The sequence below is a fragment of the Lysobacter enzymogenes genome (assembly GCF_900106525.1).
Taxonomy (GTDB): Bacteria; Pseudomonadota; Gammaproteobacteria; order Xanthomonadales; family Xanthomonadaceae; genus Lysobacter; species Lysobacter enzymogenes.
The window spans coordinates 271,774-321,789 of sequence record NZ_FNOG01000003.1; the positions used below are offsets into that span (position 1 = coordinate 271,774).

Annotated in this window: 74 protein-coding genes, 2 tRNA genes and 1 pseudogene (2 of these 77 cut by a window edge); 37 read left to right on the forward strand and 40 right to left on the reverse strand. The window is 68.9% G+C overall.

What is annotated here, in order from left to right:
• The 3 genes from BLU84_RS08860 to BLU84_RS08870 all read left to right on the forward strand — a co-directional run.
• A protein-coding gene (locus BLU84_RS08860) for a 2-amino-4-hydroxy-6-hydroxymethyldihydropteridine diphosphokinase (protein WP_074865374.1) crosses the window boundary here: on the forward strand, positions 1 to 43 show its 3' end. Its footprint begins 518 nt before the window's first position; only the last 43 of its 561 coding nucleotides appear in the window; its start codon lies off the left edge, out of view; its stop codon occupies positions 41 to 43.
• On the forward strand, positions 43 to 762 hold the full coding sequence (locus BLU84_RS08865; RefSeq protein WP_074865377.1) for an SDR family oxidoreductase: 720 nt from the start codon (positions 43 to 45) through the stop codon (positions 760 to 762). The genes BLU84_RS08860 and BLU84_RS08865 overlap by 1 nt, the downstream gene beginning before the upstream one ends.
• A gap of 96 nt (positions 763 to 858) precedes the next feature.
• The gene (locus tag BLU84_RS08870; protein ID WP_074865380.1) at positions 859 to 1,314 is read left to right on the forward strand and encodes a macro domain-containing protein; all 456 of its coding nucleotides are present in this window, start codon (positions 859 to 861) and stop codon (positions 1,312 to 1,314) included.
• 56 nt (positions 1,315 to 1,370) lie between these two features.
• Here the strand turns inward: BLU84_RS08870 and BLU84_RS27105 are convergent, their stop codons facing one another.
• The 3 genes from BLU84_RS27105 to BLU84_RS08880 form a co-directional block, all read right to left on the reverse strand.
• Positions 1,371 to 1,523 (reverse strand): hypothetical protein, encoded by a 153-nt coding sequence (locus BLU84_RS27105; RefSeq protein ID WP_170849126.1) that lies wholly within the window; start codon positions 1,521 to 1,523, stop codon positions 1,371 to 1,373.
• A 422-nt stretch (positions 1,524 to 1,945) separates the two neighbouring features.
• On the reverse strand, positions 1,946 to 2,293 hold the full coding sequence (locus BLU84_RS08875; RefSeq protein ID WP_074865383.1) for a hypothetical protein: 348 nt from the start codon (positions 2,291 to 2,293) through the stop codon (positions 1,946 to 1,948).
• Between the two features lie 208 nt (positions 2,294 to 2,501).
• Entirely contained in the window at positions 2,502 to 4,004 is a 1,503-nt protein-coding gene (locus tag BLU84_RS08880; protein ID WP_083382447.1) for a S8 family serine peptidase, read from the reverse strand.
• A gap of 395 nt (positions 4,005 to 4,399) precedes the next feature.
• Here BLU84_RS08880 and BLU84_RS08885 point away from each other — a divergent pair, with 395 nt between their 5' ends.
• The 4 genes from BLU84_RS08885 (at position 4,400) to BLU84_RS08900 (ending at position 9,421) form a co-directional block, all read left to right on the forward strand.
• Positions 4,400 to 5,467 (forward strand): diguanylate cyclase, encoded by a 1,068-nt coding sequence (locus tag BLU84_RS08885; RefSeq protein ID WP_170849127.1) that lies wholly within the window; start codon positions 4,400 to 4,402, stop codon positions 5,465 to 5,467.
• Complete coding sequence (locus BLU84_RS08890; protein ID WP_074865386.1) at positions 5,464 to 5,784, forward strand: hypothetical protein; 321 nt, start codon at positions 5,464 to 5,466, stop codon at positions 5,782 to 5,784. Before BLU84_RS08885 ends, BLU84_RS08890 begins: the two co-directional genes overlap by 4 nt.
• Before the next feature lie 104 nt (positions 5,785 to 5,888).
• Complete coding sequence (locus BLU84_RS08895; RefSeq protein WP_074865389.1) at positions 5,889 to 7,178, forward strand: nucleotide sugar dehydrogenase; 1,290 nt, start codon at positions 5,889 to 5,891, stop codon at positions 7,176 to 7,178.
• Between the two features lie 617 nt (positions 7,179 to 7,795).
• The gene (locus BLU84_RS08900; protein ID WP_074865392.1) at positions 7,796 to 9,421 is read left to right on the forward strand and encodes an FMN-binding glutamate synthase family protein; all 1,626 of its coding nucleotides are present in this window, start codon (positions 7,796 to 7,798) and stop codon (positions 9,419 to 9,421) included.
• A 193-nt stretch (positions 9,422 to 9,614) separates the two neighbouring features.
• Here the strand turns inward: BLU84_RS08900 and arsC are convergent, their stop codons facing one another.
• The 3 genes from arsC to BLU84_RS08915 form a co-directional block, all read right to left on the reverse strand.
• Positions 9,615 to 9,977 (reverse strand): arsenate reductase (glutaredoxin), encoded by a 363-nt coding sequence (gene arsC, locus BLU84_RS08905; protein ID WP_074865395.1) that lies wholly within the window; start codon positions 9,975 to 9,977, stop codon positions 9,615 to 9,617.
• A 133-nt stretch (positions 9,978 to 10,110) separates the two neighbouring features.
• Positions 10,111 to 10,185 (reverse strand) — tRNA-Val (locus BLU84_RS08910).
• A 335-nt stretch (positions 10,186 to 10,520) separates the two neighbouring features.
• Positions 10,521 to 11,375: a hypothetical protein gene (locus BLU84_RS08915; protein WP_074865398.1), complete on the reverse strand. Its 855-nt coding sequence runs from the start codon at positions 11,373 to 11,375 to the stop codon at positions 10,521 to 10,523.
• Between the two features lie 175 nt (positions 11,376 to 11,550).
• Between BLU84_RS08915 and BLU84_RS08920 the strand changes: the two genes are divergently transcribed.
• The gene (locus BLU84_RS08920; protein WP_074865401.1) at positions 11,551 to 11,979 is read left to right on the forward strand and encodes a hypothetical protein; all 429 of its coding nucleotides are present in this window, start codon (positions 11,551 to 11,553) and stop codon (positions 11,977 to 11,979) included.
• A gap of 76 nt (positions 11,980 to 12,055) precedes the next feature.
• Here BLU84_RS08920 and BLU84_RS08925 read toward each other — a convergent pair whose 3' ends face one another.
• Together BLU84_RS08925 and BLU84_RS08930 are read right to left on the reverse strand one after the other, a co-directional pair.
• Entirely contained in the window at positions 12,056 to 12,682 is a 627-nt protein-coding gene (locus BLU84_RS08925; protein WP_057947969.1) for a TetR/AcrR family transcriptional regulator, read from the reverse strand.
• Between the two features lie 35 nt (positions 12,683 to 12,717).
• Positions 12,718 to 12,975 (reverse strand): acyl-CoA-binding protein, encoded by a 258-nt coding sequence (locus BLU84_RS08930; RefSeq protein WP_074865404.1) that lies wholly within the window; start codon positions 12,973 to 12,975, stop codon positions 12,718 to 12,720.
• Positions 12,976 to 13,130: 155 nt separating this feature from the next.
• Between BLU84_RS08930 and BLU84_RS08935 the strand changes: the two genes are divergently transcribed.
• Complete coding sequence (locus BLU84_RS08935; RefSeq protein WP_074865407.1) at positions 13,131 to 15,134, forward strand: SDR family oxidoreductase; 2,004 nt, start codon at positions 13,131 to 13,133, stop codon at positions 15,132 to 15,134.
• Positions 15,135 to 15,702: 568 nt separating this feature from the next.
• Here the strand turns inward: BLU84_RS08935 and BLU84_RS08940 are convergent.
• The 3 genes from BLU84_RS08940 to BLU84_RS08950 form a co-directional block, all read right to left on the reverse strand.
• Positions 15,703 to 16,722 carry a restriction endonuclease gene (locus BLU84_RS08940; protein ID WP_074865410.1) on the reverse strand — a complete coding sequence of 340 codons (1,020 nt, stop codon included), beginning with the start codon at positions 16,720 to 16,722 and terminating at the stop codon, positions 15,703 to 15,705.
• 403 nt (positions 16,723 to 17,125) lie between these two features.
• Complete coding sequence (locus BLU84_RS08945; RefSeq protein ID WP_074865412.1) at positions 17,126 to 17,710, reverse strand: phasin family protein; 585 nt, start codon at positions 17,708 to 17,710, stop codon at positions 17,126 to 17,128.
• Between the two features lie 178 nt (positions 17,711 to 17,888).
• Entirely contained in the window at positions 17,889 to 19,229 is a 1,341-nt protein-coding gene (locus tag BLU84_RS08950; RefSeq protein WP_083382449.1) for a patatin-like phospholipase family protein, read from the reverse strand.
• A 276-nt stretch (positions 19,230 to 19,505) separates the two neighbouring features.
• Between BLU84_RS08950 and BLU84_RS08955 the strand changes: the two genes are divergently transcribed.
• Entirely contained in the window at positions 19,506 to 20,228 is a 723-nt protein-coding gene (locus tag BLU84_RS08955) for a DUF8198 family protein (protein WP_074865415.1), read from the forward strand.
• A gap of 106 nt (positions 20,229 to 20,334) precedes the next feature.
• On the opposite strand, the gene BLU84_RS08960 is transcribed toward BLU84_RS08955, so the two are convergent.
• Positions 20,335 to 20,649, reverse strand: coding sequence for a hypothetical protein (locus tag BLU84_RS08960; RefSeq protein WP_074865417.1), 315 nt, complete (start codon positions 20,647 to 20,649; stop codon positions 20,335 to 20,337).
• A gap of 4 nt (positions 20,650 to 20,653) precedes the next feature.
• Positions 20,654 to 20,929 carry a polyhydroxyalkanoic acid system family protein gene (locus tag BLU84_RS08965; RefSeq protein WP_040390011.1) on the reverse strand — a complete coding sequence of 92 codons (276 nt, stop codon included), beginning with the start codon at positions 20,927 to 20,929 and terminating at the stop codon, positions 20,654 to 20,656.
• 165 nt (positions 20,930 to 21,094) lie between these two features.
• Here BLU84_RS08965 and BLU84_RS08970 point away from each other — a divergent pair, with 165 nt between their 5' ends.
• Positions 21,095 to 21,898 (forward strand): FHA domain-containing protein, encoded by an 804-nt coding sequence (locus BLU84_RS08970; RefSeq protein ID WP_074866525.1) that lies wholly within the window; start codon positions 21,095 to 21,097, stop codon positions 21,896 to 21,898.
• Between the two features lie 245 nt (positions 21,899 to 22,143).
• Here BLU84_RS08970 and msrQ read toward each other — a convergent pair whose 3' ends face one another.
• The gene (gene msrQ / locus BLU84_RS08975; protein ID WP_074866527.1) at positions 22,144 to 22,758 is read right to left on the reverse strand and encodes a protein-methionine-sulfoxide reductase heme-binding subunit MsrQ; all 615 of its coding nucleotides are present in this window, start codon (positions 22,756 to 22,758) and stop codon (positions 22,144 to 22,146) included.
• A gap of 83 nt (positions 22,759 to 22,841) precedes the next feature.
• On the reverse strand, positions 22,842 to 23,813 hold the full coding sequence (gene msrP / locus BLU84_RS08980; RefSeq protein WP_074865420.1) for a protein-methionine-sulfoxide reductase catalytic subunit MsrP: 972 nt from the start codon (positions 23,811 to 23,813) through the stop codon (positions 22,842 to 22,844).
• Positions 23,814 to 24,009: 196 nt separating this feature from the next.
• Between msrP and serC the strand changes: the two genes are divergently transcribed.
• The 4 genes from serC (at position 24,010) to aroA (ending at position 28,936) form a co-directional block, all read left to right on the forward strand.
• Positions 24,010 to 25,095, forward strand: a complete 1,086-nt coding sequence (gene serC / locus BLU84_RS08985) for a 3-phosphoserine/phosphohydroxythreonine transaminase (protein WP_074865423.1) — start codon at positions 24,010 to 24,012, stop codon at positions 25,093 to 25,095.
• A gap of 144 nt (positions 25,096 to 25,239) precedes the next feature.
• Positions 25,240 to 26,454 carry a prephenate dehydratase gene (gene pheA / locus BLU84_RS08990; protein WP_074865426.1) on the forward strand — a complete coding sequence of 405 codons (1,215 nt, stop codon included), beginning with the start codon at positions 25,240 to 25,242 and terminating at the stop codon, positions 26,452 to 26,454.
• The gene (hisC, locus tag BLU84_RS08995; RefSeq protein WP_083382451.1) at positions 26,451 to 27,620 is read left to right on the forward strand and encodes a histidinol-phosphate transaminase; all 1,170 of its coding nucleotides are present in this window, start codon (positions 26,451 to 26,453) and stop codon (positions 27,618 to 27,620) included. The genes pheA and hisC overlap by 4 nt, the downstream gene beginning before the upstream one ends.
• Positions 27,617 to 28,936: a 3-phosphoshikimate 1-carboxyvinyltransferase gene (aroA, locus tag BLU84_RS09000; protein ID WP_074865429.1), complete on the forward strand. Its 1,320-nt coding sequence runs from the start codon at positions 27,617 to 27,619 to the stop codon at positions 28,934 to 28,936. The genes hisC and aroA overlap by 4 nt, the downstream gene beginning before the upstream one ends.
• 94 nt (positions 28,937 to 29,030) lie before the next feature.
• Here aroA and BLU84_RS29015 read toward each other — a convergent pair.
• The 3 genes and pseudogenes from BLU84_RS29015 to BLU84_RS09010 all read right to left on the reverse strand — a co-directional run.
• A pseudogene (locus BLU84_RS29015) lies at positions 29,031 to 29,237 on the reverse strand (DUF6053 domain-containing protein); the annotation flags it as partial.
• A complete protein-coding gene (locus BLU84_RS09005; protein WP_074865432.1) occupies positions 29,179 to 29,766 on the reverse strand; it encodes an energy transducer TonB in 588 nt (195 codons plus the stop codon). The pseudogene BLU84_RS29015 and the gene BLU84_RS09005, both read right to left, overlap by 59 nt.
• Before the next feature lie 147 nt (positions 29,767 to 29,913).
• Entirely contained in the window at positions 29,914 to 30,582 is a 669-nt protein-coding gene (locus tag BLU84_RS09010; RefSeq protein ID WP_083382452.1) for an energy transducer TonB, read from the reverse strand.
• Between the two features lie 167 nt (positions 30,583 to 30,749).
• Here BLU84_RS09010 and serS point away from each other — a divergent pair, with 167 nt between their 5' ends.
• Both serS and BLU84_RS09020 read left to right on the forward strand, forming a co-directional pair.
• On the forward strand, positions 30,750 to 32,042 hold the full coding sequence (gene serS, locus BLU84_RS09015) for a serine--tRNA ligase (RefSeq protein WP_074865434.1): 1,293 nt from the start codon (positions 30,750 to 30,752) through the stop codon (positions 32,040 to 32,042).
• A 108-nt stretch (positions 32,043 to 32,150) separates the two neighbouring features.
• Positions 32,151 to 32,534 carry a hypothetical protein gene (locus BLU84_RS09020; RefSeq protein ID WP_074865437.1) on the forward strand — a complete coding sequence of 128 codons (384 nt, stop codon included), beginning with the start codon at positions 32,151 to 32,153 and terminating at the stop codon, positions 32,532 to 32,534.
• A 112-nt stretch (positions 32,535 to 32,646) separates the two neighbouring features.
• Here the strand turns inward: BLU84_RS09020 and BLU84_RS09025 are convergent, their stop codons facing one another.
• Positions 32,647 to 33,225, reverse strand: a complete 579-nt coding sequence (locus BLU84_RS09025; RefSeq protein WP_074865440.1) for an FMN-dependent NADH-azoreductase — start codon at positions 33,223 to 33,225, stop codon at positions 32,647 to 32,649.
• 124 nt (positions 33,226 to 33,349) lie between these two features.
• Between BLU84_RS09025 and BLU84_RS09030 the strand changes: the two genes are divergently transcribed.
• Positions 33,350 to 34,369, forward strand: coding sequence for a LysR family transcriptional regulator (locus BLU84_RS09030; protein WP_074865442.1), 1,020 nt, complete (start codon positions 33,350 to 33,352; stop codon positions 34,367 to 34,369).
• Positions 34,370 to 34,470: 101 nt separating this feature from the next.
• Positions 34,471 to 34,560: transfer RNA gene (locus BLU84_RS09035), tRNA-Ser, on the forward strand.
• 9 nt (positions 34,561 to 34,569) lie between these two features.
• Here the strand turns inward: BLU84_RS09035 and BLU84_RS09040 are convergent.
• The 19 genes from BLU84_RS09040 to BLU84_RS26310 all read right to left on the reverse strand — a co-directional run bounded on the left by BLU84_RS09040 (position 34,570) and on the right by BLU84_RS26310 (position 42,200).
• On the reverse strand, positions 34,570 to 34,824 hold the full coding sequence (locus tag BLU84_RS09040) for a helix-turn-helix transcriptional regulator (RefSeq protein ID WP_074865445.1): 255 nt from the start codon (positions 34,822 to 34,824) through the stop codon (positions 34,570 to 34,572).
• Positions 34,814 to 35,158, reverse strand: a complete 345-nt coding sequence (locus tag BLU84_RS09045) for a hypothetical protein (protein ID WP_074865448.1) — start codon at positions 35,156 to 35,158, stop codon at positions 34,814 to 34,816. The genes BLU84_RS09040 and BLU84_RS09045 overlap by 11 nt, the downstream gene beginning before the upstream one ends.
• Positions 35,155 to 35,547 (reverse strand): hypothetical protein, encoded by a 393-nt coding sequence (locus BLU84_RS09050; protein ID WP_074865450.1) that lies wholly within the window; start codon positions 35,545 to 35,547, stop codon positions 35,155 to 35,157. The genes BLU84_RS09045 and BLU84_RS09050 overlap by 4 nt, the downstream gene beginning before the upstream one ends.
• Positions 35,540 to 35,734 (reverse strand): hypothetical protein, encoded by a 195-nt coding sequence (locus BLU84_RS09055; protein WP_074865453.1) that lies wholly within the window; start codon positions 35,732 to 35,734, stop codon positions 35,540 to 35,542. Before BLU84_RS09055 ends, BLU84_RS09050 begins: the two co-directional genes overlap by 8 nt.
• A complete protein-coding gene (locus tag BLU84_RS26300) occupies positions 35,718 to 35,906 on the reverse strand; it encodes a hypothetical protein (protein WP_139174844.1) in 189 nt (62 codons plus the stop codon). The genes BLU84_RS09055 and BLU84_RS26300 overlap by 17 nt, the downstream gene beginning before the upstream one ends.
• Positions 35,907 to 35,908: 2 nt before the next feature.
• Positions 35,909 to 36,199: a hypothetical protein gene (locus tag BLU84_RS09060; RefSeq protein WP_074865456.1), complete on the reverse strand. Its 291-nt coding sequence runs from the start codon at positions 36,197 to 36,199 to the stop codon at positions 35,909 to 35,911.
• Between the two features lie 119 nt (positions 36,200 to 36,318).
• On the reverse strand, positions 36,319 to 36,510 hold the full coding sequence (locus tag BLU84_RS09065) for a hypothetical protein (protein WP_074865459.1): 192 nt from the start codon (positions 36,508 to 36,510) through the stop codon (positions 36,319 to 36,321).
• Positions 36,511 to 36,582: 72 nt separating this feature from the next.
• Positions 36,583 to 36,876: a hypothetical protein gene (locus tag BLU84_RS09070; RefSeq protein ID WP_074865461.1), complete on the reverse strand. Its 294-nt coding sequence runs from the start codon at positions 36,874 to 36,876 to the stop codon at positions 36,583 to 36,585.
• Complete coding sequence (locus BLU84_RS09075) at positions 36,876 to 37,496, reverse strand: lambda exonuclease family protein (RefSeq protein WP_083382453.1); 621 nt, start codon at positions 37,494 to 37,496, stop codon at positions 36,876 to 36,878. The genes BLU84_RS09070 and BLU84_RS09075 overlap by 1 nt, the downstream gene beginning before the upstream one ends.
• Positions 37,496 to 38,326, reverse strand: a complete 831-nt coding sequence (locus tag BLU84_RS09080; RefSeq protein ID WP_074865467.1) for a hypothetical protein — start codon at positions 38,324 to 38,326, stop codon at positions 37,496 to 37,498. The genes BLU84_RS09075 and BLU84_RS09080 overlap by 1 nt, the downstream gene beginning before the upstream one ends.
• Positions 38,323 to 38,694 (reverse strand): recombination protein NinB, encoded by a 372-nt coding sequence (locus BLU84_RS27110; protein WP_074865470.1) that lies wholly within the window; start codon positions 38,692 to 38,694, stop codon positions 38,323 to 38,325. Before BLU84_RS27110 ends, BLU84_RS09080 begins: the two co-directional genes overlap by 4 nt.
• Positions 38,691 to 38,921, reverse strand: coding sequence for a hypothetical protein (locus BLU84_RS27115; protein WP_074865473.1), 231 nt, complete (start codon positions 38,919 to 38,921; stop codon positions 38,691 to 38,693). The genes BLU84_RS27110 and BLU84_RS27115 overlap by 4 nt, the downstream gene beginning before the upstream one ends.
• A 5-nt stretch (positions 38,922 to 38,926) precedes the next feature.
• The gene (locus BLU84_RS27120; RefSeq protein ID WP_170849128.1) at positions 38,927 to 39,742 is read right to left on the reverse strand and encodes a hypothetical protein; all 816 of its coding nucleotides are present in this window, start codon (positions 39,740 to 39,742) and stop codon (positions 38,927 to 38,929) included.
• 13 nt (positions 39,743 to 39,755) lie between these two features.
• Complete coding sequence (locus tag BLU84_RS26305; protein WP_139174846.1) at positions 39,756 to 39,992, reverse strand: hypothetical protein; 237 nt, start codon at positions 39,990 to 39,992, stop codon at positions 39,756 to 39,758.
• On the reverse strand, positions 39,989 to 40,207 hold the full coding sequence (locus BLU84_RS09100; protein ID WP_074865475.1) for a hypothetical protein: 219 nt from the start codon (positions 40,205 to 40,207) through the stop codon (positions 39,989 to 39,991). Before BLU84_RS09100 ends, BLU84_RS26305 begins: the two co-directional genes overlap by 4 nt.
• Before the next feature lie 161 nt (positions 40,208 to 40,368).
• Positions 40,369 to 40,578, reverse strand: a complete 210-nt coding sequence (locus tag BLU84_RS09105) for a hypothetical protein (protein WP_139174848.1) — start codon at positions 40,576 to 40,578, stop codon at positions 40,369 to 40,371.
• Between the two features lie 68 nt (positions 40,579 to 40,646).
• The gene (locus BLU84_RS09110; RefSeq protein ID WP_074865481.1) at positions 40,647 to 41,024 is read right to left on the reverse strand and encodes a hypothetical protein; all 378 of its coding nucleotides are present in this window, start codon (positions 41,022 to 41,024) and stop codon (positions 40,647 to 40,649) included.
• On the reverse strand, positions 41,021 to 41,314 hold the full coding sequence (locus BLU84_RS09115; protein ID WP_074865484.1) for a hypothetical protein: 294 nt from the start codon (positions 41,312 to 41,314) through the stop codon (positions 41,021 to 41,023). Before BLU84_RS09115 ends, BLU84_RS09110 begins: the two co-directional genes overlap by 4 nt.
• Before the next feature lie 286 nt (positions 41,315 to 41,600).
• Entirely contained in the window at positions 41,601 to 42,200 is a 600-nt protein-coding gene (locus BLU84_RS26310; protein WP_139174850.1) for a helix-turn-helix domain-containing protein, read from the reverse strand.
• Here BLU84_RS26310 and BLU84_RS09120 point away from each other — a divergent pair.
• On the forward strand, positions 42,190 to 42,429 hold the full coding sequence (locus tag BLU84_RS09120) for a transcriptional regulator (protein ID WP_074865487.1): 240 nt from the start codon (positions 42,190 to 42,192) through the stop codon (positions 42,427 to 42,429). The genes BLU84_RS26310 and BLU84_RS09120 overlap by 11 nt on opposite strands.
• Before the next feature lie 71 nt (positions 42,430 to 42,500).
• Here the strand turns inward: BLU84_RS09120 and BLU84_RS09125 are convergent, their stop codons facing one another.
• A complete protein-coding gene (locus BLU84_RS09125; RefSeq protein WP_074865490.1) occupies positions 42,501 to 42,746 on the reverse strand; it encodes a hypothetical protein in 246 nt (81 codons plus the stop codon).
• Positions 42,747 to 42,828: 82 nt separating this feature from the next.
• Entirely contained in the window at positions 42,829 to 43,023 is a 195-nt protein-coding gene (locus BLU84_RS26315; RefSeq protein ID WP_139174852.1) for a hypothetical protein, read from the reverse strand.
• Between the two features lie 82 nt (positions 43,024 to 43,105).
• Between BLU84_RS26315 and BLU84_RS09130 the strand changes: the two genes are divergently transcribed.
• From BLU84_RS09130 to BLU84_RS09205, 17 genes are all read left to right on the forward strand, one after another.
• On the forward strand, positions 43,106 to 43,453 hold the full coding sequence (locus tag BLU84_RS09130) for a hypothetical protein (RefSeq protein WP_074865493.1): 348 nt from the start codon (positions 43,106 to 43,108) through the stop codon (positions 43,451 to 43,453).
• Positions 43,453 to 43,731 carry a hypothetical protein gene (locus tag BLU84_RS09135; RefSeq protein WP_074865496.1) on the forward strand — a complete coding sequence of 93 codons (279 nt, stop codon included), beginning with the start codon at positions 43,453 to 43,455 and terminating at the stop codon, positions 43,729 to 43,731. The genes BLU84_RS09130 and BLU84_RS09135 overlap by 1 nt, the downstream gene beginning before the upstream one ends.
• The gene (locus tag BLU84_RS27125) at positions 43,728 to 43,904 is read left to right on the forward strand and encodes a hypothetical protein (protein WP_170849129.1); all 177 of its coding nucleotides are present in this window, start codon (positions 43,728 to 43,730) and stop codon (positions 43,902 to 43,904) included. The genes BLU84_RS09135 and BLU84_RS27125 overlap by 4 nt, the downstream gene beginning before the upstream one ends.
• 53 nt (positions 43,905 to 43,957) lie before the next feature.
• Positions 43,958 to 44,971, forward strand: coding sequence for a DUF1376 domain-containing protein (locus BLU84_RS09140; RefSeq protein WP_074865500.1), 1,014 nt, complete (start codon positions 43,958 to 43,960; stop codon positions 44,969 to 44,971).
• The gene (locus BLU84_RS09145) at positions 44,958 to 45,521 is read left to right on the forward strand and encodes a hypothetical protein (RefSeq protein ID WP_139174854.1); all 564 of its coding nucleotides are present in this window, start codon (positions 44,958 to 44,960) and stop codon (positions 45,519 to 45,521) included. The genes BLU84_RS09140 and BLU84_RS09145 overlap by 14 nt, the downstream gene beginning before the upstream one ends.
• The gene (locus BLU84_RS09150; RefSeq protein ID WP_074865505.1) at positions 45,518 to 45,706 is read left to right on the forward strand and encodes a hypothetical protein; all 189 of its coding nucleotides are present in this window, start codon (positions 45,518 to 45,520) and stop codon (positions 45,704 to 45,706) included. Before BLU84_RS09145 ends, BLU84_RS09150 begins: the two co-directional genes overlap by 4 nt.
• Entirely contained in the window at positions 45,703 to 46,167 is a 465-nt protein-coding gene (locus BLU84_RS09155; protein WP_074865508.1) for a RusA family crossover junction endodeoxyribonuclease, read from the forward strand. The genes BLU84_RS09150 and BLU84_RS09155 overlap by 4 nt, the downstream gene beginning before the upstream one ends.
• Complete coding sequence (locus BLU84_RS09160) at positions 46,164 to 46,718, forward strand: hypothetical protein (RefSeq protein ID WP_074865511.1); 555 nt, start codon at positions 46,164 to 46,166, stop codon at positions 46,716 to 46,718. Before BLU84_RS09155 ends, BLU84_RS09160 begins: the two co-directional genes overlap by 4 nt.
• A 362-nt stretch (positions 46,719 to 47,080) precedes the next feature.
• Positions 47,081 to 47,545 carry a M15 family metallopeptidase gene (locus BLU84_RS09165; protein WP_074865514.1) on the forward strand — a complete coding sequence of 155 codons (465 nt, stop codon included), beginning with the start codon at positions 47,081 to 47,083 and terminating at the stop codon, positions 47,543 to 47,545.
• 2 nt (positions 47,546 to 47,547) lie between these two features.
• Positions 47,548 to 47,868 (forward strand): hypothetical protein, encoded by a 321-nt coding sequence (locus tag BLU84_RS09170; RefSeq protein ID WP_074865517.1) that lies wholly within the window; start codon positions 47,548 to 47,550, stop codon positions 47,866 to 47,868.
• Positions 47,865 to 48,104 carry a DUF7940 domain-containing protein gene (locus tag BLU84_RS09175; protein ID WP_074865520.1) on the forward strand — a complete coding sequence of 80 codons (240 nt, stop codon included), beginning with the start codon at positions 47,865 to 47,867 and terminating at the stop codon, positions 48,102 to 48,104. The genes BLU84_RS09170 and BLU84_RS09175 overlap by 4 nt, the downstream gene beginning before the upstream one ends.
• A complete protein-coding gene (locus BLU84_RS09180) occupies positions 48,101 to 48,496 on the forward strand; it encodes a hypothetical protein (protein ID WP_074865524.1) in 396 nt (131 codons plus the stop codon). Before BLU84_RS09175 ends, BLU84_RS09180 begins: the two co-directional genes overlap by 4 nt.
• Positions 48,478 to 48,747 carry an Rz1-like lysis system protein LysC gene (gene lysC / locus BLU84_RS09185; RefSeq protein WP_074865527.1) on the forward strand — a complete coding sequence of 90 codons (270 nt, stop codon included), beginning with the start codon at positions 48,478 to 48,480 and terminating at the stop codon, positions 48,745 to 48,747. Before BLU84_RS09180 ends, lysC begins: the two co-directional genes overlap by 19 nt.
• Entirely contained in the window at positions 48,744 to 48,947 is a 204-nt protein-coding gene (locus BLU84_RS09190) for a hypothetical protein (protein ID WP_074865530.1), read from the forward strand. Before lysC ends, BLU84_RS09190 begins: the two co-directional genes overlap by 4 nt.
• Positions 48,947 to 49,282, forward strand: coding sequence for an HNH endonuclease (locus BLU84_RS09195; RefSeq protein ID WP_074865533.1), 336 nt, complete (start codon positions 48,947 to 48,949; stop codon positions 49,280 to 49,282). The genes BLU84_RS09190 and BLU84_RS09195 overlap by 1 nt, the downstream gene beginning before the upstream one ends.
• Before the next feature lie 192 nt (positions 49,283 to 49,474).
• Complete coding sequence (locus BLU84_RS09200; RefSeq protein ID WP_074865537.1) at positions 49,475 to 49,894, forward strand: hypothetical protein; 420 nt, start codon at positions 49,475 to 49,477, stop codon at positions 49,892 to 49,894.
• Positions 49,895 to 50,016 carry the beginning of a terminase large subunit gene (locus BLU84_RS09205; RefSeq protein WP_074865542.1) on the forward strand. It continues 1,573 nt past the right edge of the window, so only the first 122 of its 1,695 coding nucleotides appear in the window; it begins with the start codon at positions 49,895 to 49,897; its stop codon lies off the right edge, out of view.

Consider the following 50,016-nt stretch of genomic DNA (forward strand, 5'->3'; position numbering starts at 1 on the left):
CGCCGCGCAATTGAGCGAAGCCGGACAACGGGAGACGGGCTGATGGGCGCGACGACGACGACCTTGGTCACCGGCGCCTCGCGCCGGATCGGCCGCGCCCTGGCCGAAGCCTGCCTGGCGCGCGGCGAGCGCGTGGTCGCGCACCGGCGCCGCGAGGACGCCGTGCCCGAACCGTATCCGGCGCCGGTGGACGCGTGGTGCTGGGACATGCAGGAGCCGCTGGCCGAACTGCCGGCGCAGCCGATCGATCACCTGATCCTCAGCGCCTCGTTGTTCGAACGCGGCCACGCCTGGAACGCGCTGTCGGCCGACGCCGGCGCGGGCAGCGCCAGCGCCGACGAACGCGAGCGTTTCGCCCGCCAGTTGCAGGTCAACCTGCTGGCGCCGTGGGAGCTGGCGGTGCGCCTGCACGCGCGGCGGCCGCTGCGCTCGGTGGTGATGCTGCTGGACACTTACCTGGACCGCTCGTTCCCGGGCCACGCCGCCTATCAGGTCAGCCGCGCCGCCGGCGCCGGGCTGGTGCGTGCGCTGGCCGCGGAGCTGGCGCCGTGCCGGGTCAACGCGGTGGCGCCGGGCACGGTGCTGCCGTCGGTGCGCGACCCGGCCCAGCGCGCCGAGCAGGAGGACGCGATCAAGGCGCGCACGCTGCTGGGCCGCATCGGCGCGGTCGAGGACGTGGTCGATGCGGCGATGTACCTGCGCGACGCGCCCTACGTCACCGGCGAAATCCTGCGCGTCGACGGCGGCCGCTTCAAACTGTGAGAACCCGCATGGGCTTCCTGTAGGAGCGGCGCAAGCCGCGACCGCCATCGCCCAAGCTCGCACCGCAACCCCGCCATCCCCCGATCAAGGACGACCATGAACATCATCCAGGGCGACCTCCTGCAACTCGCCGCCGACGGCCGCTTCGACGTCATCGTCCACGGCTGCAACTGCCAATGCCGCATGGGCCGCGGCATCGCGCTGAGCATCCGCGAACGTTTCCCCGCCGCGTGGGCGGCCGACCAACGCACCGTGCCCGCCGACCGCGGCAAGCTCGGCACGTATAGCCAGGCCGAAGTGGAAGAGAACGGCCACCGCTTCGTCGTGGTCAACGCCTACACCCAGTTCCACTGGCAGGGCGAGGGCGTGCTGGCCGAGTACGACGCCATCGGCCGGGCGATGCGCGCGATCGCGCGCGAATTCCACGGCAAGCGCATCGGCTACCCGCTGATCGGCGCGGGCCTGGCCAAGGGCGATTGGAACATCATCGCGCCGATCATCGACGAGGCGCTGGCCGGCGAGGATCACACGCTGGTGGAATTCACCGGCTGAGGCGGCGTCTCCAAGGCCGGCATCCTCGCGAAGGCGGGAATCCAGAGCCTTCACCGTCATGTCGCGATGGAGCCCTGGATGCCCGCCTTCGCGAGCATGACGATAGGTGGGGTGCGCGGCAGCCAGGTTTCGCCGCGCCGCTCCATTTCGCCGCGCCGCTCCATGCCGTCATCCCAGCGAAAGCGGGGATCCAGAGACTTCAGAGTCATGCCGCGATGAAGCCCTGGATGCCCGCCTCCGCGGGCATGACGACAGGTAAGTTGCGCGGTAGTCGGATTTCGCCGCGCCGCTCCATTCCGTCATCCCCGCGAAGGCGGGGATCCAGAGACTTCAGAGTCATGCTGCGATGAAGCCCTGGATGTCCGCCTTCGTGGGCATGACGATAGGTAAGTTGCGCGGCAGTCGGATTTCGCCGAGCCTCTCCATGCCGTCATCCCCGCGAACGCGGGGATCCAGAGACTTCAGCGTCATGCTGCAATAAAACCCTGGATGCCTGCCCTCGCAGGCATGACGATAGGCGGTCTTCGCGGCGAATGAATTCCGGCGCTTCGCTCCCAGCCGTCATCCCCGCAAACGCAAACATCCCGCAGTGCCGCGCACCGCGGGATGCTGGCGACCTCTCGATCTCGCCTCAAGCCTGCGCCGCCAACTCCGCCATGCGCTGGGCGATGCGCCGGCGCGCGTCTTCCGAGTTGCTGCGCGCGCGCTGCCAGGCCTGGCGCGCCGCGCCTTGCGCCTGTTCCCAGCTCAACGCCGAGCCCAGACGGATGCGTTGGTAGCGCCCGCGCAGGTCCAGCCCGGGATCGTCGAAATCGCGGTCCGGGTGTTCCAGTTGCACCGAGATGCCGACGTAGAACGCCGGCGCGTAATCGCTGAAATGCAGTCCTTCGCGATAGAACTCCGCCTCGCGATAGTGGCTGGCCCAATAGCTCAGCCCGGGCGTGGTCGGAGTGGGGCGGCCTTGCAGGGTGGTCGTCATCGCTCTGGCTCCGCTTCGGGAACCCCCTGTGCGGCTAAAACTAGCCCAGGGCGATGTTAGTTGTCCGTTAGGAATGATTCGCGTTGCGTGAATTGTGAATAGGGCAGCGATTTGCTGCACGCAATCGCCCGCAGCGGACAAGTGCGGGCGGGCGGCGACAGGGCCGGCGCGCGCGGCGCCGGCCCCGATTCGGCCGCAACCGACTCGCTTACGGGCCCTGCGCCGCGGTCACCGCCGCATTGGCGTCGACCAGGCCCGGCCCGCAACCGCCCGGGCACTTGGCCGCGGCGATCGGCCGCGCGGTGTTGGTCAGGATCGTCTGCACCTGCGTGGTGTTCAGCGCCGGCTTGACCGACTTGATCAGCGCGACTACGCCGGCCACGTGCGGCGCGGCCATCGAGGTGCCCTGGTAGAAGTCGTAGCCGTTGCCGTCCACGGTCGAGAGCACGCCGCGGTTGGCGTGGTTCTGCGTGCACTTGCCGCTGACCGATTCGCCCAGGGCCAGGAACTCGGCCGCCGGCGAGCAGGTCTCGCCGCCCGGCGCGGTGATGTCGATGCCGGCGCCGTAGTTCGAATACCACGCACGGTTGCCGTTGATGTCGCTGGCGGCCACCGTGATCGTGTTCGGGCAACTGGCCGGAGTGAAGCCGGACACATCGTTGTTGCTGTTGCCGGCGGCGACCACCACGATCGAACCGTTGGCGGTGGCGGCGTTGATCGCGTCGCGATAAGCCAGGGTCTGGCTGCAGGCCTGGGCGCCGCCGAGCGAGAGATTGATCACGTCGGCCGGATTGGGATTGGCCGGAATGCCGCTGACCGTGCCGCCGGAAGCCCAGACGATGCCGTCGGCGATGTCGGAGGTGGCGCCCACGCCGCTGTTGCCGAGCACGCGCACCGGCACGATCTTGGCGTTGCGCGCCACCCCGGCCACGCCGGCGCCGTTGTTGGTGACCGCGGCGATGGTGCCGGACACATGCGTGCCGTGCTTGATGTTGGACGAGTCGAGGGCGTTGTTGTCGCGGCCGTTGCCGTCGTTGCCGCCGCCGCAGTTGGACGGCAGCCCGGCGAACAGGCAGGCCAGGCCCAGGCCGTTGACCGAGGTGACGAAGTCGTAGCCCGGCAGCAGATTGGAGTTGAGGTCGGTGTGCGAGAGATAGCCGCTGTCGACCACCGCCACCACCACGCCGGCGCCGTCGGCCTTGTCCCAGGCGCTGGGCCCGTTGATGCCGACCGCGCTGTCGGCGTAATGCCACTGCTCGTTGAAGCGGGTGTCGTTGGGGGTGAGCTGGGTGCTCATCAGCAGGTCGGGTTCGACGTATTCCACGCGCGGGTCGGCGGCGATGCGCTTCATCAGCGCGATGGCGTCGTTGCGGTCGAGGCCGCGGTCGGCGCGGATCACGTCGGCGCCCATCGACATGCGGCGCAGGTGCGACAGGCCCAGGCGCGGCTGGCCCTTGGCCGCCGGCAGCGCAGCGGCGGCGCGGCCGAGCGCGGCGTCGAACTCGGCCGCGCTGGCGCGGGCGCTGCTGCCGGCGCGGTATTTGACGATGAACTGGTCGTAGCTGCCGCCGGCTTGCAGGCCGGCGAGGTTGACCGTGGCGGCAGCGGCAGGTGCGGCGCAGACCGCGGCCAGCACGGCGGCGGTGGCCAGGGCGAGCGGGCGCAGGGCGCGGGAGGCGGTGTGCAGGCGCGGCAGGGTCGGGTGCGACATCGGCGAAGTCCTCACGTTGGATAGGCCGCAGGCTGCGGCGGGGACGGGCCGGGCCCGGCGCGGAACGGCCGGCGTGGAGCGGGGGCATCGGGTCCGCGCGTGCGGCGGAGCGGCGGTGCCGGCGGCAGTGGCCCGGGCCCACTGTAGGCGCGTAAGGCGCCGCGAAAATCGGTAAAAACGCCGGCAAACAAGCGCAATCAGTGATCGCGCGCACCGTTGGACGCTGCCGCCACGTTTCGGTTGCGCGGCGAGTCCGGCGCCGGCGCGCGTCCGCCGCGGCCGTGCGCGACGAGGCCGCAAGCCCGCAGCGTCTTGCGCGTCCACCCGCGCCGGCGCAGGGTATGCGGTACGCGCCGCATCCACGCCGCGCGGGACCGACCGCCGTGGGAGCGCGCGTGACGGCAAAGAACGACAGCGCTTACGACCCCAGCCGCGCCGGCGAGCATCTGCGCTTCGTCCGGCGCATCTACCAGATGCGCACCCTCGGCCTGGGCTTCGGTTTCTTCGCCGTAGGCGGCGTGCTCTACGAGCAGGGCGCGCCGTGGTGGGCGTGGGCGGCGTTGTTCGGCAACGGCTTCGTGTGGCCGGTGGCGGCGTACCTGATCGCCTCGCGCAGCCGCGATCCGGAGTTCAGCGAATACCGCAACCTGGTGATCGACTCGGTCCTGGGCGGGGTATGGATCGCGGCGATGCAGTTCAACGCGGTGCCCAGCGCGCTGCTGGCGGTGATGCTGTCGGCCGACAAGATCGGCGTCGGCGGCTGGCGTTTCCTGCTGCGCACCGCCGGCGCCCAGGCGCTGGCCTGCCTGGCGGCGTGGGCCGCGTTCGGTTTCGGCTTCGCGCCGCACAGCTCGATGCTGGTGATCCTGGCCTGCCTGCCTTTCATGTTCGTCTATCCGATGGCGATCAGCAGCGCCGCCTACGGGCTGGCGCGCAAGGTGGTGCGGCAGAACCGCCAGCTCGCCCTGCTCAGCCGCACCGATCCGCTGACCGGCCTGCAGAACCGCCTGCACTGGGACGACGCGGCCAGCGCGACCATGACCCACTGCGCGCGCAGCAACAAGCGCGCAGCGCTGGTGTTGATCGACGTGGACCGGTTCAAGGACATCAACGATTACCACGGCCACCAGATCGGCGATGCGGTGCTGCGCCGGGTCGCCGACGTACTGCAGCGCGCCGCGCGCATGACCGACACCGCCAGCCGCATCGGCGGCGACGAGTTCGCGCTGATCCTGATGGACACCGACGCCGACAGCGCGCAGGCCATCGCCGAGCGCCTGCGCCGCGCGATCGAGGACGCGCGCTTCGACGACACCCCGGAGCTGCGCTGCACGGTCAGCATCGGCGTCGCCGGCACCGGCGCCAGGGCCTACACCGCGGCGATGTGGATGCGCCACGCCGACGCCGCGCTGTACCGGGCCAAGCAACTGGGCCGCAACGCGGTCGCGGTGGCCGAGGAATGAGCGCGCCGGCCTGGCGCGACTGGGCGCCGGCGCAGGGCTGGGACGCGTTCGCCGCGCACCGGGCGCTGTCGGACGCGCTGTGGGCGGGCCTGGGCGAAGGCGAGGGCGGCTGGCACTACCTCAACCCGACCCGCGAGCTGTCGATCTGGGAATGCGAGGCCGACGGCAGCGCGCTGCTGATCGAATACCGCGCCGATGAGCGCATCGCGCGCCTGCAATGCGACGGCGGCCGCGCGCAGGCGTATCTGGCGCCGGTCGCGGCGGCGTTCGGGCTGCGCCGCGGCGATTCGCTGGCCGATTCTCCGGCGGCGGGTTGAGACAGCGTCGGCGCAAACGCGCGGCCGGGCCTGCGCCGCGCGCCGCACGTCCCTAGAGTTCATTAGAATTGCGCCGACGTACTCAGCGCGGACCCGGGCGGACCATGGCACAGCACCTCGATTCAATCGCGCGCTCGCGCATCGGCGTGGTCGGCCTGGGCTATGTCGGCCTGCCGCTGGCGCTGGAGTTCGGCAAGGTCTACGACACCGTCGGCTACGACATCGACCCGGTGCGCGTGGCCCAGCTCAGCACCGGCGAGGACCGCCATCATGAGCACGACGCCGCCGAGATCCGCTCCGCCACGCGCCTGCGCTTCAGCGCCGCGCTGGAAGACCTGGACGATCGCGACGTGTTCGTGGTCACCGTGCCTACGCCGGTGGACGAGCACAAGCGCCCGGACTTCACCCCGCTGATCCTGGCCAGCCGCGCGCTCGCCGGCGTGCTCAAGCGCGGCGACACGGTGATCTACGAGTCCACCGTCTATCCCGGCGCAACCGAGGAGATCTGCATCCCCGAACTCGAGCGCGTCTCGGGGCTGCGCTGCAACCAGGATTTCTTCGTCGGCTACAGCCCGGAGCGGATCAATCCCGGCGACCGCCAGCGCAAGCTGGTCGACATTCCCAAGGTCACTTCGGGCTCCACGCCCGAAACCGCCGAGCGCGTCGACGCGCTCTATCGCAGCATCATTCCCGCCGGCACCCACCGCGCCTCCAGCCTGCGCGTGGCCGAGGCCTCCAAGGTCATCGAGAACACCCAGCGCGACGCCAACATCGCCTTGATCAACGAGTTCGCGCTGATCTTCCAGCGCCTGGGCATCGACACCACCGAAGTGCTGGAAGCGGCCGGGACCAAGTGGAATTTCCTGCCGTTCCGGCCCGGCCTGGTCGGCGGCCATTGCATCGGCGTGGACCCGTATTACCTGATCCAGAAAGCGCAGAGCGCGGGCTATTACCCCGACATCCTGCTCGCCTGCCGGCGCATCAACGACGCGATGGGCGGGCACGTGGCGGCGGAGGTGATCAAGCGCATGATCCAGCGCGGCATCGCCATCGCCGAATCGCGCATCCTCATCCTCGGCCTGACCTTCAAGGAAAACTGCGCCGACCTGCGCAACACCCGGGTCATCGATCTGGCGCGCGAGTTCGGCGAATACCGCGCGCGGGTGGAGATTTGCGACCCCTGGGCCAACGCCGAGGAAGCGCGGCGCGAGTACGGCCTGGACATGGTCGATGCGCCCGAGCCGGGCGCCTACGACGCGATCGTGATCGCGGTGGCGCACGAGCAGTTCCGCGCCCTCGGCGCCGCCGGCGCGCGCGCCTACGGCAAACCGGGCGCGTTACTGTACGACATCAAGAGCCTGTACCCGCGCGACGAGGTCGACGGGCGTTTGTGAGTCTGGGGTTGCCGGTGCGCGGATCGCGGCGATAGCTCCGGCGCTTTGCGATTGTGGGAGGGGCTTGAGCCCCGACGCTCTTCGCTCAGGCACTGCGATCCGGCCGAAAAGCGTCGGGCCTGAAGGCCCTCCCACAAGCAGCCGACACGTCTTCTACTAGAACGTCATCCCGCGAAGGCGGGGATCCAAAGCCGCGGTACGCCTGCCAGCAATACAACTGTGGGAGGGGCTTCAGCCCCGACGCTCTTGGCCCAGGCGCTGTGATCTGAGCGAAAAGCGTCGGGCCTGAAGGCCCTCCCACAAAAAGCCGATGCGTCTCTGCCAAAACGTCATCCCCGCGAAGGCGGGGATCCACAGCCCCAGCGCGCCTGCCAGCAATGCGACTGTGGGAGGGGCTTCAGCCCCGACGCTCTTGGCTCAGGCGCTGCGATCTGAGCGAAAAGCGTCGGGCCTGAACGCCCTCCCACAAGAAGTCCCCACAAGCGCCAACGCTGCGATGAGCCCGGAACGCACCAGGGTCCGAAGACCCAGCCCAAGCGCATCCCGCCCGGCCCCGTACAAATCCTGCACCTCGCCGCGGTTATGCTCGGCGCCAGCCCGTGAACTCTCCGAACGCCATGATGCGCTATGCCGTCTACGTCGCCAGCCTGGTCCTGACCCTGGTCTGCGCGGTTCTGGTTGTCCTGCATCACCCGTACTGGTTGTGGGGTCTGGCCGGTTTCGGCGCGGTCGCCGCGCTTGGAACCGCTGATCTATTGCAGACCCGCAGCACCTTGCGCCGCAACTACCCGGTGCTCGCGCACTTCCGTTACGGCCTAGAGTCGATCGGGCCGGAAATGCGCCAGTACTTCATCGAGGCCGATACCGCCGAGGTGCCGTTCTCGCGCCAGCAGCGCGCGCTGGTCTATCAGCGTTCCAAGTCGGTCAACGACGTGCGTCCGTTCGGCAGCCAGGTCGATGTCTACGGCCTGGATTACGAATGGATCAACCATTCGCTGGCGCCGACCGCGCATGTCGCCCACGACTTCCGCATCACCATCGGCGAGAACAGCGCGCAGCCGTATGCGGCCAGCGTGTTCAACATCTCGGCGATGAGCTTCGGCTCGCTTTCGGCCAACGCCATCCGCGCGCTCAACAAGGGCGCCAAGCTCGGCGGCTTCTACCACGACACCGGCGAAGGCTCGATCTCGCCGTACCACCGCGAGAACGGCGGCGATCTGGTCTGGGAAATCGGCTCGGGCTACTTCGGCTGCCGCGACGAGCGCGGCTTGTTCAGCGAAGAGCGCTTCGTCGCCAACGCCCGCGACCCCCAGGTCAAGATGATCGAGATCAAGCTCTCGCAAGGCGCAAAGCCCGGCCACGGCGGCGTGCTGCCGGCGGCCAAGGTCAGCGCCGAGATCTCGGCCACGCGCGGCGTGCCGATGGGCCAGGACTGCGTCTCGCCGGCCGCGCACACCGCGTTCGATTCGCCGCTGGGGCTGCTGCAATTCGTGGCGCGGCTGCGCGAACTGTCCGGCGGCAAGCCGGTCGGCTTCAAGCTTGCCATCGGCCATCCCTGGGAGTGGTTCGGCATCGCCAAGGCCATGCACGAAAGCGGGCTGCTGCCGGATTTCGTCGTCGTCGACGGCGCCGAGGGCGGCACCGGCGCGGCGCCGGCGGAGTTCATCGATCACGTCGGCGTGCCCATGCACGAGGCCTTGATGCTGGTGCACAACACCCTGGTCGGGCTGGAATTGCGCGACAAGATCCGGGTCGGCGCGGCCGGGCGCATCACCAGCGCCTTCGACATCGCCCGCACCCTGGCGATGGGCGCGGACTGGTGCAACGCCGCGCGCGGCTACATGTTCGCGCTGGGCTGCATCCAGGCGCAGAGCTGCCATACCGACCGCTGCCCGACCGGCATCGCCACCCAGGATCCGAGCCGCTGGAGCAAGCTCGACGTGCCGGACAAGTCCGCGCGCGTGTTCCACTTCCACGAGAACACGCTCAAGGCGTTGCGCGATCTGCTGTGCGCGGCCGGCCTGCGGCATACCTCGGAGATCGGCCCCGAGCACATCCTGCGCCGGGTCACCCCGACCGAGGTGCGCTCGCTCGGCGCGTTGTACAACTTCCTCGCACCGGGCGATTTGCTCGGCAAGATTCCGGCGCACGCGGTGTTCCAGTCGTTCTGGGCCGGCGCGCGCAGCGATTCGTTCGCCGCGCCCGACCGGGTGTTGGCGATGCGGGCGAGCAAGTCGTTCTGAGCGCAGCGGCTTGCGTGCGGTGAGCGCAGGCGAAAATCAAAATGGATTCCGGCGTTCGCCGGAATGACGGTGTTGAGGGCTGCATCCGGCCTTGAGTCGGCTCAGCTTCAGAGTTCCGTCATTCCGGCGAACGCCGGAATCCATTTTGATTTTCGCTGTCGGATCGAACCGCAACGGCCGATCCGCCCGCCGCTTACAACAGCTCCAGCACCCGCTCCGGCGGACGCCCGATCACCGCGCGGCCGCCGTGCACGAACACCGGCCGTTCGATCAGGCGCGGATGCGCGGCCATCGCCGCGATCAGCGCGTCCTCGTCGAGCGAGGTATCGTCGAGCCCGAGTTGCTTGTATTCGTCCTCGCCGCTGCGCAGCAGCTCGCGTGCGTCGACGCCGAGCAGGCCCAGCAGTTCGCACAGCTCGGTCGCGTCCGGCGGCGTTTCCAGATACGCGATCACTTCCGGCTCGATGCCGCGTTCGCGCAGCAGCTCCAGCGCGCCGCGCGATTTGGAGCAGCGCGGGTTGTGATAGAGGCGGGTAGGGGCGCGAAGCTTGGACATGGACGGACTCCTGTACGCAAAGGCGCGCCGCTGTGCGCACGCGCCGCTTTGAGCGCGCCGCAATCGAAACCTTGCGCGGGCCGGACGCGGCGCAACGAAAAAAGCCGGCTTTCGCCGGCTTCTTTCTTGCAACTGGTGGGCGGTGCAGGGTTCGAACCTGCGACCCTCGCCGTGTGAAGGCGATGCTCTACCGCTGAGCTAACCGCCCGATGTAATCGGGTCGCAAATTGTAATCGCGCGATCCGGAACTGACAAGCCTTTGCGGCCATCGATTTTCGGATCGTCCCATCCGCCGGATTGCGTCTGCGGAAACGGGGCGGGGCCGCACCGGCCGCCGCCGCGGATCGCCCTGGAAACCGCGGTAAAACGCGCCAGAACCGGGCCGGAGCCATGCGGCGGGGCCGGGTCCGGGCCGAGGCGATCCCCTGTAAGCGGGGCCGACTTCGGCGCATCGCGGCCCGGTGGGCACCACGCGGCCGCGCATCCCGGCCGAACGCGCCGCCCGGCGCCAGCGCGCCCGTCCGGCCAGGCCAGCGCCTGCGCTTACTCCAACTGCTCCTTCGCATACGCCGCATCCAGCGCTTCCATCGCGTCGAGCGGCTTGAGCTTGGCGGCCTTTTCGTAGGCCGCCGCGGCCGCGGCTTCCTGCTTGTCGCCGTGCAGCAGCATCAGCACGTTGCCGTGCTCGATGTGGGCGATCGGCGAATCCGGAGTCAGCTTGAGCGCGGTCTTGATGTGCTTCTCCGACTCGCTGGCCTTGGCGCCGTAGGTGAGCCCGCCGATCATGCCGCCGATCTTGTCGATGATCTCGGCGTGGTACAGCGCCATCGCGGTATGCGCTTCGGCGTGCTTGGCTTCCAGTTCCAGGGTCGTGTCCAGCGCGGCGCGGACCTTGCCGGCGATGCCGTCCTTGAGCGCCTTGGCGATGCTCAGGCCCTGGCTGTAGCGGCCCAGGGCGAAGGCGTAGCGGTAATGGCTGTTGGCCTCGTCCGGCAGCGCGGCGACCGCGGCCTCGGCGATCTTGGCCGCCTGCTGATAGCGCTTGAGCTGCTCGGCCTCGTCCTCGACCAGATAGGTCGCGTGGATGCCCAAGGCTTTCACCGCCACCGAAGCGCCGACCGGGCCGAGCTTCTCGCCGGCGTCGAAGGCCGCCTTGAAGTCGCCGCGATGGAACGCGCGCCAGGCCTCCTGCAGCGCCTCGGCCAGCGCGTCCGCGTCCGCGCCCTTGGGCGCGGCCTTGCCGGCGGCCTTGATCAGCGCGCCCGCGCGCTTGGCGTCCGGGAACGGCTCGGCATCGCCGGCGTGCAGCTTGGGCCAGGCTTTCTTGAGGGCGTCGCCGGCGTAGGCATAGGCCTTGGCGTCGTGCGGAAAAGCGGCCCAGGCGGTCTTGGCGGCCATGTACTGTCCTTGTTCGAACGGATCGGACCGGCAGCATCCCGCCGCGGCGGGGGGGCTGGCAAGAGGGGCCGCGCGCCTGTGCGCCGGCTGAAAGGGCTAGTGCCATTGCTCGATGCGCGCTGGCGATAGTGCGCGGGCGAAACCGTCCATTCCGGGCGGTCGACGGAGTGCGACGATGGCAGTGGGCAAGCGCAAGAAGCAGGCGGCGGCCAAGCCGGCCGCGAACCAAACCACCACGCTGCGGCACCTGTGGCTGGCCAGCTTGGGTCTGGCCGCGCTCGCGCGCCGCGAAGCGCTGGCCGGCGCCGGCCGTGCGGCCGGGCAGGTCGACGCGCTGCAGCGGCGCGTGCGCGATCTGGCCTCGGACGCGCGCGGCAACGTGGTCGGCGGGATCGAGAACGTGCGCGGCCAGGTCGAGCCGAAAGTGGTGCAGTTCAGCGCCGAAGTCGAGGCGCGGCTGGCGCCGGTGCTGGACAAGCTCGGCCTGAAGGGCCAGCGCACGCCGCGCGCCCAGCGCAAGGGCCGCAAGCCGGCGGCGAAGAAGGCCGCGGCGCCGCGTCGTGCCGCGCGCAAGCCGGCCGCACGCCGCGCGCGCAAGGCTTGACACCGAAAGGGCGCCGAATGGCGCCCTTTTTCGTTGCGGCGAGAGGTTTGCCGACCGCGTTCAGCCGCGGCCGGCCTCAGTCGAGATACGCGCGGATCAGCGTGTTCAGGTGCATCCGCTCGGCATCGCGCAGGAACGGCGACAGCAGCATCATCACCTGGACGATGCCGTCGCGGATCGCCGCGTGCTCGTCCTTGTCGCCGCGCGCGGCGGCGTAGTTGAGCCAGAACGTCGCGATCACCAACACGTTGGTGGCGGTGGCCGCCAGCTCGTCGCCGGACGCGCGCATGACCCCGGCCTGCGACAACCCGCGCATGACCAGGTGGGCCTGCTCGTCGGCGCGCTTGAGGATGCGCGCGAAGCGCATGCGCAGGCGGCGGTTGCGGCTGAGGATCTCGACCAGATCGCGGTAGAGGAAGCGGTAGTCCCAGATGCACTCGAACACCAGGTGCAACTGCAGCCAGATGTCCTCCAGCCCCGGCAGGCGCCCTTGCGGCGCGGCCAGGGCGGCGTCCATGCGCTCCTCGAATCGAGCGAACAGCTGCTCGATGATGTCGTCCTTGTTGCGGAAGTGGTAGTACAGATTGCCGGGGCTGATCTCCAGCTCGTCGGCGATGTGGTTGGTGGTGACGTTGGGCTCGCCTTGCGCGTTGAACATGATCAACGCGGCATCGAGGATGCGTTGGCGGGTCTGTTTCGCCATCGTGCGGCCGGGGGAAGGCGGGGCGGGGCGCGGCGTCAGCCGCGCAGCTTCTTGACCAGATCGACGTACTTCTTCTTGGCTTCGGCCTGATCGGTGCCCTTGAGCTTTTCCCAGGCCTCGTACTTGGCCGTGCCGACGAAGTCGAAGAAGCCGGGCTTGGGCCCGTTGACATCGCCTTCGGCGCCCTGCTTGTACAGCGCGTACAGGCGCAGGAGGGTGTCGTTATCGGGGCGTTCGGGCAGGGACTGGACGTCCTTGGCGGCTTGTTCGAATGCGGCTTGGATATCGGACACGGCGGGCCTCTCCTGGGCACCAGGTTGAGGCGGCATCACACCATGCGCTCCGGAGTGGGTCAATACGGAAAGGAATTGTTACCGCGCCCGCGCTCTGGCACCGTAGCGTCATGCCGCCGCAACGGCGGCCGATCGGGGCCATCCAGGAGAGGGGTATGAGCTATTTCGTCACCGGCGCGACGGGTTTCATCGGTCGCTTCCTCGTCAGCAACCTGCTGAAACGCAAGGGCACGATCCACGTGCTGGTGCGCAAGGATTCGCAGAAGAAGTTCGACGCCACGGCCAAGAAGATGGGTTGGGACCTCAAGCGGGTGATCCCCGTGGCGGGCGACATGACCCAGGCCAAGTGCGGGCTGACGCCTGCGCAGATCCGCTCGCTGAGCGGGAAGATCAAGCATTTCTTCCATCTGGCGGCGATCTACGATCTCACCGCCAGCGCGCAATCGCAGCGCGCGGCCAACATCGACGGCACCCAGCACGCGCTGGACCTGGCCGCGGCGCTCAGCGCCGCGCCGGCGTCCAATCTGGTGTTCCATCACACCAGTTCGATCGCCGCCGCCGGCATGTACCCGGGCGTGTTCCGCGAGGACATGTTCGACGAGGCCGAGGGCCTGGACGATCCGTACCTGCGCACCAAGCACGATTCCGAGGGCCTGGTCCGCGCCGAGAAGCGGGTCAAGTGGCGGATCTACCGCCCGGGCATGGTGGTCGGCCATTCGCAGACCGGCGAGATGGACAAGATCGACGGCCCGTACTACTTCTTCACCTTCCTCAAGAAGCTGCGCGAGATGCTGCCGCCGTGGATGCCGATGCTCGGCGTCGAGGGCGGGCGGATCAACATCATCCCGGTCGACTACGTGGTCGACGCGATGGACCACATCGCGCACAAGCCCAAGCTCGACGGGCATTGCTTCCACCTGACCGATCCGGAGCCGCAGCGCGTCGGCGAGGTGCTCAACACCTTCGCCCGCGCCGGCCACACGCCGGAGATGACGATGCGCATCGACGCGCGCATGTTCGCCTTCGTGCCCAGCGGCATCCGCGGCGCGGTCGGCAACCTGCCGCCGGTGCGTCGCTTCGTCGGCATGCTGCTGCGCGACTTCAAGATTCCCAAGGAAACCCTGAAGTTCATCACCTATCCGACCCGCTTCGACAACCGCGAGACCGAGCGCGCGCTGCGCGGCAGCGGGATCAAGGTGCCGCACCTGGACGACTACGCCTGGCGCCTGTGGGACTACTGGGAACGCCACCTGGATCCGGACCTGTTCGTCGACCGCACGCTTAAGGGCAAGGTGCGCAACAAGGTCGTGGTGATCACCGGCGGCTCGTCCGGCATCGGCCTTGCGACCGCGGAGAAGGTCGCCGCGGCGGGCGCGGTCACCATCATCGTCGCGCGCGGCGAGGAGGAACTGTTCAAGGCCCGCGACGCGATGAAGGCGCTCGGCGGCAAGGTCTTCGCCTACACCGCGGATCTGGCCGACATGGCCGACTGCGACCGCCTGGTCGAGACCATCCTCAAAGAGCACGGCCACGTCGACATCCTGGTCAACAACGCCGGCCGCTCGATCCGTCGTTCGATCGAGCTCAGCTACGATCGTTTCCACGATTTCGAACGCACCATGCAGCTCAACTACTTCGGCAGCCTGCGCCTGATCATGGGCTTCATGCCGAAGATGACCGAGCGCCGCAAGGGCCACATCATCAACATCTCCTCGATCGGCGTGCTGGCCAACTCGCCGCGGTTCTCGGCCTATGTGGCGTCGAAGGCCGCGCTGGACGCGTTCAGCCGCTGCGCGCAGGGCGAGCTGTCGGGCAAGGGCATCAGCTTCACCACCATCAACATGCCGTTGGTGAAGACGCCGATGATCGCGCCGACCAAGATGTACGACAGCGTGCCGACGCTGACGCCCGACGAAGCCGCCGACCTGGTGGTCAAGGGCATCATCGAGCGGCCCAGCCGCATCGCCACGCGCCTGGGCATCTTCGCCTCGGTGGTCAACGCGCTGGCGCCGAAGGCCTACGAGGTGGTGATGAGCACCGCGTTCGAACTGTTCCCCGACTCGGCCGCGGCCAAGGGCGACCGCAAGGGGCTCAAGGACGAACACGCCAACAGCGAGCAGATCGCGTTCGCGGCGTTGATGCGCGGCGTGCACTGGTAAACCCGCTCGCATCGCAAGCAGACGAAGCCCGGCCCCGCCGGGCTTCGTCGTTTTAGCTATCCGCGCAAGCTGCCTGGGCTCTCTGTAGGAGCGGCGCAAGCCGCGACCACGACACCTCGCTGACGGCGCAACCTTGCAAGCGCAGTCGCGGCTCGCGCCGCTCCTACAGCGGCTTGCGGCTGCTGCGCAGCGTCGGCATCAGGCAAAACGCACGAAGCCAGGCAGCGCCGGGCTTCGTCGTTTCAAGCATTCACGCAACCCACCTGGGCTCCCTGTAGGAGCGGCGCAAGCCGCGACCGCGACACCGCGCATACGGCGCAACCTGGCAAGCCCGCAGTCGCGGCTCGCGCCGCTCCTACAGCGGCTTGCGGCCGCTGCGCAGCATCGGCATCAGGCAAAACGCACGAAGCCCGGCAGTGCCGGGCTTCGTCGTTTCAAGCACTCACGCAACCCACCTGGGCTCCCTGTAGGAGCGGCGCAAGCCGCGACCGCGACACCTCGCTGACGGCGCAACCTGGCAAGCCCGCAGTCGCGGCTCGCGCCGCGCCTACAGCGGCTTACGGCCGGCTCAGTAAGCCTTGCACTGGAAGAAGCGCACCCGGCTGTTGCTGTTCGGCGGCGGCTGCAACTGCACGCGCGAGGAGCGCAGTTCCGGATAGCGCTCCAGCAATTGGCAGATCGCGTCGACGTCCTGCTTCTGGGCCTCGCTGAGCCGGTAGATCAGCAGGTTCGACGCGGTTGACCACAGCGCGCGCTCGGTGCCGGGCAGGCGCGCGGCGCTGCGGATCACTTCGGCGCGGTCGGCGTCGGCGTCGCCGGTGGATGCCGACGGCACCGGCGCGGCCGGTTGTTGCGGCGCGGGCGGCGCGACGGGCGCCGGCTGCGGCGTGTCGGCGGCCGGCGGGGTGGGTGCGGGCGGCGCGTCGTCGCCATCGCCGGCGGCGGGCGCGTCGGTGCCGGCCGATGCGGGCGTCGGCGTCGGCGCTTCGTCGGGCAGCAGTTGCGGCACCAGGAAGCCGACGATCAGCGCCAGCGCGATCGCTGCGCCCCAGGCGGCGACGATGGTCTGGATGCTGCGCTTCTGCGCCGCGGCGATGATTTCGTGGCGGGTCGAGGCCGGCAGTTGCGGTTCGACCAGTTCCCACAAGGTCTCGCCGCTGTACAGGTCCAGCCCGTCGGCGACGCGCTCGGAGTTGGTATCGAAGCGGCCGGTGGTGACCAGCAGGCCGCCGGCGGCGCCGTGGAAGCGCACCGCGTCGGCCAGTTCGGCCACGGTCGCGGCCGGCACCTTGTAGTCGCCGTCGCCGAGCTTGCACGACAGCAGCCAGGGCTTGCCGGCGCGCAGCAGGCGCAGTTCGGCCTGGGTGCCGCGGGCCAGCGATTCCTCCACCGATTCGGCCTCGAAACCGCGATCGCGCAGCGCCTCGACGATCAGGCGCGCGAACTCGCGCCAGCGCATCTTGGCCAGGCCGGCGATGCCGGTGGCGACTTCAGTGCGATGACGGCGATACGACCACAGGTAGGCGGTGGACCCCAGGCCGATCGTCAGCGCGACGGCGGCAGCGGACCACAGGGAGAAACTCGACATGTAACGCTAGGCCCATAAAAGACGCTGAGGATATACGGCTTCAGACATATGAATTCCACGCGAATTGCGACGCAGTTCGCGGATTCGATGTGTGCGGGGTCTGCCGTTCACGAGGAAACGCGGCAGCGGCGCGGCCGTGAAAGGCTTGAGCGGCGAGCGCGCAGAAACGCGAAGCGGGCGAAAGCAACTTCGCCCGCGTCCCATTCCTGCGCGCTGTCTGCACTTGTAAGAAAGCCCGCCAGTCCGAAACCGTAAGGGGAGGGGAGCATACGGAAGCGCGGACTGGCGGGCTTAAGCGGGCCTCGCGCCCGAGCGGCGCGAGACGGTGAAGCGGTACGGCGGATCAGTGATACCGCGCGTTCGTGTCAGCGCCTAGGACGCTGATGCGACCGCGCCGTGAAACTCAGGGCGCGACCGGCGGCTTGGGCTTGGCCACCGCCTTGCGCGGCGCCTTGGCCTTGGCCGGCTTGGCGGCGGCAGCGGGCTTGGCGGCCTTCTTGGCCGGCTTGCGCGCCGGCGCGGCGCCGCCGCCCTGGCGGCGAAGCTCGGCGGTCAGCGCGTCGACGCGCTCGCTGAGTTCGGCCAGATCGTCGCGGCCCGGCACGCCGAGCTTGACCAGGGCGCGCTGCACGCGCTCTTCGAACACCTTTTCCAGGCGGTCCCAGGTGTCGGTCGCGCGCTCGCGCGCCTGGCCGACCTTGGACTCGACCACATCGCGCAGCGCGCCGGCCTGGCCGCCGGTGAACTTGCGCGCGGTCTGTTCCAGGTTCAGGCCTTCCTTGACCAGGCCTTCGAACAGCTTGGTGCCTTCGGCCTGGGCGCGGCCGAACGCGCCGACGCCGGCCAGCCAGATCTGCTGCGCCGATTCGCTCAGGGTCTTGGACAGGCGCTCGGCCTGTTCCTGCGCGCCCGCGCCCTTGCCGGCGGCGCCGGCGGAGCGGGTCTTGCCCGAGGTCTTCTTCGCGGTCTTCTTGAACTTGGCGGCCATGGACGTCCTGTGATTAAGGTTAGTGCTGTGGCCTCACGATGGGGCCGCTGTCTAGAGTATTCACACCAGCGCAGCGCAACGATCGCGCGCTGCGTCGCGGATGCGCGGCGAAAACGCGAAGGGCGGGAAGCCTGCGCTTCCCGCCCTCGCATTCATCGGTCTTGGTGCGCGTGGCGCGTCAGTGCGCGGGCGCCGGTCCGCGCTTGCGCGGCCGCCGTTTCGCGACCAGCCGGTCGACGTCGTCGAGCGCGCGGCGCAGGCGCGCGGTGGTCTCGCTGTCGCGCGCGGGCGGGGCGATGCCGTCGAGGATCGAGCGCTCGGGGTCGGCCAGCACTTCTTCGCGCAGGCGCAGGCCGTGCGCGGCCAGGATCGGCGCCAGCTGTTCGGCGCGCGCGCGCAGGTCGGCCAGGGTGTTGCGGTAGGCGATTTCGCAGATGCGCCGGCGCGCGGAGAAGCTGAAGGCGTTGGTGAAGAACAGTTCGCGGTCTTCGGCGTTGGGTTCGAACACCAGTTGGTCGATGTCCGGGTATTGCTGGGCGTAGCGGGCCAGGCCGACCTGCATGCGCGATTGCAGCAGGGTGCGGAAGGTCTGCGACAGCACCGCCGGCAGGCCGCCGGCGGCGAGGCTGTTGTCTTCGGCCACCGCGGCGCCGTGGCTGTGGTTGAACGGCACCAGCGGGTTGAGCCCGATCAGCAGGTCGATGCCGCGTTCGAGCACGACAGAGGCGTGCATGGTCCGGCGCAGGGCGCCGTCGACGAAGTGGCGGCCGTCGATGTTGACCGGCGGGTACAGGCCGGGCAGGGCGGCGCTGGCTTGCACCGCTTTGGAGATCGGCACCTCGTCCCAGCCTTCGCCGCCGAAGCGCACCGCGTCGCCGCTGTCGATGTCGACGGCGACTACGTACAGCTCGGCGTCGAGTTCGCGGAAGTCGTTGCTGCGGCCGCGCCGGGTGAACACTTCGCGCAGGAAGCGTTCGACTTCGCTGTTGTCGAACAGGCCGTTGGGGATCAGGCCGCCGAAGCGGGTGATCAGGTCGGACCAGCGCGCTTCCAGCGGCGAGAACAGCAGTTCGCGCCACCACTCGGTGGCCAGGCGCGGGAAGCTGGCGGCGCGCTTGAGGTATTCGACGAAGGCCGGGCGCATGAAGGTTTCGGGCCGGAATTCGACGTCGGCGCTGTCGCCGGTGACGAAGATCCGGCACATCTCGGCGGTGTCCATGCGGTTGGCCAGGCCGGCGGCGAGGAAGGCGCCGCTGCTGACGCCGACGTAGCAGTCCAGCCGGGTCAGGTCGAGGCCTTCGATGGCTTCGTCGAGGGCGCGCAGGGCGCCGAGTTCGTACATGCCGCCGATCGGGCCGCCGCCGGCGATGGCCAGGCCGATGCGCGGGGCCGCGGCGGGGTCGCGTTGGGCGGGGGCGTCGTCGCGTTTGCGCGTGCTTTTCGCGGTGCCGGTGTTCTTGCTTCCTTTCGCCGCCGGCTTGCGGCTCGCCCGGTGGCGGGCGGAATGGAGTGACAGCATGTGATCGGCGGCACGGCCTTGGCGGTAGTCGGTCGAGTGTAGCCCAGCGGGGCGGGGCGTCCAGCGGGGGTGTACGAAGGTCGAAGGGCGTCGGGGTGGGGGCAGCCTCGGGTCCGGGAGGGCCTCCTCCTGGACCGGGCCTTTGGCATGGTCCAGGAGGAGGCCCTCCCGGACCCGAGGCTTTCGTCGTGGTTTGTGGTTCGTGGTGAGGGGCGCTGCGATCTTCGATCGCGTCGCTCTTGCGAGCGCGCGGGGCTCCCGCGATCATCGGTTCCGATGTCCAGAACATCCGACCTCAGCCACCGCATGGCCTGCCTGCTGTCCAGCCACCAGGCCCTGCACGATCCCGAGCGCGAGCCGCGCAACCGCCTGCGTTGGCTGCCGGAGCTGCGGCAATGGCAGGCGCGCCGGCTGGAGGCCAGCTTCGACCGCTTCCTGCGCGATCCGCGCCGGCGCCCGGCGGCGCAGTTCTTCCTCAGCGACGTCTACAACGACCGCGATTTCAGCCGCCGCGACGCCGACATCGCGCGGGTGCTGCCGATGATGCAGAAACTGTTGCCCGGACCGTTGCTGGCGACGGTGGCCGATGCGATCGAGCTGGGCCTGCTGACCCAGGCCTTCGACCTGCGCATGAGCGAGCGCCTGCACGCGCTCGCGCCGCGCCGGCGCAAGCTCGACGGCGCGCTGTACGCGCAGGCCTATCGCGCCTGCGGCCTGCCGCGGCTGCGCGAGCATCAGATCGGGTTGATCGAGAACGTCGGCCTGGGTCTGGGCAAGGCGGTGCGCATGCCCGGCATCCTGACCCTGCTCAAGCTCTCGCGCGGGCCGGCCAAGGCCGCCGGGCTGGCGGAATTGCAGGGTTTTCTGGAACGCGGCTTCGCCGCGTTCGCGCAATTGGGCGACGTGCGCGAGTTCATCGCCGAGATCGGTTCGGACGAGCGCGACATAGCGCAGCGCCTGTTCGACAGCGACCCCGATCCCTTCCCCGGCCTCGAGTAGCGGCCGATCCCGCAACCGCCCCCTGTAGGAGCGGCGCGAGCCGCGACCGCGGGGTTACACGTTTGCGGCGCAACCTGGAACCCCGCGGTCGCGGCTCGCGCCGCTCCTACACGGTGCCCACGGCGCTCACGAACGCGGGCAGGCTCTCGCGCCACTGCGCGCTGACGATCTTGTCGAAGTAGAGCCTGCGCCCGCTGGTTTGCGCATCGACGTAGGCCAGGTCGGCCAGCCGCTCGGTCGGGCCGCCGAGCGGCGCGAACAGGAAGAAATCGAGCCGTTCGCGCGAATCGCCGCGGCTCAGCCGCCAGACGATCCGCTCGCGTTCGACATAAAACGGCTCGTGCGCGCCGAATTCGCCCTCGACCCGCCAGCCTTCGCGTTCGAGGGCGTGTTTGAGCTCGGTCAGCCGGGCCCGGGTCACGCGCTTACTTGAACTTTTCTTCCAGCACGCGGCGGATCTCGGCCTCGATCGGGCCCTTCATCGCGCCGAGCAGGAAGCCCAGCTGGGCGGTCACGCGCAGGTGCTCGGGGCCGACCGCGATCTTGCCGTCGACGCCGCTGCGGGCGAAGTTGAGCACGTCGCCGTCCCAGCCGTATTCGACGTCGAAGCGTTCGGCGAGCTTCTTGGCCACGTCCTCGACGGCCTTGCGGGCCTTGGCCGGGGCCAGCGAATGCGGGTGTTGGATATCGATGCTGGGCATGTCTGGGTCTCCCTGGAAGCCGGTTATTGTGCGGGCAGGGACGGGCGCATCCAAGCCCGCCGCGACATGCGCATGCGGGTCGCCGCGGCCGGCGCCGGCGTCGTTCATGCGCCGCCGCGCGCAGCAGGGTGTGCCTGGCGCCGCAACCTGCTAGATTTCCGCCGGGTGAGCGCCCTCAAACTGCGATACCCCAACCGCGAGCATGGCGACCTGGCGTTGAAGCCGGGCGTGCACGCCATCGGCCGCGATTCGGCCGGCCGCACCGTGCTGGTCGACGACGCCGATGCGGCGATCGCGCAGTTCAGCGTCGACCGCCGCGGCGTGTGGCTGCAGGTGCGCGACAGTCTGCACGGGCTGCACGTCAACGGCCGGCCGGTCAAACGTATGGCGATGCTGCGGCCCGGCGACGCGATCTTCATCGACGGGGTCGAGCTGCTGCTGGTGGCCGACAAGCCCGAGCCGGCGCCGCCGTTCGGGGTCGAGATCCCGGCCGATTCGCGCATGGTCGTGCGCGGCGTCGGCGGTGTGCATCACGGCCGTTGCTACACCTTGGAGCAACCCAAGGTGATCGGCCGCGCCGGCGATTGCGACATCCGCATCAACGAGCCGGCCTTCGCCGACCGCCACGCGCGCCTGGAGGCGCACGCCGACGGCGTGGTGCTGCGCGATGTGGGCTCGCTCGACGGCAGCGTGGTCAACGGCCAGCCGGTGCGGCACGCGCTGCTCAAGCCCGGCGACCAGTTGCTGCTCGACGGCCAGCACCGTTTCGTGATCGAAGCGCCGACCCGCCGGCTCAGTGCCGCCGACGCGCTGCAGGCGCAGCTCGCCCAGGAACAGGCGGCGAACGAAGACAAGCCCACGCCGCCGTCGGCGCTGCCTTCGTCGGTGCGGCGCATGCCGTGGCTGCTGCTGGCGGCGGTGGTGATGGCGGGGCTGCTCGGCCTGTTGCTGCTCTACGGCGCGCGCTGAGCCGCCGATCGCACGCGAGCTTCGATGCCCCCTTGTAGGAGCGACGCAAGTCGCGACCGCGCCACTGCGCTTGCGACGCAAGCCCGAAGCCCCGCAGTCGCGACTCGCGTCGCTCCTACAGCGGCTGCGGCCGTTTCAGCGCGACTGGGGTTGGGCAGCTCCCTGTAGGAGCGACGCAAGTCGCGACCGCGCCACCGCGCTTGCGACGCAAGCCTGAAGCCCCGCAGTCGCGACTTGCGTCGCTCCTACAGCGGCTGCGGCCGCTTCGGCGCAGGCTTGGACAGGCGCTTCCACAGCCGCCAGCCCAGCAATACCGCGAGGATGCCGGCGTACAGCGCCGGTTCGCGGATGTCGGATTTCACCAGCCACCAGAAATGCAGCACCGCCAGCACGGCGATGGCGTAGACCAACTGGTGCAGCCGTCCCCACAGCCGGCCCAGGCGCCGCATCATGCCCTGGGTGGAAGTGATCGCCAGCGGGATCAGCAGCAGCCAGGCGAGGAAGCCGACGGTGATGTAGGGGCGCTTGGCGATCTCTTCGAAGATCTGGGTCCAGTAGCCGCGCAGGTCCAGCACCAGATAGGCCGCCAGGTGCAGGCTGGCGTAGAAGAAGGCATACAGGCCGAGCAGGCGGCGGAAGCGCAGCAGCACCGGCTGGCCGGTCAGTTGCCGCAGCGGCGTCACCGCCAGCGCGATCAGCAGCAGGCGCAGCGCCCACAGGCCCAGGCGGTGCTCGATCTCGGCCACCGGGTCGGCGCCCAGGCCGCCCTGGCCGGTGCTGAATTCCTGCCAGATCTGCCAGCCCAGGATCGCGGCCGGGGTCAGCGCGAGCAGGTGGGCCGCGGCCTTGGCCGCGATCACGCCGGGCGGGGTTTTGCGCGGCGCGGCTTTGCGGCGCGCGGCGGGCGCCGCGACGGTAGCGGCGGGGACGGCGTCGCTCATGCTCAGAACCAGGTCTTGAGGTTCATGCCCGCGTACAGGCTGGCGACCTGATCGCCGTAGCCGTTGAACAGCCGGGTCGGAATGCGTTCGGCGAACAGCTTGCTGCCGCTGCCGGCGATGCGGCGCTCGGTCTTCTGGCTCCAGCGCGGGTGGTCGACGTTCGGGTTGACGTTGGAGAAGAAGCCGTACTCGTCGGGCTGCAGCGAGTTCCAGGCTGTGGCCGGGCGGCGTTCGACGAAGTTGATCGCGACGATCGACTTGATGCTCTTGAAGCCGTACTTCCACGGCACCACCAGCCGCAGCGGCGCGCCGTTCTGCTGCGGCAGCGGCTTGCCGTACAGGCCGGTGGCGAGCAGGGCCAGCGGGTGCATGGCTTCGTCGATGCGCAGGCCCTCGCGGTAGGGCCAGTTGATCGAGGGATAGGCGATGCCGGGCATCTGCTGGCGGTCGGCGAGGGTGGTGAAGGCCACGTACTTGGCCTTGGAGCTGGGTTCGAAGCGCTTGAGCACCTCGCCCAGCGGCACCCCGAGCCAGGGGATCACCATCGACCAGCCCTCCACGCAGCGCAGCCGGTACACCCGTTCCTGCGGCGCCAGGCCCTTGACCAGGTCCTCCAGCGCCAGCTTGCCGGGCTTGGCGCATTCGCCGCCGACCGCCACCGTCCACGGGCTCAGGCGCAGGGTCTTGGCGGCCGCGGACGGGTCGCCCTTGCCGGTGCCGAACTCGTAGAAGTTGTTGTAGCCGGTGATATCGGCGTAGGTGGTCAGGGTCTCGTCGGTACGGAACCCGGCCTTGAGCTGTTCCGGGCTGGCCGGCTTGGCGCCCGGCGGCGGCGGGGCCTCGGCGCCGGCGCAGCCGGACAGGCCCAGGGCCGGGCTCAGCGCCAGCGCCGCCAACAGGCGCCGGCGCTCGCGGTAGACGGCCTCGTCGGTGATCTGGGAGGCGGGGATGGTCAGGGCATCGCGCAACGACATGGGACGGCTCCGAACGGCGGCAACGGGCCGGCGCGGCGGGGGCGCCGCGCCGGGAACGGTGGTAAGACGAACTACGGACCGTTTCATTCCATAGAGGCAGCCGGCGCGGCAAAAGTTGCGCGAGTAACGACACGTACACGCGGTGCTGCACTGCGGCATACTCAGGGACCACCCCCCAACTGCCACGGAGCTACCGATGTCCCGCGCTTTCAACTTTAGTGCCGGTCCCGCGACCCTGCCCGAACCGGTCCTGCTGCAGGCGCAGTCGGAACTTCTGGAGTGGAACAACGCCGGGGCCTCGATCGTGGAACTCAGCCACCGCGGCCCCGAGTTCATCCAGGTCGCCGCCGAGGCCGAGCGCGACCTGCGCGCGCTGATGGCGATTCCCGACGACTACGCCGTGCTGTTCCTGCAGGGCGGCGCCACCGCGCAGCAGGCGCTGATCGCGCTGAACTTCGCCAACCCCGGCCAGGCCGTGGACTACGTGGTCACCGGCCACTGGGGCAAGACCGCATTGAAGCAGGTCAAGCCTTATGTGAGCGCGAACGTGGCCGCCAACGGCGAGGCCGGCGGCTTCCGCGACATCCCGGCGCGGGCCGAGTGGAACCTGTCCAAGGACGCGGCCTACGTCCACTACACCGCCAACGAGACCATCCACGGCGTCGAGTTCCGCGATATCCCCGACACCGGCGACGTGCCGCTGGTGGCCGACTTCTCCTCCTCGATCGCCGCCGAGCCGCTGGACGTGTCCAGGTTCGGCGTGATCTACGCCGGCGCGCAGAAGAACCTCGGCCCGGTCGGCGTCAGCGTGGTCATCGTGCGCCGCGACCTGCTCGAACGCGCCGGCCAGCCGCGCGCGGACATCTTCGACTACCGCTCGCACGTCAAGGGCGAGTCCATGCTCAACACCCCGCCGACCTGGAACTGGTACCTGGCCGGGCTGGTGTTCAAGTGGATGCTGGCCGAAGGCGGCGTGGAAGAGTTCGCCAAGCGCAACGCGCGCAAGGCCGGCCTGCTGTACGACGTGATCGACAACTCCGGCGGCTATTACCGCAACGAAGTCGCCGCCGCCGCGCGCTCGCGCATGAACGTGCCGTTCTTCCTCAAGGACGAAGCGCTGGACAAGCCCTTCCTCAAGGAAGCCGAAGCGGCCGGGCTGATCTCGCTCAAGGGCCACCGCGCCCTGGGCGGCATGCGCGCCTCGATCTACAACGCGATGCCGGAGGCGGGGGTTCAGGCCCTGGCGTCCTTCATGCGCGACTTCCAACAAAGACACGGGTGAGCGACCGCGCTTAGCCGATGCCCTATCGGCATCGGCTGCGGTCGCGAGCGCCCGGCCAGGGATGGCCGGGCCGGACGATCCGAAGGAGGCAGCGAGTAGCGCCATGGACGGCTACGCGCTTGCTTCGGACACAACGACACGCATATGACCACCAAATCCAGCAAGAACAAGCCGGCCGCGGCGAAGACCAAGGCCCCCGCCGGCAAGAGCGCGGACAAGAAGAAAGCCGCCGCCAAGGCCCAGGCCGAACCGGCCGCTGCCCCCGCCGAACCCGTAGCCGCCGTGCCCGACCTGGCCACGCTGCGCACACGCATCGACGGCATCGACCGCCACATCCAGCAGCTCATCGCCGAGCGCGCCCAGTTCGCCAACCAGGTCGGCAAGGCCAAGGGCAAGCTGGCCGCAGCCGTGGACTACTACCGCCCCGAGCGCGAAGCGCAGGTGCTGCGCCGAGTGGTCGACCGCAACGACGGCCCGCTCAACGACGAAGTGCTGGTGCGGCTGTTCCGCGAAATCATGTCGGCCTGCCTGGCCCAGCAGGAGCCGCTGAAGATCGGCTTCCTCGGTCCGGAAGGCACGCACTCGCAGCAGGCGGTATACAAGCACTTCGGCCATTCGATCCACGGCCTGCCGCTGGCCAGCATCGAGGAAGTGTTCCAGGAAGTGGAGGCCGGCAGCGCCGACTTCGGCGTGGTGCCGGTGGAGAACTCCACCCAGGGCACGATCCAGTCGACCTTGGACATGTTCCTGACCTCCAAGCTCAAGATCTGCGGCGAAGTCGAGCTGCGCGTGCACCAACACCTGCTCTCGCGCGGCGGCCGGATCGAGGATATCGAGCGGGTCTACTCACATCCGCAGTCGTTCGCCCAGTGCAAGGCGTGGCTGCGCCAATACCTGCCCAAGGCCGAGAAGATTCCGGTGTCGAGCAACGCCGAAGCCGCGCGCCGCGCGCGCAATTCCGACGATGCGGCGGCGATCGCCGGCGTCGCCGCGGCCAACGTGTACGGGCTGCGCAGCGTAGCCGGGCCGATCGAGGATCGGCCGGACAATACGACGCGTTTCTTGGTCATCGGCCGCGAGCTGTTCTCGCCCTCGGGCAACGACCGCACCTCGCTGCTGATCTTCATCAAGGACCAGCCCGGCGCGCTGTACAACGTGCTGTCGCCGTTCGCCAAGCGCGGGCTGAGCATGAACCGGATCGAGTCGCGTCCCGGCCACACCGGCCGCTGGCAGTACGCGTTCTTCGTCGACATCGGCGGCCACGTCGAGGAAGACGCGATGCGCGAGGCGCTGGAGGAGCTCGAAGAGCTCGCTCACGAGGTCAAGGTGCTGGGGTCCTACCCGGTAGCGATCGCATGAGCGAGCGGGCACTGCAAACGTCCGGCGCTTCCACGGCGCCGGCGTTCGACGAAGCGTGGTTCGCCTCCCGCGCCCAGCCGGGCGTGCAGCGGCTCAAGGCCTACGACCCGGGCCACGACCTGGTCGCGCTGCGCCGGCAGTACGGCGAAGCCCATCTGGTCGAGCTGGGATCCAACGAGAATCCCTACGGCCCGTCGCCGGCCGCGCGCGCGGCGATCCTGGATTCGCTGCACGCGTTGCACCGTTATCCCGACCCGCTCGGCGGCGACCTCAAGCGCGCGCTGGCGCGCAAGCACGGCGTCGATACGAAGCAGATCCTGCTCGGCAACGGCTCGCACGAACTGCTGATGCAGCTCGGCCAGGTGTTCGCCGGCCCCGGCGAAGAAGTGGTGTTCTCGCGCTACGGCTTCGCCGTGTTCGCGCTGTCGACCCAGGCGGCCGGCGCGCGCATGACCATCGTCGATGCATTGCCGCGCGAGGCGGCGATGCCGTGCGGGCACGACCTCGACGCCATCGCCGCGGCGGTGAGCGCCGACACCAAACTGGTGTACGTGGCCAATCCGAACAATCCCACCGGCACCTGGTTCGGCCGCGAGGCGCTGGTCGAATTCCTCGACAAGATCCCGCCGCAGGTGATCGTGGTGATGGACGAGGCCTACGCCGAGATGGCCGACGCGCCGGATTACGCCAGCGCGTTGAGCGTGCTGGATCGCTATCCCAACGTCGCGGTGACGCGCACCTTCAGCAAGGCCTATGGCCTGGCCGGCCTGCGCGTGGGCTATCTGATCGCGCAGCTGGGTTTGATCGCGGTGATGGACCGCCTGCGCGAGAGCTTCAACGTCAACGGCCCGGCGCTGACCGCGTGCGAGGCCGCGCTCGGCGACGACGACCATCTGCGCTGGGCCTGCGCACGCAACGCCGAGCAGCGCGCCGCGCTGGCCGAAGCCTTGAACCGGCGCGGCCTGCGCGCGTTCCCGTCGCAGACCAACTTCGTCCTGGCCGAATTCGGCGCGCGCACGCCGCAGGTGGAAGCCGCGCTGGTCGCGCGCGGGGTGATCCTGCGGCCGATGGGCGGCTACGGCCTGGGCGACTGCATCCGCATCAGCGTCGGCTCGGCCGACGAGAACCGTCGCCTGCTGGCGGCATTGGACCAAGTGCTGGCATGAGCGCGAGCGATTCTTCCCAAGCCTGGACCGCCGGTCCGGGCGCCGCGTTGCGCGGTTCGATCCGGGTGCCGGGCGACAAGTCGGTCTCGCACCGCGCGGTGATGCTCGGCGCGCTCGCGCAGGGCGTCACCCGCGTCACCGGCTTTCTCGAAGGCGAGGACACCCGCGCCACCGCGCGTGTGTTCGAGCAGCTCGGCGTGCGCATCGAAACGCCGAGCGCGAGCGAGCGCATCGTCCACGGCGTCGGCCTGCACGGCCTGCGCGGCAGCGACGCGCCGCTGGACTGCGGCAACGCCGGCACCGGCATGCGCCTGCTCGCCGGTGCGCTGGCGGGGCAGGGCTTCGACAGCGTGCTGATCGGCGATGCGTCGTTGTCGAAGCGGCCGATGCGGCGCGTGACCGAGCCGCTCGCGGCGATGGGCGCGCGCATCGACACCGTCGAGGGTGGCCTGCCGCCGCTGCGCATCCACGGCGGCCGCGAACTGCGCGGGATCGAATACACCTTGCCGGTCGCCAGCGCGCAGGTGAAGTCGGCGCTGCTGCTGGCCGGCTTGTACGCGCAGGGCGACACCGTGGTGCACGAACCGCACCCGACCCGCGACTACACCGAGCGCATGCTCGCCGCGTTCGGCTGGCCGATCGAGTTCTCGCCCGGCTACGCGCGCCTGAGCGGCGGCCACGCGCTGCGCGCGACCGATGTCGCGGTGCCGGCCGACTTCTCCTCGGCGGCGTTCTTCCTGGTCGCCGCGAGCGTGATTCCGGGTTCGGAGCTGCTGCTCGAAGCGGTCGGCATGAACCCGCGCCGCACCGGTTTGTTGTCGGCGCTGCGGCTGATGGGCGCGGACATCGTCGAAGAAAATCCGCGCAGCGAAGGCGGCGAGCCGGTCGCCGATCTGCGCGTGCGCCACGCGCGCCTGCGCGGCGTCGAGGTGCCGCAGGCGCTGGTGCCGGACATGATCGACGAGTTCCCGGCGCTGTTCGTCGCCGCGGCGGTCGCCGAAGGCCGCACCGTGGTCAGCGGCGCGGCCGAGCTGCGGGTCAAGGAGTCCGACCGCATCGCGACCATGGCCGTGGGCCTGCGCGCGCTCGGCGCGAACATCGAGGAAACGCCCGACGGCGCGATCGTCGACGGCGGCGCGTTGGGCGGCGGCGCGGTGGAAAGCCACGGCGACCATCGCATCGCGATGAGTTTCGCGGTGGCCGCGCAGTTGGCGGCGGGCGAGGTGCGGATCGGCGATGTGGCCAATGTGGCGACCTCGTTCCCGGGCTTCGAGGAACTGGCGGCGAAGGCGGGGATGCGGGTCGGCCACGGCTGAGTCGAGCATCGCCGCTGCACCCACAAAAAAGCGGCCTTCGGGCCGCTTCTTTGTGGGTGGGCTTCAGGCCCGACATTTTTTCTTTTGTGGGAGGGCCTTCAGGCCCGATGCTTTTCGGCCGGGTCGCCGCGACCTGTGACAAAAGCATCGGGCCTGAAGGCCCTCCCACAACAGCAAACGCGAACCGCTCGTGTGGGAGGGACTTCAGTCCCGACGCTCTGCGTTCGGATCGCCCGAAGCTATTACTGCATCGGCCGGAATTCCACCGGCTGTTCGACCACCGACGCCACCTCGCGCCCATTGCGCGTAGCCGGCTTGAAGCGCCAGTCGCGCACCGCGACCATCGCGGCGCGGTCGAGTTCGCGCGAACCGCTGCGGCGGGCCACGGCGACATCGTCGGCGCGGCCGTCGGCGCCGACATTGACCCGAAGCACCACGGTGCCGCCTTCGCCGCGGCGCAGCGCCGCGACCGGATAGCGCGGCGGCGGGTTGCGGCCCAGCGCCAGCGCGTCGGTGGCGCGCGGCTTGGCCGCGGCCTTCTTGTCGCTGGCGGCCTTGGCCACGTTCTTGTTCGGTGTGGCGAGGGCCTTGTCGGCGTCCGTACCGGTCGCCGGCGTGCGCTCGATCGGCGGCAGCGCCATTACCGGCGCCATCGGCGTGGGCGCCGGCGGTGCCGGACGCTTGCCGTAGAGATACCAGCCCAGGAACGCCGACCCGAGCAGGATCAGCAGCAGCCACAGGCCGGTGCGGCCTGCCGATTCGCCGGTCGCGGTCTGCGCCGCGTCGGGTTGCGGCGTCTGGGAATCGATGGAATGTGATGCAGTGCTCATGCCGACCTCCTTTCGGCGAACCCGGGGGATGGTTCGCGGAGGCCGAGCTTCGAAGCGCGGGCGTTACCCGTGGGTGAACGTCGCGTCGATTCGGTTCAGGACCGATTCAAAAGGCTGGCAGATAGCGCCTGTGCGCCAACTCCTGCCTCACTGATTGGGATTGAACGTAATCGGCACCAGCACCGTATCGGCGACCGGGCGGCCGCTGCGGGTGGCGGGCTGGAAGCGCCAGCCGCGCACGGCGCTGAGCGCGGCGCGGTCGAGCGCGCGCGAGCCGCTGCCCTGGACCACTTCGGCCTCGGCGACATCGCCCTGTTCGGTGATCTGCACCTGCAGCCGCACCGTGCCGCCTTCGCCGCGGCGCAGCGAGGCGGCCGGATACTGCGGCGCGCGGTTGCTGGCCAGCGGCGCGGCGCCGACGTGGGCGCCGGTGGGCGCGGCCGGCGCGGCGGCCGTCGGCGCGCTCGGCAGCGACTGCGGCGGCGCCGGCGGGTTGGGGTTTTCGACCAGTTGCGGGCGCTCGTCCTGCGCCGCCGGCGCCGATTCGGGCACCTGCTGCGGCGCCGGCGCGGGACCGACGCTGCCGTCGGCGGGCGCCGGGGCCGGCAGCGGCGCGTAGAACGGCTGCTCGCTGGTCGGCGGGGTGCCGTCGGCGCGGTAGAAACCGTCGCTGCGGTTGCGGTTGCTCTGCCAGACCCAGGCGAACAGCGCCAACCCGATCGCGAAAGCGCCCACGACCCACAGCCAGGCCTTGCCCGACGGAACCCAGGCGGCGAGGTCGAAGGAACGGCGCGGTGCGGGGGAGGGCGTCGACATAGGGCGGCAGGCTCGCAGATCCGATCCGGGGGATGGCGTGCATTCTGCAACGAAATGCCGCGCCGCGCCGGCCGCCGCCGCGCGCGCGGACGCGGCGATTCGCGAAAAAGCCCGCGCGACGCGATAATCTGCGGTTCTTCCCGCCACGCATCCCCATACCGGCACCCATGCTCGATCCGAACCTGCTGCGCCAGCAGCCCGCTGAAGTCGCCGCCCGCCTCCACAACACCCGTGGCTACGCCCTGGACGCGACCGCGCTGGTCTCGCTGGAGAGCGAGCGCAAGATGGTGCAGGTGCGTACCCAGGAACTGCAGGCCCAGCGCAACAAGCTGTCGGCCGAGATCGGCAAGCGCAAGAGCAAGGGCGAGGACACCGCCGAGCTGATGGCGCAGGTGTCGGCCTCCGGCGACGAGCAAAAGCGCGGCGAGATCCGCCTGGACCAGATCAAGGCCGAGATCGAGGCCCTGGCGCTGAGCATTCCCAACCTGCCCAACGACGCGGTGCCGCTGGGCCCGGACGAAAGCGCCAACGTCGAGCAGCATCGCTGGGGCAACCCGCGCGAATTCGATTTCGCGGTCAAGGACCACGTCGAGCTCGGCGCCCGCCACGGCTGGCTGGACGCGGAAACCGCGGCCAAGCTGTCCGGCGCGCGCTTCACCGTGCTGCGCGGCGGCCTGGCCCGGCTGCACCGCGCGCTGGCCCAGTTCATGCTGGACCTGCACGTGGAGCAGCACGAGTACCAGGAAACCAGCGTGCCGCTGCTGGTCAACGCCGACTCGATGCGCGGCACCGGCCAGTTGCCGAAGTTCGAAGACGACCTGTTCGCGACCGTGGTCGGCGAGGGCGAGGCGGCGAGCAAGCGCTATCTGATCCCGACCTCGGAAGTGCCGCTGACCAACGTGGTGCGCGACGAGATCGTCGAGGCCGACACGCTGCCGCTGCGCATGACCGCGCACTCGATGTGCTTCCGCGCCGAGGCCGGCAGCGCCGGCCGCGACACCCGCGGCATGATCCGCCAGCACCAGTTCGAGAAGGTCGAGCTGGTGACCATCGCCCGTCCGGAAGAGAGCTACGCCGAGCACGAGCGCATGACCCGCTGCGCCGAGGTGGTGCTCGAAGCGCTCGGCCTGCCGTACCGGCGCATGCTGCTGTGCAGCGGCGACATGGGCTTCGCCGCGGCCAAGACCTACGACCTGGAAGTGTGGCTGCCGAGCGAGAACCGCTACCGCGAGATCTCCTCGTGCTCCAACTGCGAGGCGTTCCAGGCCCGGCGCATGCAGGCGCGCTGGCGCAATCCGGCCACCGGCAAGCCCGAGCCGGTGCACACCCTCAACGGCTCCGGCGTGGCCATCGGCCGAGCGATGATCGCGGTGATGGAGAACTACCAGAACGCCGATGGTTCGATCGCCGTGCCCGAGGCGCTGCGGCGCTACATGGGCGGGATCGAGGTCTTGGCCTGAGTGCGTCCGGCCTGAGCGCGCCCGCTCCTCACGAGCCGGGCGCGGCGCAGCCGGACTGAGCGGGCGCGGCCGCCGCCCGCGCTGCGGGCAACCACGGAGGGTCGTCGCATGGAATCGTTCTTCTTTGTGTTCGTCGTCGCCGCCAAGATCCTGCTCGCGCTGGCGCTGTGGGCGGCGGTGCAGTACGCCGCGCTCGGCCCGGCCAATCGCCGCCGGGCCGAACCGCTGGCGAACGGGCGTCTGTTCGGGCGCGCGCTGCTGGGCGTCGGCGCCGGCCTCTTGATCGGCGCCGCATCGATCGCTGTGGTCTGGGGCGCGATCGCCGCGGCCGGCGGCGAACTCGACGATGCGCTCTTTTTCCTGATCCTGCTGTCGTTGCCGGTGGCTTTCATCGCGGCGACGCTGTGCGGGTTCTGGCTGGGCCGGCGTTGGGTGTTGCAGGCGCAGCCGGGGGCCGCGCCGCCGACGCCCGCGCCGAAGACGGCCGAATAAAAAAGCCGGGCCCGCCGGGACCCGGCCCATGCCGGCGTGGGGGAGGAAGCGCCGGAAGACTGTGCGCAAGCCGCCGGCCGCGCCGGCGCGCTGCGGATTCGAACCGCCAGGTTCAGGCCGCCAGACGCTGCGGCCGCGGGATCGAGGCATGCGCCGCTGCGAGCGCGTCGGCACGGTGCTGCGGCGAATACGACACGCCCTCGGCACGTACGAATTCCACATCGGTCACGCCGATGAAGCCCAGCACGTGACGCAGATAAGTCTCCTGGAAGTCGCTCGGCTGGCCGCTGTGCAGGCCGCCGCGGCCGCTGGCGACGATCGCCTTCTTGCCCTTGGCCAGGCCTTCCGGGCCGTCGGCGGTATAGCGGAACGTCTTGCCGGCGATCGCGACCCGGTCGATCCACGCTTTCAGCGTCGAAGGAATGCCGAAGTTGTACATCGGCGCGCCAATCACGATCACATCGGCTTGCAGGAATTGTTGCAGGATGCGCTCGGATCGCTCGGTTTCGGCCGGATCGTCCTTTGCCAGGGAACGGCCGGTAAGATGGGGGATCGGGTCGGCGTCCAGATCCAGGTGCTCCACGCGCAGGCCCGGCAGATCGTCCTGCCAGCGCGCCGCCACCGCGGCGGTGAGTTCGCGAGTCACGGAATTTGCGCTCAAGGCGCTTGAATCGATGTGCAGAAGCTTCATGTCGGGACCTCGCCGGGTCGTTGGGATGCGGGCGTTGCCGCGTTGAGGCAAAGTCTGGATCGTTGCGGCAATGGGATAAAGTTGGTCCAATATCACTCGCTGTTCTAATTTTGGAACTATCGTCATGCACGATCTGAATGACCTGTACTACTTCGCGATGGTCGTGGACCACGCCGGCTTCGCCGCCGCCGAGCGCGCGCTGGGCATTCCCAAGTCGCGCCTGAGCCGGCGCATCAGCCAGCTGGAAACCGACCTGGGCGTGCGCCTGCTGCAGCGTTCCACCCGCCGCTTCGCGGTCACCGAAGTGGGCAACAGCGTGTATCGCCACGCCCAGTCGATGCTGGCCGAGGCCCAGGCCGCGCGCGAAGTGGTCGACCGCCTCAGCGCCGAGCCGCGCGGGGTGATCCGGGTCAGCGTGCCGGTCGGCCTGGCCCAGCAGCAGATTCCCAAACTGCTGCCCGAATTCCTGGCCAAATACCCGCAGGTGCGGGTGCAGTTGCACGTCAGCAACCGCCGCGTCGACATCATCAACGAAGGCGTGGACGTGGCCCTGCGCGTGCGCTCCAAGCTCGACGACGACGGCAGCCTGGTGATGCGCAGCTTCGGCCAGATCCAAGAACTGCTGGTGGCCAGCCCGAAGTACCTCAACCGCATGGGCCGCCCGACCAATCCGGACGAACTGGCCGAGCACGTCACCCTGAGCATCAGCGAAGACGACGCGCGCCAGCGCTGGGAACTGCACGGCCCCGACGGCGAAGTGCGCAAGGTCGAGCTCAAGCCGCGAGTGATGGGTTTCGATTTCCCGATGCTGATGGCGCTGGCCGAGCAGGGCGTGGGCATCACCCTGCTGCCGGAAACCGTCTGCGCCGAAGCCGTGCGCCGCGGCGAACTGGAAGTGGTGCTGCCGAACTGGCGCCTGCCGCAGGGCATCTTCCACGCCGTGTTCGCCTCGCGCCGCGGCCTGCTGCCGGCGGTGCGGGTGTTCATCGACTTCCTCGCCGAAAAAGCGCCGTCGCTGGTCGAATCCGCGCGCCTGCAATGCAGCGACATCAAGGGCGGCCCGTGCCCCGACAGCATCTCCGGGCGCGACGGCAAGGGCGCGAAGAAGGCCGACAAGGGCGCTGGCGTACCGGCCCAGGCGTGAGACAATGCCGCGCCCGGCGCAAGGCCGGGCGCGTCGCCGCAACGAGCGGCGGTCGGATCGGGCGGCTGCGCCGTCCCGCAATCCGACGATGATCCGTTTACGGAGAGATGGCCGAGTGGTTTAAGGCAGCGGTCTTGAAAACCGCCGAAGGGTCAAACCTTCCGTGGGTTCGAATCCCACTCTCTCCGCCAAGTCAAGCCCTAACGCGCTGATTCGGAAGTTTTTTTCAGCTTCTGTGCGCGGCTACCCACCATCCTACCCGCCACCTCCGATTTGGCGATCCAGTCGTCGATCCAGGCCTGCACCTCCGACTCCAGCCAGCGAACGGTGCCAGTCTCGACCTCGCGCCGCGGCGCTGGGAACGTGCCGGCGGCGATGCGATCGTAGATGGTCGAGTGCTTGTAGCCGGTGCGCTCCTCGACCTCGGCGCGCGTGAGTAGCCGCTCAGCCCCCATCGCCCCTCTCCTCGTTGGTGTTCATGCGGCTCTGCACGAGCGCATCTGCGAATGCCTTATCTCGGCGCCGTTCAGCGTCTCGCAAATCTGCGTCTAGGTCGAAGAACTCGACGCGTTGGCGAGACCGCTGCAACGTGTAGCCCCGCTTTGCCATGAACCACAAAAATACGTCTATCACATAGACCTGGCCGTCTATCCAGCTGGGCCGCTGGAAGCCTCCGCCATCATCGCCGACCAGTTCGTGCATGGTCCTGAACACCGCCTTCTGATCGTGGAAGTCGCGCAGGATCGGCGGGAGATAGCGACCGGACTTCAGCCACTCGGCAAGGTTCACTCCCCACCCCCACCCGCGCCCCGAGCAGCGTCGATTGCGGCGTCGAAGCTATCGCCGCTGAGCCACAGAATTTCGTCGTCTACTGACGGGTCGAACTCGTCCCGCAGCCACCGATACCTCTCCGCATCCTCGCGGTCCCGCGCCGTGTCCTGGGGCGCAAGATGGAGACGGTCTCCGACTTTCGGCTCGTAACCGCCGTACAACTGGATTTCGGCTGCAGCGAAGTGCGGCAGGTTCCGGTTAGTGACGAGACACACCGACGCCATCGGCTGCGCGCCCGCCGGCGCTGAGGCGTCGATCTCGCGCAGCAACGCGGTTCGGTACTGGCCGAGCGACTGGAACGTCGCAGCATGAGAGTCGTTCGCGACAAGTGCCCTCAGGTCACGCATAGCTCAGGTCCTCGATCACCGCGTCGTGCGGATGCGTTTCCGAGTCGTAGTAGTCGGTCCAAGCCTCGCCGCCGCTGGCTACCCAAGCTTTGCGCAGGTCCAATCGGCCGTAGTAGTTGTAGCGGATGAGGTAGCGGACCAGTCGGGCGCGCCACCAGAAGTGATGCAACTTAGAGCGGTCGTTCATGACGGTTCTCCTTCTCCACGTGGCGCAAGATGATTGCCCTGCCGCGGAGCGATGCAGCGATTTGGTTTGAGTGCAGGCCAGGATCTCGCTGCACCAGCTCAGCAGCGATCCGGTCGAGAAATTCGGGCGTGCCTTCCTGCACAGTTGCGCGATCCGAGGGGCGCTCAGTCATGGCTAGATATCCTTTCCGAGTACATAGGGCTTGGGAACGACTCCTTCGTCTTGAAACGGCTTGAGCGCGTCGCGCAGCACCGCTGCGCGCTGTGGGCCGAACGAAAGCCCAGGCGTCACGGCGTAGTCGCCGGTCGCTTCCGCGCCGGCGGCTGCCGCATCGGCCAGCTTCTCGACCCGCAGCCGTGCGACGTGCAGGCGATCTGCGAGGTTGCGATGGCCGAGGCACAGCAGCATCGAGATGGCTCGCTGCATCGCGTCCAGCGGGTGATCGTTGTCGTAGAGGTCAGCCATTCCCGCCGCCCTCCCGGCCCAGGGCTGCGGTGAGGGCTGCGCGCATCATTGCCTCAGCATCGTCCGAGTAGACTGGCTGAAACGTGGTGAATGCATGCAGCGCCTTCTGAACCATCTCTTCAGTGACAAACACGCTCGTTCTCCTCGGTCTCGGGCGGCCTCGCTGGGTCGATGGCCTTGACGATGTCCGCCAAGTCGATCACCAGCAGCGCCATTCGGTTCTTCTCGTCTTCGTCGCCACGCACTGCCGCAGCCATCAGGTAGGACTCCAGACGGTCGAACATCTGCTTGACTGCTTCAGTCGGCGACATGCTTCGTTTCTCGATAGGGTGGCGGCCGGCGCCAAGGCGGGGGAGGGGGTCCTTGGCGCCAGCCGCCGATGCTTAGAAGGGGTTGTCGTCGCCGAAATCGTCGGCCGGCTCGGAGCGCGGCTGCTGTCTACGCTGCTCGCGCTGCGGCGCCTGGCGCTGACCACGGCTCTGACCTTGCTCGCGCGCCTCCTGTTCGAAGCAGCTGAGGCGGCCATCGAACCAACTTCCGGTCGGAACCGCGTGCAGCTCGATGGACAGGCCACCGTCGTCCCACTCGGTCAGCCGGCCGACGTTGATCCAGTGCTTCTTGTCGTCGCCATACGGGCGGCCGGCGCAAATGTCGTAACGCTTGATCGGGTTGCCCATTAGGCGGCTTCCTTCTGCTTCAGGTCGTGGAGGACTTGGTTGATTTCGTCGTTGGCCCGAGCGCACTCATCGGCCAGTTCTCGTATCGCCTTCTCGTCGCGGGCAACGCGACAGATGGCGAGCTTCAGATGGTCGGGGAACCGCGGGTCATAGCTGGTGGCGTCGACCCATTGGCGTTTCGCGACCCACAGCTGTCCCTGGAGTTGCCACCGGTACTCGGATGCATGATCGTTGGATCGGAGAGCGTCGAGGTGCTTCGCCATGTTGGCCGGGCACTTCAGCTCGACCATTCCGTCATCGCCGACCATGCCGTCAGGAGAGACTCCGACGTAGTCCAGGCTGGTGTGCTGGATGAACCCGACTTCTTCTACAAGCTCGCCGGTCTGGGCCTCATAGGCAGCCCGCGCTTCGGGCTCGAGTTCGATGCCACGACGCATGGCATCGTTCTGGAAGGTCTCGACGTTGCTGCCCGTGAGCCGTTCGATCGCCAGACGCGTCACCAGGGCGCGGCGGTTAGCACCAGCGGTGCCGCCCTTGATGAGGTTCATCACATCGGCAAAGGACGAACCAGTCAGCTTGCCGCAGCGGGCCGCGAACCATTCGGAGGTGCGCTGATCCATCACTCGCCCTCCGCTTCGTCTTGCGCGCGGGCGTCGGCAACATCTGCCAGGTCCTTGAGTCGGCCCATCTGATCCGTCACCAGAAGTCGGCGTTCGCGAGTCCAGCCCTTCCACATGGTGTTGAACGCCGCAGCACCCTTCTTCGCTTCGGCTTCAGCCTCAGCCAACGCTTCCTTGCGCTCGGGTGTGTCTGCCGGCGGCGCGCTGGCGTGCTTGGACGGCTTGACCTGCTGGCCCACCAGCTCGGCCACAACCTCTTCCGGCAAGTCCTCGATGTCCTGAGTGAAGATGTCGGAGGCCGCGGTGCAGGTGATGACTGCGTCGACCTGGGCGCGCTTCTTCGCCATCTTCAGGATGGTGTTGCTTACGTCTGCTGGGTTGGTGCGAACCTGCTTCTTCTCGCCGTCGCGGGTGTACTTGATGCGCCGGCGGTTCTCAGGCGTCGCGTTGAACTCCTTCTCGTTAACGGAAGCGCGCCAGGCGTACTTGTCCTCCTGGCTGCTGCACTCGCCGATGCCGGCGCCGACGAACTGACCGCTGGCAGTGCTCAGGCGAACCTTAACGCGGTAATGCACTTCGCCATCGCTTCCCAGCGACTCGACCTCGGGATCGCCAGCAAGCCGGAAGGTCGCCATCAGCTTCTCGGCGCCAGCCTTCCACAGGCTCTTGCCGTTGGTGCCGGGGATCTTGCCGTAGTGCGTGCCTTCGATCATGACCTCGCGCATTACGTCCTGCACGAGATTGACCTGCGCGCGGACATCGGCCGCGGTCAGCGATCGCGAACCGTAGTTCTCGACAGCCGGCTGGAATTGGACAACTTGGTTGTTCATGCCACGTCTCTGAAGTCGTTGGGGTTGTGCCCGAGGCCAAGCAGCACCGCGTCCGACCAGCGAACGGGCTGCGCCTTGAGGCCTTGGGAAGACGGGTCATCGCCGATGACGAGGCCCTGAGTAATCGCGCCTTGCGCCTGCTGCTTGGTCAGCTTCAGGCTGCTGCTGCCGAGGAGGACGATGCCGAACTGGCCGTCTCCCTGGTTGATCGTCGGTACCGCGCGCCAGCCTGCAGCGGTGCCGCTGAGCAGATGCCGCCAGTCGTCCTTGTCCAACCGGCACCCGTGCCAGTTGATCTGGCGCGCCAAGTCGCCGCAGATTGCGTTGAGCATCCGCAGCTGCTCCTTGGTGACGCCGGCGCCGCTCACAGATGCGCTCCCGGATCGCGAATCTTGCTCAGGACGAACGCGACGAGCAGCACCAGCGATCCGAACAGGACCAGGCCGAAGACCACGTACGGATGCGGCAAGAACAGCGCCAGCGCGCAGCCCGCCATCAGCAGCCAGGAACAGGCGTAAGCGACGTAGTCGCGCCACGTCATCGGCATCGACAACTCGCGGCCCGCGCGCGGGTTCGGTTCGATTTGGGCGGTCATGGCCGTCAGACCCCGACCTGATCCAGCGCGGCGAACAGAGCATCGCGCTCGGCGATCCACGCCGCCGACCGCGCCGCCGACCGCGCCGCCGACCACGCCGCCGACGCCGCCGACCACGCCGCCGACTCCGCCGACCACGCCGCCGACTCCGCCGACCACGCCGCCGACCGCGCCGCCGACCGCGCCGCCGACCACGCCGCCGACGCCGCCGACTCCGCCGACTCCGCCGACTCCGCCGACCACGCCGCCGACTCCGCCGACCACGCCGCCGACCGCGCCGCCGACTCCGCCGCCGACCGCGCCGACCACAGGTCGCAGGATTGACCGCCCGCAGCGGCCTCGTGTGCGCGTCGGCCGACCTCCAGAGCGGCGATGGTCTGTTCGACGGCCTCATGCACGCCGTGCGGATGTTTGGCCTCCAGGGCGACGCGCTGGGTTGCGAGCGCACGGTCGATACGAGCGACAGCGATCCGGTGCTTGACCGGTTCCAGATCCACGCCGACCGGGATGCGTTTCGCCAGTTCGACATGGAACTGCGCGCGCTCGTCCTGGCCGAGCCCTTCGAAGATCGAGTCTTGCAGGCGGATCAGCCATTCCGGGAGTCCGCGGGCCTCGGCGACAGTCTCGTGCCAGTTGCCGTACTCGTCCGGGTTGATCTCGTGCGCGAAGCAGCCGACCGAGCAGCCGCGGAAGTTCGCGCCGCTGCCCTCACCGTAGGTTCCCGACATCAGCATGTCGGCTGCGGCGTGGTGTTCGGCCTGGGCGACGTGCTCGGCCTTGAGGGCGGCGTCGCCGCGGAAGGAGAGCGTGTTCGTGGTCATGGTCAGTCCTTGGTCAGACGCGGCCGCGCCAATAGGCACTGGCTTCGCGGGAAAATGTGGTGAGTACGTCACGCGGGCGCTCGGTGGCGAAGCGGCGGTAGTCGGCGCGAGCGGCGGCGGCGTCCAGGCCCGACGGCGCACCGAGCGCAGCCATGCGGGATTCGGGAATGACGTCGATCACTGCAATGGCATCCCGGATCAGCGCGCGGCGCTGCCTCGCGCGAGAGGCTTCGGAGCGGTTGCGGCTCACTTCGCACCCCCGACGCGGGCGAGGGCGGCGCGTGCTTCCGCTTCGTCATGCTCCGCGCCGCAATGGTGCCGCCAGTGCAGCAGCCCGACTTTCCGCATCCGGTCGAAGCCAGAGCAGCGCATGCAGTACGGGCAATAGCTCGGATCGCGTAGCGCGTTGGCGACGACGATGCTGTCCTTTGCGGCCGCCAGCACATCCACAGTGGGCTCAGACATGGCGTGGTTCCTCCGACTTCCAGGCGAACGGGGTGCGCGAGTACAAAGCCGGATCAGCGTTGCACCGCGTGCAGACGGCATCGGCCATTGAGGGGTAGAGGTAGCGAGACCATTCCTCGCCGAAGCGATCTCGCACTACGTAGTCGGTCAGGGTGATGGGCTCAGACATGGCGGCGGGCCTCCACGGCAGCGAGGGCGGCGTGAAGGCGGTCGAACATGCGGTCGTCGCCGTCATGACGAGTTGCGAACCTTTCGACCGCTGCCGCGGCTTGGACCAGCTCATCAAAAGCGGTGACGGCGGCTCGGGTTTCGTCCTCGGACTCTCGCCAGCCTTGCGCGATGTGCGGCCGTTCCGTGACCTTCTCGGCCATAACCACTTCGGTTCTGCACTCAGCCGCACGGCGCTCAAGCACAGCCCTGACATCCACGGCCCCGGCGCTCACAGAGCCACCCGCGCACGGCCGCGCTGGAACAGGTCGCCGATGGCCTCGGCGGTGCGGACCTTCCGGTAGCCGGTCTCGTCGCCGACGTCGCGCTTGGCGAAGCGGAGGAGGACGGCATTGATGAGTTCATCCTCGCGGGCCTGTAGGGCGTGTCGATCGGCTTGGCGGCCGGTCATGAACGCCTTCACCCTGAGAGGCATCAGCTCTTCGTTGTGGTCGCAGTCGACTTCGTTGATGGCCCGCTCGATCGCATCCGGGCACTTCTCCAGCTCCGACACGCGCTTCGACACCGCCTCGCTGTATCGGTCGTGGCGCTCACCCTGGATGTCGCCCTCGGCGTCGTACTGCCGCTGGGCCTGGCGGAGCGCGCTCACAGCGCACCGGCCTGCGCGAGGCGCGCGCCCTCGGCGTCGTAGTGGTCGGCCGATGCAACCAGCGCCGCGGCGAGGTCGCGCGCCTGCGCCGTCGTCATGTACCAGCTGAACTGACCACTGCTGTACTGGCCCACGCTCAGCTTGACCTGCCAGGCGCTATTCAGGGCCGTCGCGTAGACATCCGCCCTGTAGTCAGCGGCGAAGATGGTCAGGCTGGCATGACGCTCATTCGTCGAATCAGCCGGCGCGCCGGCGGTCTCGGTCTGGTCCGTGCTGCGGTCGGTTTCCATCTGCTTGCCCCGTGGCGGCCGTGTGGTGGCCTTGGGGCAACTAAAGCATCGCTTGAGTTATATATCAAGCGACGCTTGAGTTAAGCCGACGAACGGTCAATCTGCGCAGGGCTGCAGTTGGACGCGATATCAGGAGGAGGGGGGCTTCGAGGTGATGCTGCTCGCCAGCGAATCTGCCGTGGAGAGGGGCTTTCTGGGACGCAGCTTCAGCGTCACGACATTGCCGCCTGGCCCAAGTGGCAGTTCGGCCTGTACTGGCGCCGGCGCGGCGCGGACGCGAAGAACTTCAGCTCTGGCGTGAACCTTTTCCGCCAGCGCCCACAGCATCCCGTCGGTCCAAATCTCCATCGCGCCCCCGGGCTCGAAGCCATTCGCCCATCCGCATTGATGCATCCTCCAGATCGTAATCGGAGGGCTTCAGCGACACGAGGTCGTAGGCCATAAGCAGCGCGTCAGCGTTCTCATCCGAAATGCCAAGTTGAACACCCTGCATCCGTGACACAAACGACAGTAGCCGCATCGCTGACCGGAGGGTTGCAGGGTCTGGTCGCCCTGGTTGCGACGGTGGGTGAGACGCAGATTCCGGGTACTGCTCTTGCAGGAAGAACTCGACGGGACGGCCAGTCAGTTGAGCCAGCTTAGGCGCCTTGCGCTTGTCGAACTTGCCAGTGCGAATCCAACTCGACACGGCTTGCTCGGTGACGCCAAACGCGGCCGCGATCGACGCCTGAGAGTGCGCGCTCCCTTCGATGGCTTCTTGAATGCGGCGAGCTAGGACGGAATTTTCAAGCATCGCTTGATGATCCTCCGACCGCTGGTCGGACGGAAGCAAGCGACGCTTGACCACAAACTCAAGCGATGCTTTAGTTCGGGCCATGAACGCCATCACTCATGCGGTCCAGAAGATCGAGGGCGGCCAGGCCGCGCTCGCCCGGGAGCTCAACATCTCCCCTCAGGCCGTCAGCCAGTGGGTGAAGGGGCATCGCCCTGTGCCTGCGCGGCTGGCTCTCCGCATCGAAGAGCTGACCGGAATCACTCGGTTTGAACTGCGGCCGGACGTGTTCGGGCCGACTCCCACGGTCTCGCACGCCAGCAGCGCTGAGGCCGCTGCCTGACATGAGCCTCCGGACCCGCATCCGCGATTGGCTGCTGGCGCCGTCCCGCGAGGAGCGGGGCGCGCTCTTGGTCAGTTCTTCGGACCTGGGGGAGACGACATCCCAACAGCTTCCGCCTTGTCTGCCGCCCGGATCATGGCTTCTCCCAGTTCGCGAAGCTGAGCTGTGTGAAACACGTAGTTGGGCGATCGATGAGCTTGCCCAGGGGTTTCCATCAAGCTCACGAGGTAATGCAGCGTGAGCATCACTGCGCCCATCGCGGGAATGCTGCTGAGGTCCCAGCCCGCTACGGGGCTCAAAGGGATTTCGTCGGTCATGCCGGTCTCCGGTGTAGGTGAGGGTGGGTCGCACCTCCAAGCCTATGCCGGCGGCCGGCGCCGTTCCACGACGGGCGCGCACTCAGCGCTCCTCGCGCCGGCTTGCCCAGGGAAAGACGAGCACCCGGGCGACGTGACCTTCGGTCAGCACCAGCGCGCACGCCGTCAGCGGCCGCACTTCGACACCGTCCGCATGCCGCGTCACGGCGTACGGGTTTCCGTCCTTCCAGACCAACGCCGTCACCGGCGCGGCCTCCGCTCTTCCTGAAATTTCCACGGGCTCGGTTCCATTCGGGGCCGGGCCAATTCTTCGCACTGGCGCTGATAAGCGCTGATAACGAATCGAATCAGGGGTTCTCATGCAGCAGCTCGCTCTCTCCTTCGAGCCCGGCCTGGCCCAGCGGTATCGCGACCTGCGCGAGTGCTTCGCGTCGTGCGTGTACCAGCGTGGGCTGGGCCGGGTGGCCGCCGCGGTCGACGAGAAGCCGTCGAACTTGAGCGCGATGCTCAGCGGCGACCGCAATCTCGACACCGCCATCATCGAGCGGTACATGCAGCACTTCGAGGACACCACGCCGGCGCTGTACATGGCCGCGCGCTGGCTCACGTGCGCCGAGCAGCGGCAGCGGCAGGCCCTGGCCGAGCTGCCGGAAGTGGTCGCGCGGCTGAATCGGCTGATGGACGCCGCGGGTAAGGGGGCTTCGTGATGGCCGCCTTCTTCGTTGGGCAACGCGTGCGGATCAAGAATGCCGAGCGTGACGCGAGGCGCTTCATCGGCTCCGAATGCCGGATCGTTGGGCAGGAGCAGTTCGTAGAGGCCGACTACTGGGTTACCGACCTAATCGACCCTACGGACGGTCTCGCGTGGATGCAGGACAAGAGGAACGCCTCGGACGTTTTCGAGCCGATCCTCCCCGAAGGAATGCAGCCGGCGCGCTGGGAAGACTGCGCGTGGAAGCCGCAGGGGCAAGAGGTGACGGCATGAACCGCGCCGAACTCCCGCCGCTGGAATTCGTGCTGACGCCGGCAGACCGCGACCGCGCGGCGCTGGCCACCGTCCACCTGGAGGCGCGCAGGCGCGCGCTGAACGATCGAGACCGCCGGCAGCAGCGCGACGAGGATGCGCGCGAGCTGGAGCGCGCCTTGGAGCGACCGTGACGGCGCAAACACCACCGGTCCCAGCGAACGTTGACCTGCGCGACTTCCCGTACATGCCGCTCGACGTCGTGCGCCTGCGCGACAGCGAGCTCGCGACCACGTCAAGCGGCGAGGGGTTCCGCTGCGCGGTGCTGCTGTGGTGCGCGGCCTGGCACCAACTGCCGGCGGCGTCGCTGCCGGACGACGACCGATTGCTGTCCCAGTACGCCGGATTCGGCCGCTCGATCAAGGAGTGGCGCAAGCACCGCGCCGAGGCGCTGTACGGCTGGACGCTGTGCGCCGACGGCCGCTTCTACCACCCGACCGTGGCCGAGAAGGCGCTTGAGGCCTGGGCGCAGCGCCTGCAGCAGCGTTGGCGCACCGAGTGCGCGCGGATCAAGAAGGCCGCGCAGCGCAGCGACGCGCTCGCGGTGTACCCGACCTTCGAGCAGTGGGAAGAGCACTTCAACGCGACTGGTTCGGAGCAGTGGCGTCCCGGCGTTGTCCCCAGTGCTGTCCCTGGGGACAACGGCGATGTGTCCCCAGTGACAGAGGGGGTATGTCCCGACTCTGTCCCCCGGGAAACGGCATCCAAGGGAAGGGAAGGGAAGGGAAGGGATCTTTTAAGTACTGAGGGTTTAACCAGAGACCCGCCTGCGGCGGCTGGCTCGGACGAGCGGCCGGCCGACCACTGGGGCCAGCTCGAGGGGCACGAGAACCCCGCGCGGCCGCTGCTCGACCCCGTCGTCGCCTGCGCCATCGAGCTGCGCCGCGCCGGAATCCAGGTCACCCGGCTCGACAAGAACCTCGGCCCGTTCGTGGCCGAGGGCGGCACCGCCGGCGCGATCGTCGAGCTGTCGACCATGCCCGAGTACCGCGACAAGCCCCCCGCCTACCTCACCGCCGCCGCGCTGCGCCAGCTGCGCGAAGCCAAGCAGAACCCGAACGGGAGCACCCATGCGCAACATCAGCCAGCTCGTCGACTCAGCGCTGCCGACCGCGTCGCGGAGAACGTCCGAAGTGCCGTACAGCGACGCGCCGGCGACGCCGACGCGATCGACGCCGAATTCTCCGATGTCCCGGGCTGAGTACATCTGGGCGCACATGGCCGCGCGCTACGGGCACACCTGGGTTTCGCAGTTCGGCGACTCGCCTGACGGCATCGCCGGCCGGGCCTGGTCGGACGATCTCCAGGGGCTGAGCCGCGCGCAGCTGGACGCCGGCATCGCCGCGTGCAAGCGCGAGGCCGGCGATTTCCCGCCGTCGGCGCCGCGGTTCCGCGCGATGTGCCTGGGCGTCCCGACCTTCGCCGAGGTCAACCGCGAGTTGCTGACCGTGGTCAACGCCGAGCGCAGCGCGTTCGCGCGGCTCGTCTGGCAGCACGTCGACGGCTACCAGCACCGGCACGCAGCGGCGAAGGACGCCGAGCGCATGCGCCGCGACGCGTTCGAAGCAGCTTCGCGCTACGTGCTCGACGGCGGCGCGCTGCCCGGCCCGGTCGCTGGCGTGCTGGAGCACGATGCCGCGCCGAAGCCGGTCGGAATTCCGGCGACCCGCGAAGGACGCGTGCAGCGCATGAGCGACCTGCTGGGCGAGGCGTTCAATCCGGTCGCGGCCGCGCGGAGGGACCTGGTATGACCACCGAGCCGCGCCCAATCCTGTCCGACGATGACGTGCTGACGCTGCTGCTCGCCGGCTGCAACGCTCGCGAGATCCAGGCCTATGCCGGCGTGTCCAACAGCACCGCGGTGGCGATGGTGCTGCACGCGCAACGGCAGTACACCGCCGCGCCGACCGCGCCTCAGCTGAGGCTGCCGCGATGAGCTCCATCACCCTCGTTCTGCCGTACCCGCTGAGCGCCAACCGGTACTGGAAGGCGATCACCATTCCCGGCCGCACGATGATGGCGCCGACGAAAGAGGCGACGGCCTACAAGCGCGAGGTCGCGTTCATTGCGCGGCATGCGGGCATCGGCGACGTGATCCGCGGCCGCGTGGCCGTTTCGATCCGCCTGTACCCGGCGCGGCCGGCCGATTGGGCGAAGCGCGCGCGCAAGGATCCATTGCACTGGGACGACACCGTCCGCTGCATCGACCTGGACAACGCGCGAAAGGTGCTCTACGACGCGTTGAAGGGCATCGCCTTCGAGGACGACAAGTGGATCCGGCGCGACGAGGCCGAACGGTGCGAACCCGACGAGCACGGCGCGCGCGTCGTGGTCACGATCGAACCACTGCAGCGGGCGGCGATCGCGCCGGGGCTGTTCGGCGAGGTCGCGGCTTGACGTCCGACGAGCTCGAACTGCAGCTGCTCGCCTGGGGCCGCGCCTACGGCGAGCGCCGCGGCGCCGAGTGGGACGAGGACCGCAGCCCGACGGGCGATAGCCCTTCCGCGCGCGGCCTGCAGTTCGCGCCTGGCACACGCGAGAACGCGACGCGCCGGCTGTCGTCGATGAGCCGCGGTGGGTTTGACCGCCGCGCGCTCATGCACGCGTTCGCGGCGGCCGGTGCCGATGGAATCGCACCGCTCGCGCCAACCTGGGCGTGCGACCCGGTCCACTTCACCGAGACCCGCCAGTACCACAGCGCGCCGCCGCGCTATACGCCGACCTTCACGGCCGAGCTCGAGCACGTGCAATCGGCTTGGCTGGCGCTGCGCAGGCACGACGCGCTGCCGGCCGAATGCCTGCGCGTCCAGTACCAGGTCCGGAACCTGACCCGGCCGGAGAAAGCCGAGCTAGTCGCGGAAACGCTGAGCTCCAGCGTCGGGGTCAAGCGCTTCAAGGACGAGCTCAGCCGCGCGCGCCTCTGGATGCTCGCCAGGCTCGCCCCTTGACTTGGGACGTCCCGAGGGCGTAGAAAGCGCGCATCGTCAAGAATTGTCCCTGCGGCTCGCTAAACCAATGGAAAAAGCATGAGGATTGCAGCGCCAGAGTAGCGGGGCACCGCGAAATGGATGTGGCAAGCCAACGGTCACACGGTTCCCCCGGATTGGTTTACCCGACTCGTCCGGCGGGGTATCAAACGCCAACCGTGATGTGTGATCGACAAGTGTCTGCGCCCCACGGGTAATTGGGAGATCTAGCGCAGGCTCAGGGTTGAATCCAATCCCAGCGGCTCGCCATCGGCGGGCCGTTTTCGTTTCTGAACCCCTAGCCCTGCGAGCAATCGCGGGGCTTTCGCGTTTCTGGAGCCCCGATGCCCTTCACCCTTTCCGCGCGCAGTCGTGAGCGCTTGGCCGGCGTGCATCCGGATCTGCGTCGCGTCGTCGAGCGCGCAATCCAGCTCACCACTGTCGATTTCGTCGTGACGCAGGGCAATCGGACGCGCGACGAGCAGGCCCGGCTCTACGGCAAGGGGCGCACCGTCGCGCAGATGGCGGCCGCCAAGCTGTCGGCGGAGTACGCGCAGCCGCGCGAGGCCAAAGTGACGTGGACGCTCAACAGCCGGCACGTCGGTGGCTTCGCGGTCGACCTGGCGCCGTGGCGCGACGGCGAGATCGACTGGGACGACGACGGCCGGCGTGGGCTCTGGGAACGGCTGGCTGAGGCGATGAAAGAGGCCGCGCGCGAGCGCGGCATCCCACTGGTTTGGGGTGGCGACTGGGCACGCACGAAGGACCGGCCGCACTTCGAACTCCCCCTGGCCCGGTATCCGGAGTGACCATGCGCGCGGATCAGGAAGACGGCCAGATCCGGTTCCGACTCGGGCCGGTCGAGCGCTGGGTCGTGGTGTCCGCAGCTGCGGCGCTCCTCGCAATCGGCGGCTGGGGCGCGCGCAGCGTGTCCGAGCGCCTAGACAAGCAGGGCGACGCCATAGCCGCGCTCGCGACGCAGCAGGCCGTCACGAACGCCAACCTGACCACGATCAGCGCCCAGCTCGCCAACGTGCCGGCGCTCACCAGCGACGTCGCCGAGCTCAAGGTGCGCGTCGACCGCCACGACGAAGACATCCGCGAGCTGCGCGGGACGCGAGGCCTCAAGTGAAGCTGACCAGCGATGCGCGCCACTGGCGCCGGAAGTGGTCGACGTGGCTGGGCGCGGCCGCGGCGGCGTCGGCCGGCGGCCTGGGCGTCTACGCGATGGCGCCGGCGCGGGCGCAGGACCTGGTGCCGGATTGGGCGCTGGGCGCGCTGATCGCCGTGGGCATCGTCGCCGGCGCGCTGGTGCCGATCGCGACGAGCATCGCGCAGGGTTCGATTCCGACCGAGGACCAGCCGTGAACCCGTTCACCGCAGCGCGCTGGGGCGCCGCCGGCCTGCTGGTCCTGGTCCTGGTGCTGATCGGCCGCGGCTGCGGCGCGCGAACTGCGCAGGCGACGGTGTTCGCCAAGGATCGGGCGCTCTTGTCGGCCGGCGCCGAGTTGCGCCGCGCGCAGTACGCGCTGAGCGCCGCCGCCGGCGCGCTGCGGCAGGTCGATCAAGCCGCCGCGCAAGCGCAGGAGGCGGCCGCCGAGCGCCAGCGCCAGGCCGACTTCGCCAAGGAGCGCGCCCTGATGGCGGCGGCGGCGCTGAAGTCGCAGATGACCGGAATCGCCGCCGACCTGGACCGCGCCAAGCGCGACCCCGACTGCCGACGACTGCTGGAGGCAACGTCATGCGCATCGCTGCACTGATCGCCCTGGTGGTGCTGGCCGGATGCCAGACCACCGCGCCGGCGCCGACGGTCCCGTCCGTCGTGCGCGTCCCCGTCCAGACCTTCGTCCCGCTGCCGGCCGAGCTGACCCGCGACTGCGAGGACGTGCCGAAGCAGTCCAACACCTACGGCGAGGCTGTCCGGCTCGCCAACGCCCGCAAGGCTGCCGCCGACGAGTGCACCTCTCGCATGCGGCAGATCCGCAACCTGCAACCCGAGGCCAAGCCATGAGCCTGTCCGACCGCCTGCGACGCATGGAAGAAGAGAACCGCCAGAACGAGAGCCGCATCAGCGAGCTCGAGAAGAAGGTCGACATCCTCTTGTCCGCCCTCGAGGAGGGCGACGAGAGTGAGGAGCAAGTCGACATCACCTCGCTCGACGGTGAGCGGTACGTCGGCGCGGGCGCGCGCGATCAGGCCGAGCCGCTCTGATGGGCCGCGTTCCCACCCTGGCGCCGCGCGTCGCGCCGCTCAAGGCGCGCCCGCTCGCGCAGCCGGCGCCCCCTGCCTACGGCCAAGGCCGCGGCGGTCGTCCGTGGCGCCGCAAGCGCGATGCCGTGCTGAAGCGCGACGGCTACCTGTGCAAGTGCGACGAGTGCCAGGCGCAGGGCCGGCTGCTGCTCGCGCATGAGGTCGACCATGTCGTCCCGCTCGCGGAGGGCGGCAGCGACGACGAGAGCAACCTGCGCGCGATCAACCGCGATTGCCACGCCGCGAAGAGCGCCGCCGACGCCGCGCGCGGCCGGAATGCGAGTGGTTCGCGATGAGGCGTTCCACGGCACCGTTTCACGCGAATCTGAATGGACCGAGCCCGACCCCCTGTGGATATCTCACCCAGGGGGGAGTCCAAAAGCTCTGGGGCTTCGAGGCGGACACCGGCCGCCCTCCCATTCGCAGGTTTTTTTCGCGCCCCGGCGATTCAGCTTGGGCGCCATTCGACGCCAATAACGGTTGAATTCATGGCCCGCCCCGAGCACCAGCCGACCAAAGCGTCCCGGCTGAAGGTCGCCATTGCCGCCGGCGGCGGCATGCGGCACGAAGAGATCGCCAACGCGCTCGGCATCAGCGCGCCGACGCTGCGCAAGCACTACGAACTGGAGCTGTCGACCGGCGCCGCGGAGAAGCGCATGGAAGTCCTCACCGTCGCGTTCCGCACTGCGGTGAAGAAGGGAAACACCTCCGCGGCGCGCCTCTACCTGCAGCACGCGCCAGAGTTCGAGCCGGCGCCCGGCGCCGCTCAGGAACCGGAAGCGGCCGAGCCGAAGCCCGAGGGCAAGAAGGCGCAGGCGAACGCGGCTGCCATCGGCGCGGAGACGGGGACCGAGTGGGAGCACCTGCTCGACCCTAAGGTGGTTCCGATCGGGCGCGCGGCTCAGTAAATGGCCTGGGACCTGTCGTGCCCCGACTGGTGGGAGCGCCTTCAGTCGGGCCGGCTACCGATTGCCGACTTGCCGCTGTGGACGCCGCAGGCCGAGCGCGCCGCGGCGATCTTCGGCCGGCT

Bases quoted from the DNA above. Each gene is read 5' to 3' on its own strand.
- BLU84_RS08865 (WP_074865377.1), top strand. From the start codon at position 43: ATGGGCGCGACGACGACGACCTTGGTCACCGGCGCCTCGCGCCGGATC.
- BLU84_RS08870 (WP_074865380.1), top strand. From the start codon at position 859: ATGAACATCATCCAGGGCGACCTCCTGCAACTCGCCGCCGACGGCCGC.
- BLU84_RS27105 (WP_170849126.1), bottom strand. From the start codon at position 1,523: ATGACTCTGAAGTCTCTGGATCCCCGCTTTCGCTGGGATGACGGCATG.
- BLU84_RS08875 (WP_074865383.1), bottom strand. From the start codon at position 2,293: ATGACGACCACCCTGCAAGGCCGCCCCACTCCGACCACGCCCGGGCTG.
- BLU84_RS08880 (WP_083382447.1), bottom strand. From the start codon at position 4,004: ATGTCGCACCCGACCCTGCCGCGCCTGCACACCGCCTCCCGCGCCCTG.
- BLU84_RS08890 (WP_074865386.1), top strand. From the start codon at position 5,464: ATGAGCGCGCCGGCCTGGCGCGACTGGGCGCCGGCGCAGGGCTGGGAC.
- BLU84_RS08895 (WP_074865389.1), top strand. From the start codon at position 5,889: ATGGCACAGCACCTCGATTCAATCGCGCGCTCGCGCATCGGCGTGGTC.
- BLU84_RS08900 (WP_074865392.1), top strand. From the start codon at position 7,796: ATGATGCGCTATGCCGTCTACGTCGCCAGCCTGGTCCTGACCCTGGTC.
- arsC (WP_074865395.1), bottom strand. From the start codon at position 9,977: ATGTCCAAGCTTCGCGCCCCTACCCGCCTCTATCACAACCCGCGCTGC.
- BLU84_RS08915 (WP_074865398.1), bottom strand. From the start codon at position 11,375: ATGGCCGCCAAGACCGCCTGGGCCGCTTTTCCGCACGACGCCAAGGCC.
- BLU84_RS08920 (WP_074865401.1), top strand. From the start codon at position 11,551: ATGGCAGTGGGCAAGCGCAAGAAGCAGGCGGCGGCCAAGCCGGCCGCG.
- BLU84_RS08925 (WP_057947969.1), bottom strand. From the start codon at position 12,682: ATGGCGAAACAGACCCGCCAACGCATCCTCGATGCCGCGTTGATCATG.
- BLU84_RS08935 (WP_074865407.1), top strand. From the start codon at position 13,131: ATGAGCTATTTCGTCACCGGCGCGACGGGTTTCATCGGTCGCTTCCTC.
- BLU84_RS08940 (WP_074865410.1), bottom strand. From the start codon at position 16,722: ATGTCGAGTTTCTCCCTGTGGTCCGCTGCCGCCGTCGCGCTGACGATC.
- BLU84_RS08945 (WP_074865412.1), bottom strand. From the start codon at position 17,710: ATGGCCGCCAAGTTCAAGAAGACCGCGAAGAAGACCTCGGGCAAGACC.
- BLU84_RS08950 (WP_083382449.1), bottom strand. From the start codon at position 19,229: ATGCTGTCACTCCATTCCGCCCGCCACCGGGCGAGCCGCAAGCCGGCG.
- BLU84_RS08955 (WP_074865415.1), top strand. From the start codon at position 19,506: ATGTCCAGAACATCCGACCTCAGCCACCGCATGGCCTGCCTGCTGTCC.
- BLU84_RS08965 (WP_040390011.1), bottom strand. From the start codon at position 20,929: ATGCCCAGCATCGATATCCAACACCCGCATTCGCTGGCCCCGGCCAAG.
- msrP (WP_074865420.1), bottom strand. From the start codon at position 23,813: ATGTCGTTGCGCGATGCCCTGACCATCCCCGCCTCCCAGATCACCGAC.
- serC (WP_074865423.1), top strand. From the start codon at position 24,010: ATGTCCCGCGCTTTCAACTTTAGTGCCGGTCCCGCGACCCTGCCCGAA.
- pheA (WP_074865426.1), top strand. From the start codon at position 25,240: ATGACCACCAAATCCAGCAAGAACAAGCCGGCCGCGGCGAAGACCAAG.
- hisC (WP_083382451.1), top strand. From the start codon at position 26,451: ATGAGCGAGCGGGCACTGCAAACGTCCGGCGCTTCCACGGCGCCGGCG.
- aroA (WP_074865429.1), top strand. From the start codon at position 27,617: ATGAGCGCGAGCGATTCTTCCCAAGCCTGGACCGCCGGTCCGGGCGCC.
- BLU84_RS09005 (WP_074865432.1), bottom strand. From the start codon at position 29,766: ATGAGCACTGCATCACATTCCATCGATTCCCAGACGCCGCAACCCGAC.
- BLU84_RS09010 (WP_083382452.1), bottom strand. From the start codon at position 30,582: ATGTCGACGCCCTCCCCCGCACCGCGCCGTTCCTTCGACCTCGCCGCC.
- serS (WP_074865434.1), top strand. From the start codon at position 30,750: ATGCTCGATCCGAACCTGCTGCGCCAGCAGCCCGCTGAAGTCGCCGCC.
- BLU84_RS09020 (WP_074865437.1), top strand. From the start codon at position 32,151: ATGGAATCGTTCTTCTTTGTGTTCGTCGTCGCCGCCAAGATCCTGCTC.
- BLU84_RS09025 (WP_074865440.1), bottom strand. From the start codon at position 33,225: ATGAAGCTTCTGCACATCGATTCAAGCGCCTTGAGCGCAAATTCCGTG.
- BLU84_RS09030 (WP_074865442.1), top strand. From the start codon at position 33,350: ATGCACGATCTGAATGACCTGTACTACTTCGCGATGGTCGTGGACCAC.
- BLU84_RS09040 (WP_074865445.1), bottom strand. From the start codon at position 34,824: ATGGGGGCTGAGCGGCTACTCACGCGCGCCGAGGTCGAGGAGCGCACC.
- BLU84_RS09050 (WP_074865450.1), bottom strand. From the start codon at position 35,547: ATGCGTGACCTGAGGGCACTTGTCGCGAACGACTCTCATGCTGCGACG.
- BLU84_RS09055 (WP_074865453.1), bottom strand. From the start codon at position 35,734: ATGAACGACCGCTCTAAGTTGCATCACTTCTGGTGGCGCGCCCGACTG.
- BLU84_RS26300 (WP_139174844.1), bottom strand. From the start codon at position 35,906: ATGACTGAGCGCCCCTCGGATCGCGCAACTGTGCAGGAAGGCACGCCC.
- BLU84_RS09060 (WP_074865456.1), bottom strand. From the start codon at position 36,199: ATGGCTGACCTCTACGACAACGATCACCCGCTGGACGCGATGCAGCGA.
- BLU84_RS09065 (WP_074865459.1), bottom strand. From the start codon at position 36,510: ATGTCGCCGACTGAAGCAGTCAAGCAGATGTTCGACCGTCTGGAGTCC.
- BLU84_RS09070 (WP_074865461.1), bottom strand. From the start codon at position 36,876: ATGGGCAACCCGATCAAGCGTTACGACATTTGCGCCGGCCGCCCGTAT.
- BLU84_RS09075 (WP_083382453.1), bottom strand. From the start codon at position 37,496: ATGGATCAGCGCACCTCCGAATGGTTCGCGGCCCGCTGCGGCAAGCTG.
- BLU84_RS09080 (WP_074865467.1), bottom strand. From the start codon at position 38,326: ATGAACAACCAAGTTGTCCAATTCCAGCCGGCTGTCGAGAACTACGGT.
- BLU84_RS27115 (WP_074865473.1), bottom strand. From the start codon at position 38,921: ATGACCGCCCAAATCGAACCGAACCCGCGCGCGGGCCGCGAGTTGTCG.
- BLU84_RS27120 (WP_170849128.1), bottom strand. From the start codon at position 39,742: ATGACCACGAACACGCTCTCCTTCCGCGGCGACGCCGCCCTCAAGGCC.
- BLU84_RS09100 (WP_074865475.1), bottom strand. From the start codon at position 40,207: ATGTCTGAGCCCACTGTGGATGTGCTGGCGGCCGCAAAGGACAGCATC.
- BLU84_RS09105 (WP_139174848.1), bottom strand. From the start codon at position 40,578: ATGGCCGAGAAGGTCACGGAACGGCCGCACATCGCGCAAGGCTGGCGA.
- BLU84_RS09115 (WP_074865484.1), bottom strand. From the start codon at position 41,314: ATGGAAACCGACCGCAGCACGGACCAGACCGAGACCGCCGGCGCGCCG.
- BLU84_RS09120 (WP_074865487.1), top strand. From the start codon at position 42,190: ATGAACGCCATCACTCATGCGGTCCAGAAGATCGAGGGCGGCCAGGCC.
- BLU84_RS26310 (WP_139174850.1), bottom strand. From the start codon at position 42,200: ATGGCGTTCATGGCCCGAACTAAAGCATCGCTTGAGTTTGTGGTCAAG.
- BLU84_RS09125 (WP_074865490.1), bottom strand. From the start codon at position 42,746: ATGACCGACGAAATCCCTTTGAGCCCCGTAGCGGGCTGGGACCTCAGC.
- BLU84_RS09130 (WP_074865493.1), top strand. From the start codon at position 43,106: ATGCAGCAGCTCGCTCTCTCCTTCGAGCCCGGCCTGGCCCAGCGGTAT.
- BLU84_RS09135 (WP_074865496.1), top strand. From the start codon at position 43,453: ATGGCCGCCTTCTTCGTTGGGCAACGCGTGCGGATCAAGAATGCCGAG.
- BLU84_RS27125 (WP_170849129.1), top strand. From the start codon at position 43,728: ATGAACCGCGCCGAACTCCCGCCGCTGGAATTCGTGCTGACGCCGGCA.
- BLU84_RS09140 (WP_074865500.1), top strand. From the start codon at position 43,958: ATGCCGCTCGACGTCGTGCGCCTGCGCGACAGCGAGCTCGCGACCACG.
- BLU84_RS09145 (WP_139174854.1), top strand. From the start codon at position 44,958: ATGTCCCGGGCTGAGTACATCTGGGCGCACATGGCCGCGCGCTACGGG.
- BLU84_RS09150 (WP_074865505.1), top strand. From the start codon at position 45,518: ATGACCACCGAGCCGCGCCCAATCCTGTCCGACGATGACGTGCTGACG.
- BLU84_RS09155 (WP_074865508.1), top strand. From the start codon at position 45,703: ATGAGCTCCATCACCCTCGTTCTGCCGTACCCGCTGAGCGCCAACCGG.
- BLU84_RS09165 (WP_074865514.1), top strand. From the start codon at position 47,081: ATGCCCTTCACCCTTTCCGCGCGCAGTCGTGAGCGCTTGGCCGGCGTG.
- BLU84_RS09170 (WP_074865517.1), top strand. From the start codon at position 47,548: ATGCGCGCGGATCAGGAAGACGGCCAGATCCGGTTCCGACTCGGGCCG.
- lysC (WP_074865527.1), top strand. From the start codon at position 48,478: ATGCGCATCGCTGCACTGATCGCCCTGGTGGTGCTGGCCGGATGCCAG.
- BLU84_RS09190 (WP_074865530.1), top strand. From the start codon at position 48,744: ATGAGCCTGTCCGACCGCCTGCGACGCATGGAAGAAGAGAACCGCCAG.
- BLU84_RS09195 (WP_074865533.1), top strand. From the start codon at position 48,947: ATGGGCCGCGTTCCCACCCTGGCGCCGCGCGTCGCGCCGCTCAAGGCG.
- BLU84_RS09200 (WP_074865537.1), top strand. From the start codon at position 49,475: ATGGCCCGCCCCGAGCACCAGCCGACCAAAGCGTCCCGGCTGAAGGTC.